Origin of the sequence: Pseudoduganella umbonata, assembly GCF_014192225.1 — a bacterium.
Taxonomy (GTDB): domain Bacteria; phylum Pseudomonadota; class Gammaproteobacteria; order Burkholderiales; family Burkholderiaceae_D; genus Rugamonas; species Rugamonas umbonata.
In genome coordinates this window covers 1-55291 of record NZ_JACHXS010000007.1, presented here as the reverse complement: position 1 = coordinate 55291, position 55291 = coordinate 1, and the positions used below count along the sequence as shown (strand labels likewise).

Sequence of the window (55291 nt, the reverse complement as noted above, 5' to 3'; positions counted from 1 at the left end):
GGTGCCGCTTTTCTTCAGCAGGCGGCGTACCGCGTCGACCACCTGGTCCAGGTTTTCGATGTTGCCGTCGGCGACCGCACCGCGCGGCAGCGGCTCGACGGCGCACCGCTCGACGCGCAAGCCTTCCTTGCCGGCATCGGCCAGTTCGACCAGGCGTACGCCGGAGCTGCTGATGTCGAGCCCGACGAGCGGTGGCGCGGCACCGCCGAACAGCGTCTTCCAGTCTGGCATCATCGATGCGTTCCCCGCCTGGCACGGCAGGGAGACCGCCCAGGAATAATTAGCAAAAAGTGAAAAAATCGTTTGAAAACCGTCGCTTACGTGAATAATTCCGGACGGCAAGATGGATGCTAGCAATTCCAGCGGGCAACTGTAAAGGTATTTCCGTGGAGCACAATTACTTTCATGTGCGCGAGAAGCCACACTATTTGACGTGTATGTAGCCGGGCGGCTAACACAGTTGTCGGGTTGTTCACCAGCGCCGGAGTGGCGCGCTGGCAAGAGCGGCTCGCTTATAATGCCTGCACAAAATTTCAAAGGTTTTCCCCGCATGACTCCTCCGAACAACGCTTCCAAGAAGGTCAGGTCCAAGTCTCCGAAGAATCTGCTGCTGATGGCACTGGGTTCGGTGGTCGGGCTGGTGCTCGTCGCGGTGCTGCTCGTCGTGTTCGGGCTGGCACTGGCTTACCCGAGCCTGCCTTCGCTCGATACGCTGACCGACTACCGGCCCAAGATGCCGCTGCGGATTTATTCGGCCGACAACGTGCTGATCGGCGAATTCGGCGAGGAACGCCGTAACCTGGTGCGCTTCAAGGACATCCCGGACGTAATGAAAAAGTCCGTGCTGGCGATCGAGGACGACCGCTTCTACGAGCATGGCGGCGTGGATTACCTGGGCATCCTGCGCGCGGCATTCCACAATGCCACCGGCGGTGCACGCCAGGGCGCATCGACGATCACGCAGCAGGTCGCGCGAAACTTCTTCCTCTCCAGCGAGCAGACGCTCAAGCGCAAGGCCTATGAAGCGCTGCTGGCCTGGAAGATCGAGCAAAACCTGACGAAGGACCAGATCCTCGAGGTCTACATGAACCAGATCTACCTGGGCCAGCGGGCCTATGGCTTCGCGTCGGCGGCGCAGATCTATTTCGGCAAGGACCTGCGCGACATCACGATCGCCGAAGCGGCGATGCTGGCCGGCCTGCCGAAGGCGCCGTCGGCCTACAACCCGGTGGTCAATCCGAAGCGGGCCAGGACGCGCCAGCAATACATCCTGCAGCGCATGGCGCACCTGGGCTACATCACGCCGGCCCAGTACGAAGAGGCGAAGAACGAACAGCTGAAGGTGAAGACCGACAGCAGCGAGTTCGGCGTGCATGCCGAATACGTGGCCGAGATGGCGCGCCAGCTCGTCTACGAACAGTTCAAGGAAGATACCTATACGCGCGGGCTGAACGTGTTCACCACGATCACGAAATCCGACCAGGATGCCGCCTACCTGGCGCTGCGCAAGGGTGTGATGGATTACGAGCGCCGCCACCCCTACCGGGGACCGGAGGCCTATGTGGACCTGCCGAAGAACCGTGCCGAGGCCGACGAGGTGATCGAGACCGAACTGGCCGAGCACCCGGACAGCGACGACATCGTGGCCGCGATGGTGCTGTCGGCATCGCCGACGAAGGTGACGGCGATGACCGCTTCCGGCGAGGAGATCACGATCACCGGCGCCGGGCTGGCGATGGGCAAGGCCTGGCTGTCGGAAAAGGCGGCGCCGAACAAGCGCATCCGCCGTGGCGCGGTGATCCGCGTGATGCAGGAGGAAAAGGACTGGCAGATCACGCAGATGCCGGAAATCGAATCCGCGTTCGTGGCCGCCAGCACCGAGGATGGCGCGATCAGGGCGATGGTGGGCGGCTTCGACTACAACCGCAATAAATTCAACCACGTGACGCAGGCATGGCGCCAGCCCGGTTCGTCGTTCAAGCCGTTCATCTACTCGGCCTCGCTGGAGCGCGGCTTGTCGCCGGCCACCATCATCAACGATGCGCCGATTTCCTTCGATGCCGGCCAGACGGGCGGCCAGCCCTGGGAGCCGAAGAACTACGACGGCCGCTACGAAGGCCCGATGACGATGCGGCGCGGCCTGACGAAGTCGAAGAACATGGTGTCGATCCGCATCCTGCACAGAATCGGTGCCAAGTATGGCCAGGATTACACCACCCGCTTCGGATTCGAAGCTGACAAGAATCCTCCGTACCTGACGCTGGCGCTGGGCGCCGGCGCCGTGACGCCGCTGCAGATGGCCGGCGCCTACGCCGTGTTCGCGAACGGCGGCTACAAGGTCACGCCTTACCTGATCTCGAAAGTCACCGATGCCAACGGCCGCATCCTGTCGCAGGCCGCGCCGGATCGCGCCGGCGTGGAGGGCAATCGCGTGATCGACGAGCGCAACGCGTTCCTGATGGATTCGATGCTGCGCGACGTGGCGCGCTACGGCACCGCCGCGAAGGCCCAGCAGATCCTGAAGCGCCCGGACCTGGCCGGCAAGACGGGTACCACGAACGATTCGATCGACGCCTGGTTCGCCGGCTACCAGTCGAAGCTGGTGGGCATCGCCTGGATCGGCTATGACCAGCCGAAGAACCTGGGCAACCGCGAGACGGGCGGCGGGCTGGCCCTGCCGATCTGGATCGGCTACATGCAGAAAGCGCTGAAGACCATCCCCGTCGAGGAACGGCCGGTGCCGGACGGGATCGTGATGGCCAACGGCGATTATTACTATGCCGAGAATCCGCCGGGCGTCGGCGTCGAGAGCCTGGAAGGCGCGACGCGTGGTACGCCGGAAGAAGAAAAAGCGCGCGACGCCGTCAAGAACGAGCTGTTCTGATTCAAGAACAGGGACGGACCCCCCATAAATAGGCATAAATAGGGACGGCCGGATCGCCGGACCGCCTGTTTTCAAGGAAATTTCCTTAAAAACAGGCGGTCCGGCGTCCCGGTCCGTCCCTAATTTTTTTTCTCTTATTTTTAAGCCCATTTTTTACGATATGCCTGCATTGAACCCGGCGCAGCTGCGCACCGATGTCCTGTCCGGCATCACCGTTTCCCTGGCCCTCGTGCCGGAGGCCATCGCCTTTGCGCTGCTGGCGCAGGTCAGCCCGCTGACGGGCCTGTATGCCGCCTTCATCGTGTGCCTCGTCACATCCGCGCTGGGCGGCCGGCCGGGCATGATCTGCGGCGCGGCGGGCGCGCTGGCGGTGGTGATGACGAGCCTCGTCGTCACGCACGGCGCCGAATACCTGTTTGCCGCCGTGGTGCTGATGGGCGTGTTCCAGCTGCTGTTCGCGGCGTTCAGGCTGGGCAAGTTCATCCGCATGGTGCCGCATCCGGTGATGCTGGGCTTCGTCAACGGCCTGGCCATCGTCGTCTTCATCGCCCAGTTCGGGCATTTCAAGGTGGCCGGCCAGTGGTTGCAAGGCGGTGCGCTGTGGACCATGCTGGCCCTGGTGGCATTGACAATGGCGATCATCTACGTGTTGCCACGGCTGACGAAGGTGCTGCCGGCATCGCTGGCGGCGATCCTGATCGTGTCCGGCCTCGTGGCCGCGCTCGGCATCGACACGAAAACGGTCGGCGACATGGGTTCGATCGCCGGCGGCCTGCCGTCGTTCCACCTGCCGCAGGTGCCGCTGACGCTGGATACCCTGTCCATCGTGCTGCCCTATTCGCTGATCCTGGCCGCCATCGGCCTGATCGAAACGCTGCTGACGCTGAACCTGATCGACGCCATCACCGATACGCGGGGCAGGCCGAACCGCGAAAGCATGGCGCAGGGCCTCGCCAATATCGCCAGCGGATTCTTTGCCTCGATGGGCGGCTGCGCGCTGGTGGGGCAGAGCATGATCAATATCGACAACGGCGCGCGGCACCGCATCTCCGGCATCACGGCGGCCGTGTTCCTGCTGGGCTTCATCGTGCTGCTGTCGCGCTGGATCGAGACGATTCCGCTGGCGGCGCTGGTGGGGCTGATGTTCGTCGTCTGCGAGAAAACGTTCGCGTGGGGCAGCCTGCAAACGCTGCGCAAGATCCCGCGGCAGGATGCCGTGATCGTGGTCGGCGTCACGGTGATCACCGTGCTGACGGACCTGGCGGTGGCGGTGCTGGCCGGGGTGGTGTTCGCGGCGCTCGTGTTCGCATGGCAGCACGCCAAGGAGATCCGCGCCGAGGTGTCGACCGATGAACGGGGATGGAAGGTGTATACGCTGAAGGGCTCGCTATTTTTCGCCTCGACGGCCAACTTCGCCGCGCTGTTCGATCCGAAGAACGATCCGGAGCACGTCGTCATCGAATTCCGCGATGCCAAGGTGGTCGACCACTCGGCCGTGGAAGCGATCGACTCGCTGGCCACGCGCTACCAGGGAATCGGCAAGACGCTGCACCTGCGACACCTGAGCCCGGACTGCCTGGACATCCTGACGAATGCCAAGGGCATGGTCGAGGTGAACGCGTTCGAGGATCCCCACTATCACATCGCCGACAACCGGCTGGGGTAACGAAAAAAACCGGTGGCTTGGCAGGGGTTTCGCGGAGCCTGCTCCGCGCCTGTCAAGCGGCGATGGCATGCATGCCATCGCTCCTTCCAGGCTCCACTTATTTGGAAACAAATGTTCCAAAAAAACCGGTGTCTGTCACCGGTTTTCAAGAAATGTTCCAGTTTAATAGGTGTCTGTCACCGGTTTTCGGGTGGTTTCCAGTGGCCTGCCTTACGGGTTTTCGCTGACGATCACCGGGGCGCCGCCGGACTGTTCGGTGGCGATCTGCGACAGCGCGTCGAACAGCTCGCCGCCATCGCGGGTGTTGATCCAGCGGCCGTCGACGCGGCGGTAGTGGAAGCCGCCGGAGCGTGCGGCCACCCACAGTTCCTGCATCGCGGCCTGGCTGTTGACGATGACCTTGGAACCGTTGTGCAGGAATTCGATCTCCAGCACGTTGCCGTTGCGGCTGCATTCGACATCGAGCCGGTTGTCGTCGTTCAGGCGGTCCAGTGCGGCTTCGATCGCGTTCAGCGTGCTGTCGGCGAGGTCCAGGAATTCGGTTTCGGTCATGCTACACTCCAAGGGTTCTGTAATAACGAGATTCTAATCGTGAAGTCCACTCCAGCGCGTGTCTTGATTTCCATGCTGATCGCCGTGTCGCTTGCCGGTTGCGGCCAGACCGGCGCATTGTACCTGCCCAAGCAACCCGTCAAGCCGGACTCACCGACCGGCAAGCCCGGCGTGGCGCCGCCTTCCGCCCCGGTTCCGGCAACGCCCCCCGCATCACAACAGTAGATTCCCCGGTATCCGCCTCACTCGGTAGCCCCTCGCTCAGTAAATCCTCACTCAGTAAATCCTCAGTCAACCATGCCCCACTTCGATTATCAGAACGGCGTGCTGCACGCCGAAGGCGTTTCTTTGCCCGCCATTGCAGAGCAATTCGGTACGCCGACCTATGTGTACTCCAAGGCCCAGCTGCTGGACAATTTCGATGCCTACGCGAACGCCTGCGCCGGCCGCGATGCGCTCGTATGCTATGCGATGAAGGCCAATTCGAACCTGGCGATCCTCGACCTGCTGGCCCGCCGCGGTGCCGGTTTCGACATCGTGTCGGGCGGCGAGCTGCTGCGCGTGATCGCCGCCGGCGGCGATCCGAAAAAAGTGATCTTCTCGGGCGTGGGCAAGAGCGAGGCGGAGATGCGCCTGGCGCTCGAGCATGACATCCTGTGCTTCAATGTCGAATCGATCCCCGAACTGCACCGCCTGAACGACGTGGCCGGCGCACTGGGCAAGAAGGCGCGCGTGTCGCTGCGCGTGAACCCGAACGTGGATCCGAAGACGCACCCGTACATCGCCACCGGCCTGAAGGCCAGCAAGTTCGGCGTGGCGTTCGACGACGCGCTGGCCACCTACCGCACCGCGGCGCAGCTGCCGAACCTGGAGCCGGTGGGCATCGACTGCCACATCGGCTCGCAGCTGCTGGACGACACGCCGCTGCTGGAAGCGCTGGACCGCCTGATCGAACTGATCGACACGCTGGCGGCCGAAGGCATCCACCTGCACCACCTGGACATCGGCGGCGGCCTGGGCATCGACTACGGCGTGGCCGGCGAAGACCAGCCCGCGCCGGCCGGCGATTACGTGAGCCGCGTGTTCCAGCGTGTCGAAGCATGGCGCGCCGACAAGCACGCCGGCCGCGGCATCAAGGTGATCTTCGAGCCGGGCCGTTCGATCGTCGGCAACACCGGCGTGCTGCTGACGAAGGTGGAGTTCATCAAGCACGGCGAGGAAAAGAACTTCTGCATCGTCGACGCGGCGATGAACGACATGGCCCGCCCCGCCCTGTACCAGGCGTGGATGGACATGCAGCCGGTGGTGAAACGTGAAGCCGCGGGCGCCATGTTCGACGTGGTCGGCCCGATCTGCGAATCCGGCGACTGGCTGGCGCGCGACCGCGAACTGCCCGTCGAAGCGGGCGACCTGCTGGTGATGAAGACCGCCGGCGCGTATGGCATGACGATGGCCTCGAACTACAACACCCGCGGCCGCGCCGCCGAGGTGATCGTCGACGGCGGCCAGGTGCACCTGGTGCGCCGGCGCGAGACGCCGGAAGAGCTGTTCGCGCTGGAGTCGGTGATCAAGTAAAACGCCGAACCGATCACTTACTTCGAAATTAGAAAATTAGGGACGAAAATTAGGGACGGACCCTGTTTTACAGGAAATTTCCTGTAAAACAGGGTCCGTCCCCATTTTTTGGTCCGTCCCCATTTTTTGTCCCCATTTTCAGGCGCTGGCGCGAGCCGGCGCTTTGCTTTTCTGCCGTGCCCACCACACCCGCGCCAGCAGCAGCGCGGCGACGATGCAGGCGAACAGCAGCGGCTGCGCCAGGTCGTTCTTGGCGGCCTTCATCCACCAGTAATGCAGCACGCCCAGCGGTACGACCACGTAGACCAGCCGGTGCAGCCACAGCCAGTTCTTGCCGCCCATCCGCTTCACCATCGCCTTGGTGCTGGTCGCGGCCAGCGGGATCAGCAGCACGAAGGCGATGAAGCCGACCAGGATGAACGGCCGCTTGGCCACGTCCTTCAGCATGGCCGCCACGTCGAAGAAATGGTCGAACCACAGGAACGTGATGAAGTGCAGCAGGCCATAGAAGAAGGCGTACAGCCCCAGCATGCGCCGCAGCTTCAGCAGCCAGTTCCATGTCGACAGGCGCCGCAGCGGTGTCACGGCCAGCGTGATGCACAAGAAGTACAGTGTCCAGTCGCCCGTCGAATGCGTGATGTATTGCAGCGGCTCGACCAGCGCATCGGTGAAGACGAGATACACCAGGCGCGCGAGCGGCACCAGCGCCAGCACGTGCACCAGCGCCTTGATTCCCGTGAGCTGACTGGCGGAGGGCTGCGTCAGAACCATTTCTTGAGATCCATGCCGGTATACAGCGACGCCACGTCGTTATAGCCGTTGAACATCAGCGTCTTGCGCTTGCGCGACAGGAAGGAGTCCTCGCCGATGCGCCGCTCGGACGCCTGCGACCAGCGCGGGTGGTCCACGTCCGGGTTTACGTTCGAATAGAAGCCATATTCCGACGGCGCCGACTTGTTCCATGCGGTGCGTGGCATGTCGCGGGTAAAGCGGATCTTGACGATCGACTTGGCCGACTTGAAGCCGTACTTCCACGGCACCACGATGCGCACCGGGGCGCCGTTCTGGTTCGGCAGCACGTCGCCATACATGCCCAGCGTGAGCAGCGTCAGCGGGTGATTCGCTTCATCGATGCGCAAGCCTTCCACATAGGGCCAGTCCAGCACGCGGCTGCGTACACCAGGCATCTGCTGCCGGTCGGCCAGCGTGACGAATTCCACGTATTTCGCGTTGCCGGTCGGTTCCACGCGCTTGATGATTTCCGAGAACGAATAACCCACCCACGGGATCACCATCGACCAGCCTTCCACGCAGCGCAGCCGGTACACGCGTTCTTCCAGCGGTGCCAGCTTCAGCAGCGAATCGATGTCGAGCGTCATCGGCTTCTTGACTTCGCCTTCGATCGCCACCGTCCACGGCCGCGTGCGCAGGGTGCCGGCATTCTCGGCCGGGTCGCTCTTGTCGGTGCCGAATTCGTAGAAATTGTTGTACGTGGTCGCGTCCTTGCGCGGGGTCTGCTTTTCCAGCGCCGAGTAGGAGGGGTTGAGCTTCGCGGCCAGTTTCTGGCTGGTGCCTTGGGCGAAGGCTTCGCGCGTCAGCATCTCGAGCAATGCGCCGCTGGCGATCGTGCCCGCAGCGATCTGCCGGATGAAATCGCGCCGCGCTTCGAACACATGGCGCGGCGTGATTTCCGAGGAAAACGGCAGGTCGATGCCGTTGGGGGACCGTTTGATCAGCATGATGGCTCCGGGCGGTAATTTATAAGGACAAGTTACTGCGACCTTACACCAAACCCGGAAACCATTCGTTTAGGACAGCATTAAATCATCGTTACAGCACGCGCCATTAGCTCGCGCAGTTACAGCTCACCGTAGGAATGCAGGCCCGACAGGAACATGTTGACGCCCATGAAGGCAAACGTGGTGACCACCAGGCCGACCAGCGCCCACCATGCGCCCACGCGGCCGCGCAGCCCGGACATCAACCGCATGTGCAGCCATGCCGCATAGTTCAGCCAGACGATCAGCGCCCAGGTTTCCTTCGGGTCCCACGACCAGTAGCCGCCCCAGGCTTCCGCGGCCCACAGCGCGCCCAGGATGGTGGCGATCGTGAAGAAGGCAAAACCGGCCGAGATCGACTTGTACATGATGTCTTCCAGCACCTCCGCATCGGGTATACGTTCGGCCAGCCGGTTGCGCAGCAGGTTCGTCACGGCGAACAGCACCACGAGGCCGAGGATGAACTTGCTGGTGCCCAGCGTCGAATTGCGGATCGCTTCGCTCGCACCGGCGACGAAGGCCACCAGGTTGATGACGACGATGAATCCGAGCGGCGCGGCCACCAGCCAGATCCACATGGTGCGCGGCCGTTCGTACTTCAGCAGGAACGCCCAGCCCAGCATTGCCGCCAGCGCGAACGTGCCGTAGCCGATGAAATTGGCCGGCACGTGGATCTTCATCCACCAGCTCTGCAGCGCCGGTACCAGCGGCTGGATCTCGTGCGCGTCGCGCGTGACCGTGTACCACAGCAGGAAACCGACCGCCGCCGAGACGATCAGCATCACGAACGGGCCAAGCTGGCGAGTCGCGTAGCGTTCCTCGTAGTACAGGTGGAACATCGCCGTGATCAGGCAGAACAGGATGAACACTTCGTACAGGTTCGAGATCGGAATGTGGCCGACATCCGGCCCGATCAGGTACGACTCGTACCAGCGCACCATCATCGCGGTCCAGCCCAGCAGCAGGCCGCTCCAGCACAGCCGCGCGCCGATCGCACCGCCGGCGGCGGAACGGGCCACCAGGCCGATCCAGTAGAACAGCGTGGACAGGAAGAAGAACACGCTCATCCACAGGATCGCGGACTGGCTCGACAGCATGTAGCGCAGCCAGAAGCGTTTCTCGCCCGCCGCCAGGTCGCCGCCGTACATGGCGATCGCCCCCAGCGCCAGCACCGTCATGGCCAGCATCAGCCCGCGCATCGGCTTCCAGTGCCAGCCCAGTGCCGCGAACGTGGGCACGGACAGCAGCAGGATGGCCTTTTCATACCCGTCCATGTAGGCGCCGTAGCGATTCAGGCCGAACAGCGCGCCGGCCAGCAGCGCCAGGCCGAACAGCCAGTCGAAGACCGACAGCCGGCGGAAGTAGCCCGGGGTGGCCGCATAAGGTTGGTTCTGAGTAATTTCCATCATGGTCTCCAGCTTCGGTTTCCTGCCTGCTTTTTGCCTGCTTTTTTCCAGCTTTTTGCGTTCTGCCGGCTTTTTGCCTGCATCCTGCCAGCTTGCAGCTTACGCCTTCAGCGGCAGCTTTTGCTTCAGTTCGTCGAATTCGCGGTCGAAATCGAGCGTGCGGCGCTGCGTGCTCATCGCCATCAGCGCATGCGCCCCGTCATCCTGGCCACGGATCCAGATCCACAGGCGCCGCTCGCGGATGTAGAACATCGCAAACACGCCGAGCACCAGGAACAGGCAGCCCAGGTAGACCACCGACTTGCCCGGCGAACGCGTCACCTGGAACACGGAAGCCTTGACCTGCTCGAACTCGTCCAGCTGCAGGTACACGGGCGCGCCGTAGAAGAAGCTGTCGGACAGGCCGTTCATCGCCAGCTGCAGCCAGCGCGCGTGCGCTTCGTCCGGCGCGATGGCGGCCAGGCCGTCGCGCTCGCGGGCCGCGTTCCACAGCTCCCACAGCGTACCGTTGAGGATCTTCATGAAGATGTCGGCGGCCTTCTCCTGCTCCGCCTGCGGCACTTTCTCCAGGAAGCGGCTGACCGACATGTAGCCGCCCGCCTCCTTGTCGCCGGCAAAGATCTCCAGGCTCTTCAGGGCCGACAGCGCCAGCTGCGCCTGCACCGTGTCGTTCTTGCCGCTGTCACCCTTGCTTGATCCCGGCGACATGCGGCCCGCATAGGAATTCGCGGCCCGCTCGCGCAGCGCCGGGTCGTGCAGCGCGGCGCGCAAGCGCATCCAGTCGCGCACGCTGTGCTCATCGTCGGCCGGTATGCGCAGGTAGCTGAACGGATCGCCCGGGTTGGCGCGCACGCCGGACAGGAACATCGGCACGCCTTCCAGCGTGACCGGCTGCATGTAGTTCTGGTATTCGCGCGCCTGGCCGGTGCTGTCGCGCACCTTGTACTGCACGCTCGGGCCGACGTTCTTCAAGTCCTTGTTGTTGGCGTTCTTGGCCGCCGAGCCCAGGTGCTTGTCGAGCCCCCTGGCGAACGCGCTGCCCAGCTTCTCGCTCTGCGTCACGGCGCGCACGTCCTGGTTGGCCGTGTTTTCCACGTTGAACGGACGGAAATCGGCCCATTCGATCGTGTGCGCGTCGTCCAGCTTCGTGGTGTTGCCGACGACGCCGTCGAGCGGGAACTGGCCGCTCTTCGTGCCCTGCATCGGGAAGCCCGTCAGCTTCAGCTTGCTGCCGCCATCCTCGAAACTGGCCTGGTACACGGCCAGCCCCTTCCAGATGAATGGCTTGTTCACTTCAATCGTGGCCGTCTGCGTTTCACCGGTGGCGTTATCGCGCACCACGACATCGCTGGCAAACAGCTTCGGCATGCCGGTACTGTAGAAATCGATCGTGAATTTCTTCAGCTGGATGGTGAACGGCAGGTCCTGGATCAGCACGCCATCTGCCCGCGTCAGCACGGCCGAGCTGCTGGCCTGCCCTTCCGGAATCGCGGTATTGCCGCGGAACGTGGGGTTCGATACGCCCAGGCGGTGCTGTTCGGGAATTGCCGCGATCAGGCCGTCGCCGGTAAACGGCGTCTTGCCAAACGCCCATTCCTGCACGCGGATCGGGATATCCGAATCGAGCAGCCCGCCCACGCAGATGATGACGATCGCGCTGTGCGCAAAGATGTAGCCGAACTTGTTGGCCGCGCCGCGCTTGGCCGCCACCAGCAGGCCGCCGTCCTTTTCGACGACCTTGGCCTGGTAGCCGGCATGCACGAGGCGCTGCGCCATCTGGCCGGCCAGGTCGCCGGCCGGCAGCGGCGACTGCCACTCGGCCTTGTGGTGGAAATTGCGCAGCGACTGTTCGCGCACGTTCTCGCGCCAGCTGCGCATGTCCTTCACCATCTTCGGCCCGTTGCGCAGGATGCACAGCGAAGTGGAGACGACGAGGATGGCCATCATCAGCAGGAACCACCAGGCCGAATACACGGCGTACAGCCCCAGCTTGCCGAATACCTCGAACCAGAACGGCCCGAACTGGTTCACGTAGTTCGGCGTCGGCTGGTTCTGCTGCATGATCGTGCCGATGATGGCGGAAATCGCGATCATCACCAGCAGCGCGATCGCAAATCGCATCGAGGACAGCAGTTCGATCGCTTCGTTGAACGCCTGGCGGCGGGTATTGAGACGGATGCCCGTCGTGCTGGTGGTGCTCATGCGGCTGTGCTCATGTGAAACCCGGCTTTTTGTATACAATTTTGACGGCCATGGTAACAAAAAAAATGGCGGCCCCGTCGAGGTAGCCGCCTTTTTTTTCGATGCCCGTCATCCATCAACCGCGCGTGCCTGCTTCTTCAAGCCGGGCACCCGCTCATTTCAGTCCGGCCACGTAATCGGCCACGGCCTTGATCTCATCGTCGGACATGCGCTGCGCGATCGTCGTCATCTCGACACTGTTCTTGCGGCCATGGCCCTTGAACAGGCCCAGCTGGGCAATCGTGTAATCCTGGTGCTGGCCGCCGATGCGCGGGTATTTGGACGGATTGCCGGCGCCGGCGGGGCCATGGCAGCTGGCGCAGGCCGGCACGGCCTTTTCGGCCAGGCCGCCGCGGTAGATCTTCTTGCCCAGTTCGATCGATTCGCGCAGCTTCGCGGCGCCCGGCTTTTGCGATTGCGCGGCCAGGTAGGCGGAAATGTTCTTCTTTTCCTCGTCCGTCAGCATCTTCGCGTACGTCGTCATGATCGGCTGCGCGCGCTCGGGCTTTGTGAAGTCCACCAGCTGCTTGTACAGGTAGCCCTCGGGCTGGCCGGCCAGCTTGGGATTGGCGACGATCGTGGAATTGCCGGCGGCACCATGGCAGGACAGACAGGAAGGCAGGCCGCGGGCGGGATCGCCGTCGGCATAGAGCGTGGCGCCCTTGGCCGGATCCACTTTCGGCGCCTGCGGCGTGGCGGCGCTGGCCGTCCCCGCGAAGAGCGCCATCATTGCAATGAACATCGAGCGTACCACTGGTGAATACCTACGATTCATTCAGCACCTCATTTAGCCGGCTTAAGGAAACGAGTCAAAAAAATGTCGCAATGTTCGAGTGCCCCGGCCAGCATGGAAGCGGGCCGTAACTCCTTATTGTACAATAGCTTCCCGGCACGACTGCCTGTTCTCGTAGCAATTCTTCATGTCCAAGCTCTGGCAAGCCCGCTTTTTCACGACCGTCAACCACCTGCGCGACCTGCCCCGTACCACGGTGCCCGAGATCGCCTTCGCCGGCCGTTCCAACGCGGGTAAATCGACCGCCATCAATATCCTGTGCAACCAGAAGGGCCTGGCGTTCGCGTCGAAGACGCCCGGCCGCACGCAGCACATCAATTTCTTTTCGATCGGGGGCGCGCACGTGGCGATGCACCGCCATGATCCGATCAACATGGATGAACTGCGCTGCCTGATCGCCGACCTGCCCGGCTACGGCTATGCGGAAGTGTCCGGCGACGCCAAGCTGCACTGGCAGCGCCTGCTGGGCGACTACGTGCAGCGCCGCGACCAGCTGGCCGCGCTGGTGCTGATGATGGATGCGCGCCGCCCGTTCACCGACCTGGATATCCAGATGCTCGAATGGTTCGCCCCCACCGGCAAGCCGATCCACTGCATCCTGACCAAGTCCGACAAGCTGACCCGCAGCGAAGCGACGACCACGCTGCGGCAGGCGCAGGCCAAGCTCGACAGTTATGTCGACGAGGAAGGCGAAGGATTCCCGTTCACCGTGCAGCTGTTCTCCGCGCTCAAGCGCGTCGGCATCGACGAGGCGACCGCGAAGATCGAGGAGCTGGTCGGGCTGAACATCGATCCCCCCGCGCCCGAACCCGAGTCCGCCCCTGAGCCCGACCCCGAATAAGGAATCCCCAGCGATGCACAGTTCCCACTTTTCCGCCCAGTTCCCCGCGATGCGCATGCGCCGCATGCGCCGCGATCCGTTTTCCCGCGCGCTGATGCGCGAGAACGTGGTCACCGCGGCGGACCTGATCTACCCGGTGTTCATCCTCGAAGGCACCAACGTGCGCGAGCCGGTGCTGTCGATGCCGGGCGTGGAACGCGTGTCAGTCGACCTGCTGCTGAAGGTGGCCGAAGAGTGCGTGTCGCTGGGCATTCCGGTGCTGGCGCTGTTCCCCGTCATCGACGCATCGCTGAAGACGCCGGACGGTATCGAAGCCACCAATCCGGCAGGCCTGGTGCCGCGCGCCGTGCGCGAACTGAAGAAGAGCTTTCCCGAGCTGGGCATCCTCACCGACGTGGCGCTCGACCCGTACACCAGCCACGGCCAGGATGGCCTGATCGACGATGCCGGCTACGTGATCAACGACATCACCACCGACATGCTGGTGCGCCAGGCGCTGGCGCAGGCCGAGGCGGGCGTGGATGTCGTCGCGCCATCGGACATGATGGACGGCCGCATCGGTGCGATCCGCCACGCGCTCGAAGGCAAGGACCATATCCACACACGCATCATGGCCTACTCGGCCAAGTATGCGTCGGCGTTCTACGGCCCCTTCCGCGATGCCGTGGGCTCCGCCAAGAACCTGGGCAAGGGCGACAAGAACCAGTACCAGATGGACCCCGCCAACAGCGACGAAGCGCTGCGCGAAGTGGCCGGCGACCTGCAGGAAGGTGCGGACATGGTGATGGTGAAACCCGGCATGCCGTACCTGGACATCGTGCGCCGCGTAAAGGACGAGTTCAAGGTACCGACATTTGCTTACCAGGTCAGCGGCGAGTACGCGATGATCAAGGCCGCCGCGCAAAACGGCTGGCTCGACCACGACAAGGTGATGATGGAATCGATGCTGGCCTTCAAGCGGGCCGGCGCCGATGGCGTGCTCACCTACTTCGCGCTCGACATCGCGCGCAAGCTGAAGGGCCTGTAACCGGTAGCGTGGCTGGTAAGCGAAAGCGGGCGATGCCCGCTTTTTTTTCGTCCCCGGCCGGTCAGCCGCCGGCCTTGCCGTAGATGCGCCCGTCGCCTCCGGAGGTATATAACGCGCCGGATGGATGCGCGGGCGGCTCGTCGCGCTGCTGACGCGGCACCTGCAATGGCGCGATGCGGTCGCCCAGCGCCGGCAGGGCATTCTGCACGGCCACGTCGAGCGCTGCGATGACACCCACCTTGACGTCGCGCCGCGGCGTGGTGGCCGCATCGAGGATCGCATCGGCTACCTGGTGCGGGTCGAGCTTCGGCGACGGCAGCGTGGGTTCCCGGTCCATGTAGTTGCGCGCATGCTGCGGCAATGGCGTGTCGACCGACGTCGGTTCGATCAGCGTGACCGACACCGGGGCCCCGTCGACATGTTCGACTTCCACCCGCAGCGTATCCGTAAAACCTTTCACGGCGTGCTTCGATGCCGTGTACATGCCCTGCATCGGTATCGGCACCTCGGAAGCCTCGCTGCCCACGTTGATCAAGGCCCCGCCCTGCCGGCGCAGGTGCGGCAGCGCGGCCAGCGAGCCGTTGACCATGCCCCAGAAGTTGGTCTCGAACAGGCGGCGGCTGTCCGCTTCGCTCACCTCCTCGATCCGGCCGTAGATCGTGCAGCCGGCATTGTTCACCCAGGTATCGATGCGGCCGAAACGGGTAATGGCGGCGGTTGCCACCTGCGCGACCTGGGCGCTGTCGGCCACGTCGGCCGGCATGCACAGCACCTCGGCGCCCTGCGCCGCGAGCGTTGCGGCCACGGCGTCCAGCACGTCGGCACCACGCGCCACCAGCACCACTTTGGCCCCGCGCGCGGCAGCGTTCGTGGCCGTGGCCAGGCCGATGCCGCTGGTGGCACCGGTGATGACGATGACTTGCCGGTCGAGCGGTTTCAACGTGTTGGCCATGGCTTCCCCTGTCTTACAGATGTACATGATGTGAAGCCGACAACTTAGCAGGAAACTCGCCAACGCAACGCCCGCCTCGCACGCTGCGCCATCGTGCACTGCGTCATCGTACATTGATCAGCCGGCAGCACGCGGCCCGGCCGCCGTGATCGCCTCAGCCCGCCGTGGCACCGGCGGGAAGCCGTAACTGGCGCGCCATGCGACGGCCAGTGCCGGTATCAGCAGCGCCAGTAACGCCCACGGCAACGCCTCCGGGCCGGCCATCTCCAGCAGCAGGCCGCCGCCGGCGCCGGCCGCCGCGATGGCCAGATTCCAGATCGTGACGACCATCGACTGCGCCACGTCGGCCGCGTCCCCGGCCGCTTGCGCGGAAGCCGTCTGGAACAGCGTCGGCACGCCGCCATAGGCCAGCCCCCACAGGGCCACCGCCGTCCAGACCACGGCCGGCTGCGTGCCGAACAATGCCAGCGCCAGCACGAGTGCGCCGAACAGCACCGTGCTGGCCAGCACGAGCTCGCGCAGCCGGCGATCGATCAGCATGCCCGTCAGCCAGATGCCCGCCAGCGATGTCGTACCGAACAGCAGCAGTACCGCATCCAGGCGTGGCGCCAGGCCGGCCGGTGCGACGAACGGCGCGATGTAGGTGTACAGCACGTTATGGGCCAGCACATAGGCCAGCGTGACGAACAGCACCGCGCGCACGCCGGGCAGCAGGAAGACCTGCCGCAGCGTCATGCCGCGCCCGCGCGGCTGGCCGGCAAAATCCGGCACCGCGGCGGCGATCCACGCCACTGCCCCCAGCGCCAGCACGGTCACGATGCCGAACGTGGCGCGCCAGCCGATGGCCGCGCCGATGAAGGCGCCGGCCGGCACGCCCAGCGACAGCGCGACGGGAATCCCGGCCATCGCGACGGCGATGGCCCTTCCCTGCAGGTGCGGCGCCACCAGCCGGGCCGCGTAGCCGGCGGCCAGCGCCCATAGCAGCCCTGCCGAGATACCGGCAACGAAACGGGCCGCCAGGGTCAGCGCGAAGTCCGCCGACAACGCCGTGACGGTATTGGCCACGGCAAAACCGGTCATCGCCCCGAGCAGCAACGGCCGGCGGCGCCATGCCTGGGTTGCCGCCGTCAGCGGCACCGCGGTCAGCAAGGTGCCCAGTGCATAGGCGGTGACCAGCTGGCCGATCATCGCCTCGGATACCGCCAGGCCCCTGCTCATCTGCGGCATCAGGCCGGCGGGCAGCGCTTCGGTGACGACCGTGATGAAGGCCGCCATGGTCAGGGCGAGCAGTTGCGCCAGTGGCAGGCGCGCGGAATCGGGAGGATGCGACATGGATGCTCCTTGGCGAATGGACAAGGCTGCCAGCATAGGCGCCTTCGAATCATGGGAGAATCAGGCCGCAGTTCCAAAGATATCGGACATATTCGTCCGCAATGGGGAAACACATGGATAACATCGGCGCATTGAACGCGTTCGTGCAGGCGGCCGAGGCGCGCAGTTTCACGAAGGCGGGGCAAGCCCTCGGGGTATCGTCGTCGGCCATCGGCAAGACGGTCGCGCGGCTCGAGGAACGGCTCGCGGTGCGGCTGTTCCACCGCTCCACCCGCTCGGTCACGCTGACGCCCGAGGGTGCGCTGTTCCTGGAACGGTGCCGGAGGATCTTTTGCGAGATCGAGGCAGCGGAACTGGAGCTGGCGCAATTGCAGGCGGCCCCGCGCGGCAAGCTGCGCATCAGCATGCCGCACGCGGGCATGCTGATGCTGCCGGCGCTGGCCGGCTTCATGCGCCGCTGGCCGGAGATCGAACTGGATCTCGATTTCAGCGACCGCTTCGTCGACGTCATCGACGAGGGATTCGACGGCGTGATACGGGCCGGCGACGTCGGCGATTCGCGCCTGATGAGCCGCAAGCTGGGCACTTTTCACCTGAAGCTCGTCGGTGCGCCTGCCTACTTCGCGGCGCGCGGTACCCCCGCAAGGCCGGCCGACCTGGCCAGCCACGCCTGCCTGCTGCACCGTTACGCCACCAGCGGCAAACTGGAGCCCTGGCCGCTGCGCCGCCCCGTGGAGTTGCCCGCCACCGTGGTGGCGAACAGCATCGAACCGCTGATCTGCATGGCCGAGCAGGGTCTCGGCATTGCCTGCCTGCCCGATTTTGCGATCCGCACGCAGCTGGCGGCGGGCACCCTGGTCACGGTGCTCGACAGGCACGTTCGCCATGCGGGCGTGTTTCGCCTGCTGTGGCCGTCGTCGCGCCACCTGTCGCCCCGCTTGCGCGTGTTCATCGACTTCATGGCCGAGCACCTGTTCGTTCCGTCGTGAGCGGTGCCAGGCCGGGATCGCGCGCCAGCAATGCCGTGATCCACTCCGCGAACACCCGCAGCTTCGGCGCCGCCATCCGCCCGCGCGGATACAGCAGCGACACCGGCATCGGTGCTGGCGGCGTATCGGCCAGCAATTCCACCAGTTCGCCCCGCTCGAGGTGGCCGCGCACCTGGTAGCACGCCGCCTGCGTGATGCCCAGGCCCTGCAGCGCGCACGCGACGTTGGCATCGGCGTTGTTGACCGCGATGCGTCCCGGCACCTGTGCCTTGACCACCGCGCCGTCGACGATGAAGTCCCAGTCGAACGGCCGCCCCGTGCGGCCGGAAAAATGCACGATGCCCTGGTGGCTGCGCAGGTCGTCGATCGAGCGGGGCGTGCCATGCAGCGCGAGATACGCGGGCGCGGCGCAGGTCACGAAGCGCATGCTGCCGACCTGGCGCCCCACCAGCGATGAATCCTGCAAGGCGCCCACGCGCAGCGCGCAGTCGATGCCTTCCTGCGTGAGGTCGACGAGGCGGTCGGAAAAGCTGAGCGTCAGCGCCAGCTCCGGCCAGGCCTTGGCAAAGCCAGCAATGTCCGGCAGGATCACATGGCGGCCGAGCGCGTCGGGCAGGTCGATGCGCAATGTCCCCCGCGGTGCGGCGGTGGCACCACGGAATGCCTGTTCGGACGCCGCCACCGCATCGAGGATCTGCACGCACTGCGCATGGTAGTCGGCGCCATCCGGTGTCAGTGCCAGCCTGCGCGTGGTCCGCTGCAGCAGCATGGTGCCGAGATACGCTTCCAGGTTCTTGATCGTGGCCGTCAGCGCCGCACGCGGCAGGCCCAGCGTTTCCGCCGCCTTGGTAAAACTGTTTGCTTCGACGATGCGCACGAAGACCTGCATGGCGCGAAGTTTGTCCATGATGCCGCCTATTGTTCACATGATGTGAAAAGTATAGGGCGATTATTGGTGGATTATCTTCTCTCTTTCGCTGCGTACACTTTCCCCATCCAATCCTGCCGGTCGCCGGCGCACCCGATGGCGGAGTACAGGCCATCGGGCGCTCCTTAAACTGGTCCGATCTACTCACATGGGGAACGCCATGACATCGCATCAAGAACCGCACGACCCGCACGACCATATCGCACCTTCGATGGTGCTGCTGCTGGCCGCGGCGGCCGGGCTTATCGTCGCCAACCTGTATTACGCGCAAACGCTGGTGGGGCCGATCGCCGCCGCCACCGGACTGTCGGCCGATGCGGCCGGGCTCATCGTCACGCTGACGCAGGTCGGCTATACGCTGGGACTGCTCTTCATCGTGCCGCTGGGCGACCTGCTGGAAAACCGCCGGCTAATCGTGGTTTCGCTGGCCGCCACCGCCGTTGCCCTGGCCATTGCCGCCTGCGCCACCAGCGCCCCGGTGTTCCTGGCCGCGGCGCTGGCGATCGGGCTGGGCTCCGTCGCCGCGCAGATCCTGGTGCCGTTCGCGGCCCACCTGTCGCATGAATCGAAGCGCGGGCACACCGTGGGCAAGGTCGTCAGCGGGCTGCTGCTGGGGATCATGCTGGCGCGGCCGGCGGCCAGCCTGATCGCCGACCACACTAACTGGCATGTGGTGTTCGGCGGCGCGGCCGCGCTGATCGCGCTGCTGGCACTTGTGCTGCGCGTGAAATTGCCGGTACGGCAGCCTCAGTCGGGCACGTCGTATCCACAGCTGATCGGTTCGCTGTGGACGCTGTTCCGGACCACCCCCGTGCTGCGCCGCCGCGCCGCCTACCATGCCGGCCTGTTCGGTTCGTTCAGCCTGTTCTGGACCGTGGTGCCGCTGGCGCTTGCCGGCCCGATGTTCGGCCTGTCGCAGACGGGCATCGCCATCTTCGCGCTGGTCGGCATGGCCGGCGCGGTCGCCTCGCCGATCGCCGGCAAGCTGGCCGATGCGGGTCACAGCCTGGCGGCGACGGCCGCCGCGCTGGCGCTGGGCATCGCGGGCTTTGCCCTGCCCTTGCTGGTACCGGGTTCGCGCGACGTGGCGCTGGCCATCCTCGTGGTGGCGTCGATCGTGCTGGACATGGGCGTGGCCGCCAACCTGGTGCTGGGCCAGCGCGCCATCTTCACGCTGGGCGCCGAGGTGCGCAGCCGCCTGAACGGCCTGTATTTCGCCGTGTTCTTTGCCGGCGGGGCCGTGGGCTCCGCGCTGGGCGGCTGGGTGTATGCCCGTTACGGCTGGCACGCAGCGTTGCTGGCCGGCATGGCAATGCCGGCCGCGGCCCTGCTGTACTGGATCGGCGAGGCGCTGGAACGCGCGCCGCAGCGGGCTTGACGTCCCGGCAGTGGCTTGACGTTCCCAGCGAGTTTGACAGCCCCTTACCGGCCCGCCGGGCGGATGTAGCGGGGATACATTTCACGCAGCAGGAAGGCGCGCAATTCCGCCTCGTCTTCCTTCCGGGCGCTCATCTTCACGACGCGGCCCAGCCGGTGCGATTCCCACTCGAAGTCGCCCGGCTTTTCCTTGCGGATCAATTCGATCATCTTCGTGACGACGGCGTTTTCGATGTCGATCTCGTTGCCCAGCTCGACCTTGACCTGCGACAGCCAGCGGCGCTTGAAGTTCGTGTTCCAGCCGCGGAATTTCAGGTCGGCGCTGTTGAACGTCTGGTTCTGCACATCGAAGATGCCGCCCGAATCCTCCCTCTCGCCAGCGGAATTGCGGCCCTGGGCGCCCATGATGTTGGCGACCGCGCGGGCCTTGGCTTTCGCATCGGCGCTCTCGGCGCTTTCCGTGGCCGGGGTCTCGACGGCGCCGCGGCGGCGCCGCGCCGCTTCCACCATCTGCGACATGTCGGTCACGTCCGGCGGCGGCGGGGTCATGTCGGCCTTCACCGGCGGCGGCGGGGTTTCCTGCCGGACCGGATCGGTGATGGCGTCGTTATTGGTGCGCTTGATCGGCGGCGGCGCCGGACGGGGCTTGGCCTGGGCGACTTTCGGTTGCCGTTGGGGCGACGGTTTTTCCGGTGCCGGCTGCGGCTGCGGCTTCGGTGGCGTCGGCGTGGGGGTCACGGGCGCAATCCACACCATTTCCCCCGCTTTCGACGGCGGATTGAGCTTGACGATCGTTTGCGGATTCAGCAGGGCCAGCACCAGGATCAGCAGGTGCAGGCCGATGGCAATGGCCAGGCCAGTGCGGTTCGGCTTGTTGTCACCATAGCGGGGCGATAGGCCGGCGGGCGGGAGAACCTGGCCGCAGGTGGGGCAGACTTCGTCGGGACCGTGGGTGTGGCTGTGCTGGAGCAAGATAAACCGTTTTCTGTGCGCAAACCGGCACTGCCGGGCCAAGTCGGGCAAGCTTACGCGAGCTTGCAGTTAACGGATGTTACCGTATGTATCCGCTCCATGTGAGCCAGTTGGGGCGGGGAAACGCGGCTTTCAGGCCTTCCTAATGGTGGTCGTTGCTCCGAAAACAGGGTCCGGCCCTATTTTCCTGGGAATAAAGTTGCCTGGAAAATGGGTACGTCCCCATTTTTGAGGAAACTTTCCTCAAAAACAGGGTCCGTCCCGGATTTTTCAGGACACGGCTTTCAGCTCCACCTTCTGCGGTTCCGGCGGCGGCTCGGCCAGTTCGGCGTCGCTCATCGGGCCGTTGCCGCTGTACCGGTCGAGGAACAGGTAGATCACGGGCGTGACGTACAGCGTGATCACCTGCGAGAAGATCAGGCCGCCGCACACGGCCAGGCCGAGGGGCTGGCGCAGTTCGGCGCCGGCGCCCAGGCCCAGGGCGATCGGCAGCGCGCCCATGAAGGCGGCCAGCGTGGTCATCATGATCGGGCGGAAGCGCAGGATGCATGCTTCTCGGATCGCCGCCGCCGGGGCCATGCCCCGTTCCCGCTGCGCCTGCAGGGCGAAGTCGATCATCATGATGGCGTTCTTCTTGACGATGCCGATCAGCATCAGGATGCCGATGATGGCGATCATCGTCAGGTCCATGTCGAACAGCCACAGCGTAAACAGCGCGCCGACCGCGGCCGACGGCAGGCCGGCCAGGATCGTCAGCGGGTGGATGAAGCTTTCGTACAGCACACCGAGCAGTACATAGATGACGGCCAGCGCGGCCACGATCAGGATCACCTGGCTGCCCTGCGATTTCTCGAAGACCGCCGCATCGCCGCCATAGTTGGTGATGATCGACGGCGGCAGGCCGAATTCCTGGCCCATCGCGTCGATCTTCGCCGTGGCGCGGCCCAGCGGCACACCCGGCGCCAGGTTGAACGCCACCGTGACCGCCTGCAGCTGGCCCTGGTGATTGACGGCGGTGGGCCCGACCGTGCGCTGCACGGTGGCAAAGCTGGACAGCTTGATCAGTTGCCCTGCCGCGTTGCGTACCGAGACCTTGTTCAGCGCATCCTCGTAGCGCCGGTCTTCGTCGGCCGCTTCCAGGATCACGTAATAGCTGGCGGCGGACGAATAGATCGTCGATACCTGCCGCTCGCCGAATGCCAGGTACAGCGCGGTGCGCAGGTCGCCGATCGCCACACCCAGCGTGCTGGCCTTGTCGCGGTCGATGTCCAGCGTGGCCTGCAGGCCCTTGTTCTGCGAATCGCTGGTCACGTCGCGGAAGTCCGGGTCGGCGCGCATGCGCTCCAGGTAGCGCTCGGCCCAGTCGTTCAGCGAATCCGGGCTCACCGACTGCAGCGTGTACTGGTAGCGGCTCTTGCTGGGGCGGCCGCCCAGCTGCAGGTTCTGCACCGGCGACATGTAGACCTGGATGCCGGCCACGTCGCGCATCTTCTTGCGCAGGCCTTCCAGCACATCGGGCATCGCCTTGCGTTCGCCGCGCGGCACCAGCACCACGAACATGCGGCCCGAATTGCCGCCGCCGGTAAACGACACCACGCTCTTCACGGCGGGATCGGCCTGGATGATCGCGGCCACGCGGTCCTGCAGCGCCAGCATCGCGCTCGTGGAGATATCCTCGGAGGCTTCCGTGTTGACGCGGAACTGGCCGATATCCTCTTCCGGGAAGAAGCCCTTCGGCATCGTCGCGTACATGGCCACGGTCAGCACGAACGTGCCCACCGCGACGGCCAGCACGATGTACCGGTGGCGCAGCGCCGCGTCCAGCGTGCGGCCGTAGCTCTTCAGCACGGCGTTGAAGCCACGTTCGAAATGGCGGCCGAGGAAGGTGTCGTCGCCGGCGTGTTCATGCGAATCGGCCGGCAGGAAGCGCGCCGCCATCATCGGCACCAGCGTCAGCGAGACCAGCGCCGACACCAGCACGGCCAGCGCCACGATGACGGCGAATTCGCGGAACATCAGGCCCATCACGCCGGGCATGAAGAAGATCGGAATGAACACGGCGACCAGCGAAATCGAGATCGACACGATGGTGAAGCCCATTTCGCGCGAGCCGACCAGCGCGGCCTGCAGCGGTTTCTTGCCGAGCTCGATGTGCCGCACGATGTTTTCCAGCACCACGATGGCGTCGTCCACGACCAGGCCGACGGCCAGCGTGATGCCCAGCAGCGAGATGTTGTCCAGGCTGTAGCCGAGCGCATACAGCAGCGCCAGTGCGCCCAGCAGCGAGATCGGCATCGTGATGGCCGGGATCAGCGTGGCCACCGCGCGGCGCAGGAACAGGAAGATCACCAGCACCACCAGTACGATGGTCAGCGCCAGCGTCAAATTGACGTCGTGGATCGCTTCGCGGATCGACACCGAACGGTCGTTGACGAGGCTGATGTTGATCGATTCCGGCAGCTGCGCGCGGAAGCGCGGCAACAGGGCCTTCACGCTGTCGACGACCTGCACCGTGTTCGCGTCGGGCTGGCGCTGCACCAGCAGCACGATCGAGCGCTCGCCGTTGTAGCTGCCGAACGACTTGGTCGACTGGAAGCTGTCCTCGACGACGGCGACGTCCTTCAGCCGCACCGGTTCGCCGTTGCGCGTGGCGATGATCAGGTCGCGGTAATCGGCCGCCTTCATCAGCTGGGCGTTGCCCTGGATCGTCAGCGTCTGGTCCGGGCCGTCGAGCACGCCCAGCGGCGTGTTGGCATTGGCGCTGCGGATCGCCGCCTGCACTTCGGCCAGGGTCAGGTCGCGGGCGTTGAGCAGGTCCGACTTGGCGCGCACGCGCACGGCGAAACGCTTCTGGCCATTGACGTTCACCTGCGCCACGCCGGGTAAGGTGGAGAGACTGGGCGCGATCAGGTTTTCCGCGTAGTCGTTCAGCTCGGACAACGACAGCGACGGCGAATTCATCGCCATGAACAGCACCGGCGCGTCGGCCGGATTGATCTTGCGGTACGACGGCAGGTCCGTCATTTCCTGCGGCAGCTGGCGCTGCGCGCGCAGCAGCGCGGCTTGCACGTCGACGGCGGCTTCGTTGACGTCGATGCTGGAATCGAATTCCAGGGTCAGCGACGTATTGCCCTGCGTGCTCGTCGACGTAATCAGCGTGAGGCCGGGAATCGTCGAGAACTGCTTTTCCAGCGGCAGCGCGACGGACGATGCCATCGTGTCCGGGCTGGCGCCGGCCAGGTCGGCCGACACGTTGATGATCGGCGTGTTATAGCTGGGCAGCGCGGCGACCGGAATGTACAGGTAGGCCAGCACGCCCGCCAGGATCAGCGACAGCGACAGCAGCACCACCATCACGGGACGCCGGATCGAAAGCTCGGAGAGGTTCATTCGATGCCGCCTTTGACTTTGCCCTGCTCGGCCAGCTGCGCTTCAGGCGCGCGTACTTCGGAGACCCGCACCTTGCCGCCCGGGCGCAGGTTCTGCTTGCCTTCGACGATGACCCGTTCATTGCCCGCCAGGCCGCGCACCGCGGCATTGGCGCCGAACGCATGCAGGCGCTCGACGTTCGCGACCCTGGCCGTGCCGTCCGGCCCCACGGTATAGACGAACGTGCCGCGCGTATTGGTGATGATGGCGTTCTGCGGCACCACCAGCGCATCGCGCAGCGTCTGCACGGTGACTTCGGTGTTCACGTACTGGCCCGGCCACAGCCGGGTATCCCGATTGGCGAACTGCGCTTTCACGCGGATCACGCCGGCCTGCGGATCGACGGTATTGTCGATGAACGACAGATGGCCCTCGATCGGCGTCTTCGAGTCGCGGTGGAAGACCTGCACCGGCACCTTGCCGGCCCGCTGCGCATCGAGCAGCGCGGCCAGGCTGGTTTCCGGCACCGTGAAGGCGACATTGATCGGGTCGAGCTGGGTGATCGTCGTCAGCGACGTGGACAGTTGCACCAGGCTGCCCGGATAGACGTTGATGCCGCCGACCCGGCCCGACATCGGCGCGCGGATCGCCGTGTAGCTCTGGCCCACCTGGATCGCGCGGGCGGCGGCGATATTGGCTTCCATCTCGGCGCGGGCCGCGTCGACCTGGCTCTTCAGCGTATCGACGGCGCCCTGGGCGATGAACTTCTGGCCCAGCAGTTCCATGCTGCGCTTGTATTGCCGCTCGAGGTCGGCCAGGTTCGCACGGTCGCGCGCCACCTCGGCCTGCGCTTTCTGCAGGTTGGCCGATTCGCTGCGGCTGTCCAGCGAGAACATCAGCTGGCCTTCCTTGACGAAATCGCCCTCTTTCACATGCACCTTGACGATCGTGCTGGTGGTTTGCGGATGCAGGTCGACCGTGCTGATCGGGCTCACGGTGCCGTTCGCCTGCAGCATGACGGGCACGTCCTGCCGCGTCGGCGCAACGACGTTGACGGTGGTCGGGCCCTGCCCTCTTTCCTGGCCTTTTTCCTGGCCTTTCCCTTGGCCCGCGGCAGCGTGCCCTTCTTCCTGCGGCGTGCGCGTGACCTGCCAGGCGCCGGCTCCCACGGCGACGGCGGCAGCGACCAGTACTCCCAGAGTGGACTTTTTCATTTTTTTTAATTGTTGCGTGATGAGGATGGGATTATTTCCTTACGGAATTAACCGGACATTGTCGCATTGAACTGCTACCGGCCGGTGACGTGCGGGACCGAATTGCCGGCCCGCTTGCCACTCATTTGCCGGCATAGAACTCGGGCAAGGTCAGCACGGCCTCGAGACCGCCGGCATCGCCGTTGGCCAGGCTCAGCGTGGCGCCGTGCTGTTCGGCGATATTGCGGGCGATGGTCAGCCCCAGGCCCGTGCCGCCGGACTCGCGCGAACGCGATGTTTCCACCCGGTAGAACGGTTCGAAGACGCGCCCCAGCTGGTCTTGCGGAATGCCGGGGCCTTCGTCGCGGATGCGGATGCGCGCCGCGCCGGCCAGCCGTTCGACCGTCACATGGGCTTTCTGGCCATACTTGACGGCGTTGTCGATCAGGTTGACGAGGCAGCGCTGCACGTCCAGCGGCCGGCCGAGAAGCGCCATGCCGGCCTTGCCCTTCAGTTCGACGCTCTGGCCGGCATCGATGGCGTCGGCGCATACGCTGTCGAGCAGCGAGTCGAGGTCCAGCTTCTGCATCGTGCCGTTGGTGTCCATGCTGCGCGCGAGGTCGAGGCCTTCGCGGATCATCTGTTGCATGGCCGACAGGTCGCCGATCAGTTTGTGCTGCAGGTCCGCGTCGCTGACCTTTTCCAGGCGCAGGCGCATCCGCGTCAGCGGCGTTTGCAGGTCGTGCGTGATCGCCGCCAGCATTTCGGTACGCTGGATGATGTGCTGGCGGATACGTCCCTGCATGGCGTTGAATGCCGCGCTCGCCTGCCTGATTTCCGCCGCGCCGGCCAGTTCGAGCGGCGGCTTGTTGATGTCGTTGCCCAGGTCCTTGGCCGCCTGGGCCAGCTGCTTGACGGGGCGTACGGCCATCCGCGTGACGAAATAGGCCAGGATCGCGATGCACAGCAGGAACGGCACGAAGACCGCATATTCGTTGTGCCCGGTGGGAATCGAGCCGCGCGGCGGCAGCACCGACAGTTTCAGCACTTGCCCGTCCGTCATCACGATCTTGACGGACTCGCAGGTGCCGCGCCAGGTGCCGGGCCCGAACAGCGTCATCGTGCTGGTGCGCTGTTCGCACTGCGGCGGCTTTTCCGCCATCGGGATCACCTGGAAATCGCGCGGCAGCCGCTGCGCCAGCGCGGTGGAGAATTCCGTTGCCGGATGCAGGGTGAGATCGTTGTCGGTGGTGATTTCCAGCCGCATGCTGCTCTTGCTGGACACGGCCAGGTACTGGGCGCGCGATTCCGGGCGCACCACGTCGGTCGTTTCAATGATCTGCTCGGCCCGTTCCAGCGAATGGTAAGTGCGGTAGCGTTCCAGCGTGCGCTGGCGTTCGTTGATGGCCAGCCACTGCGTCAGGGCGGCCGAGGCAACGATGCCGACCATCAGCGCGAGGAAGACGCGCCCGGTCATCGAATTGACGAAATTTTTCAGCGTGCTCACTTCGGCGGGCTCAATTCAGCGTGCTCATGTCATCGTCCCCGCTTCGGCGTGTTGCACGGATTGCAACGTGCGCAGGCAAGGTCTTCACGCGCGTGGCTCGACCGCGACGGTGCCGGCCAGCACATAGCCGCCGTTGCGGACCGTCTTGATGATCTGCGGCACCCGCGCGTCTTCACCCAGCTTTTGCCGCAGGCGGCTGATCTGGATGTCGATCGAGCGATCGAACGGGTCGGCATCGCGGCCCTGGGTCAGGTTCAGCAATTGATCCCGGTTCAGTACGCGGTTCGGGTGCTCGAGGAAGACCTTCAGCAGCCGGAACTCGGCACCGGACAGCATGATCACCACGCCATCGGGATTGAGCAGGTGGCGCGCGGTGAGGTCGAGCGTCCAGTTCGAGAAGCGGATCTGGGACGCCTTGTCCATGCCGCCGGACGGCATCGAGTTACTGCGGCGCAGTACGCTGCGGATGCGTGCCAGCAGTTCGCGCGGTTCGAACGGCTTCGGCAGGTAGTCGTCGGCACCCATCTCGAGGCCAAGGATGCGGTCCAGCGGCTCGCTGCGCGCGGTCAGCATGATGACCGGCAGGTTCGAATGGGCGCGCAGCTTGCGGCACAGCGTCAGGCCATCCTCGCCCGGCATGTTCAGGTCGAGCACGATCAGGTCGGGTTTGGTTTCGTCCAGCAGCTTCCACATTGCGGTGCCATCTGCCGCGCCATGGGTACGGTAACCGTTGGACTCCAGGTAATCCGCCAGCAGCGTGCGGATATCGCGATCGTCATCGACGATCAAAATGCTAGATGTTGGTTCCATCCTCCAATTATCGCCACTTCGGCAGGCGAAGACCAACGGCGGTTTGTATCGTCTTGTATATGGTCTGGCACACCGGTTCGGCTTCGGCAGGGAAACAAACGGATACAAAAAGCGGCGCCCGCGACACTTCATGGAAACACTGCGTTGAGAAACTGTTTTCCGTGCACTGCTTCCCTGGATGAGATCCAGGCATATTCGAAATTACCCTTTGAAGGATTTAAAATGAACTTCCTGCGTAAAAGTATTATCGCCACCGTGGCAATGCTCAGTATCGGCTCCGCTGCCATGGCAGCGCCCGCCCCGGAAACCACGCAGCACCGCGCTTATGCGGAAACGAAATTCGATCCTGTTAAACGCGCCGAGCGCATCGAGCAGCGTCAGCAAAAACTGCATGAAGCATTGAAACTGACTGCCAGCCAGGAAGCCGCCTGGAAAACCTATATTGCCGCCATTAAGCCGCAACAGGCTGCCGGCCGGGTCGATCGTGCATCGTTCAAGGATTTGAATGCCACACAGCGCGCTGAAAAGCGACTGGAGTTGTCGAAAGCGCGTATTGCACACCAAGAAACCCGACTGGCGGCGCTGAAGACTTTTTACGCGGCGCTGACGCCGGAACAGCAAAAGGTATTCGACCAGCACCCGGCACACGGCAAGCGCCACGGACACCATCGCCGCCACGGCTGACCCGGCATAGTTATCGGGGCGACACTGTCGCCCTTTTTTTTGCCATGTCATGCTGGTTTCTGGTTTGATCGCGCTCGATACTGGCTTGGTGACGGCGATAGGAGGTGTCACCGGACGGCGCGTAGGGGGACTGTCTAAAAAAAAGCGCCTTGCAGGCGCTTTCTGGGGGCTCAGCAGATCATCGCGATCTGCTCAACGATCCCAAGAAGGTATCGGCATCCTGGAATCCGACAACCCGGCTGTCGGCTATTTCGCGGCCATGGCGGTCAAAGAAAATAATGCCCGGCGGTCCGAATAAATTGAAACGCTTCAGCAAAGCCTTGTCCTGCTCGTTATTGGCCGTCACGTCGACCTGAAGAAGGATGGTATTTTTCAGTTCGCCCCGAACTGCAGGTTCGATAAACGTCAGCCTTTCCATTTCCTTGCAGGCGACGCACCAGTCGGCATAAAAATCCAGCATCACGTTTTTACCGCCGGTATTTGCCAGCACGCGATCCAGGTCGGCCACGCTCCGGATGCGCTGGAATGGCAATTCATCGGCCGCACCGTTGCGTAAATGGGCGAGCGGATCCAGCGGATCGCGTGCACCGGTTGCAACGCCAACCAGCTGGACAATACCGAAGCCGATGAATAATGCGGCAATGGCCCTGGCCCGCCAGCCTTTATGCTGCCGCAGCAAATAGATACCGTATGCGATACCCAGCAGCGTCCACCCGGCCATTTGCACGACGCCCGGCAATATGGGCGATACCAGCCACCATGCCATTGCCAGCAACAGAACGCCGAAAAACCGCTTTACCGTATTCATCCAGGGGCCGGCTTTGGGCAGCAAGGCGCCGGCCGAGATGCCGACCAATATCAACGGCACGCTCATGCCGGCCGCCATCGAAAACAACGCGGTGCCACCGGTGACGACGTTGCCGGTCTGGCTGATATACACCAGCGCGCCAGCCAGCGGCGCCGCAACACACGGGCCGACGATCAGGGCCGAGATCGCGCCCATCGCAAATACGCCGGCCAGCTTGCCGCCCGACCGGCGGCCGGACGCGGCGGCAAGCCGGGTCTGGAGTGCGGCTGGTAGCTGCAATTCATACAGGCCGAACATCGACAGCGCGAGCAGTACCATCAGCACGCCGAACGCGCCGAGCACCCAGGGATTCTGCAATGCGGCGGCGAGGCCCTCGCCGGCCAGGCCGGCGGCGACGCCCAGCGCCGTGTAGACGATTGCCATGCCCAGCGAATAACTCAGCGACAAAGCCAGGCCGCGTCCCCGGCCTGCCCGGTCGCCCTCGCCGACGACGATGGAGGACAGGATCGGCACCATCGGCAGCACGCAGGGCGTGAAGGCCAGGCCCAGCCCGAGCAGCAGGAACAGCGGCACGATGACCGCCATCCTGCCGCCGCGCAGCGCGTCCTCGATACGGCCCAGCTCGCTTCGAGCAGGTGCCGCTGCGCCCGGGACGGCGACCGGAGCGCCTTCTGCGGGCGCTCCTGCAGCTGCCGCCAGTGCCTGGGCTGGCACATCCATCATGGCTTCGCCCGGACGGCTCATCGCCGGCAGGCCAAAGGCTCCCCCGGAGGCTGCCGGGCCGCCTGCCGGCGACAGCCGCGCGGTCGCATCCTGCGGCGAATAACACAGGCCCTTGTCGGAACAGCCCTGGCCGGTCGCCGTCAGCGTGAAAGCGCCCGCTGCCTCGACCGGAACGCGGATCGTCACGCGATGGCGATAGGTTTCCACCTCCTTGTTGAAGGTTTCATCGAATTTCACCTTGCCGCGCGGGATGATGGGAGCGCCCAGCTGCGCGCCCGCAGCCTTGAACCCGAACTGCTCGCGGTACATGTAGTAGCCGTCGGCGATCTGCCAGGTGGCTTCGATCGTCGCGGCGCCGGCCATGCGTGCGGAAAACTGGAAGGCCACGTTCGGCGGCAGGAACTCTTCCTCGGCGCGCGCCGGCGACAGCAGCGACAGGAACGTGGCAAACAGGAAGAATCGGAACAACTGGCGGGGCGGGAAGGACATACGGCAACTCGGCGGAGAAGAACTTCGAGATGGTACACCGGAAAATGACGAGATGCGGGCGTTTGCCCCGCCGTTCTGCGAGCCGCCAGAGGTTCGCCCCGAGCGACAGCCGGTGGCGTGCTTTGTCGCCGAAGGGTGCTTCTATCACGTAAGCAAGAGGCAGGACGAAATGCTTTGCGTTACCGTCGATGCAATGCGCTTGTGCAGCTCGGCAGACCGAATGACAAGCCGGCGAGGCCGCCCTTGTTGGAGTTCGCTACTTCGAAAGGTTTCGATCATGATTCCGATGCTGCGCGCTGTTGTGCATTGCGCTGTTGCTTCCGCTGCGAGCGCCTGCATAGCGAGCTCTGCTATGGCAAATGGCGTCCCAGCCTATCCGGCCACCTTCCGGCTAACCGACGTCCAGGTCGACGGCGCTACCATCCATGTCCGGGTTGGCGGCAAGGGGCCTGCAGTGGTATTGCTGCACGGCTTCGGCGATACCGGCGACATGTGGGCGCCGCTGGCAGCGCGGCTGGCTGCCGGGCACACGGTCGTGGTTCCCGACCTGCGTGGCATGGGGCGTTCATCACGGCCAGCGGGCGGCTACGACAAGAAATCCCAGGCCGGCGACATCCGGACGGTGCTGGCCAGCCTGGGCATCGAGAAATCGGCGGTCGTCGGACACGATATCGGCACGATGGTGGCGTATGCCTACGCGGCACGCTATCCGCAGCAAACGGCAAAACTGGTCGTCATGGACGCGCCGGTTCCCGGCATTCCCCCCTGGGACCAGATCGTTCGCAATCCGCTGCTGTGGCATTTCTCGTTCGGCGGCCCGGATGCCGAGCGGCTGGTTGCTGGCCGGGAGCGTATCTATCTGGATCGGTTCTGGAACGAGTTTGCCGGCAACCCGGCCAAGGTCGATGAGGAAACACGCCGGCATTACGCCGCGCTGTACGCGCAACCGGGGGCGATGCGCGCGGCATTTGCACAGTTCAATACGATTCCCCAGGACGAGAAAGACAACCAGGTGTCGATGCGCACGAAGCTGACAATGCCGGTACTGGCGATCGGCGGCGAGAAATCGTTCGGTGCCAATGAGGCCATTGTGATGCGCAACGCGGCGAGCGATGTCACCGAGGTCGTGATTCGCGATGCCGGTCACTGGCTCATGGAGGAACAGCCCGGCGCGACCATCGACGCCATCGCGGGATTCCTGCGGCGCTGACAGAGCGGCTGCAACGCAGCGCGCAGGCATGAAAAAAGCCGGGCAAGCCCGGCTTTTTCCTGTGACGGCTGGAGATTACTCTTCAGCGGTCGGTGCTGCTTCGATGTCGCTTGGTTCCGGACGGTCCAGCAGTTCGACGTAAGCCATCGGTGCGTTGTCGCCGACGCGGAAGCCCATCTTCAGGATGCGCAGGTAGCCGCCGTTGCGGGCAGCGTAGCGCGGGCCCAGTTCAGCGAACAGCTTCTGGACGATTTCGCGGTCGCGCAGGCGGGCGAATGCCAGGCGCTTGTTGGCCAGCGTGTCGTTCTTGCCCAGGGTCAGGATCGGCTCGACGACGCGACGCAGTTCCTTGGCTTTCGGCACGGTGGTCTTGATCGCTTCGTGGCGCAGCAGCGAAACGGTCATGTTGCGCAGCATTGCCAGACGGTGGGACGAGGTACGGTTCAGTTTACGGAGGCCGTGACGGTGACGCATGGTACTTCCTTTCGAGGTGTTTAAATCCGGACTCTTCGATCGCCAGGCAGTCACCCGGCGCGGGTCGGTAATTAAGGTTAAAACGTCCAGCGCGACATGCGCCGGACGGGTACATCATTTGTAGCTAGGATTACTTCTCGAGACCGGCAGGCGGCCAGTTTTCCAGCTTCATGCCCAGGGTCAGGCCGCGGGATGCCAGCACTTCCTTGATCTCGTTCAGCGACTTGCGGCCCAGGTTCGGCGTCTTCAGCAGCTCGTTTTCCGAACGCTGGATCAGGTCGCCGATGTAGTAGATATTTTCGGCCTTCAGGCAGTTCGCGGAACGAACGGTCAGTTCCAGGTCGTCCACCGGGCGCAGCAGGATCGGATCGACCAGCGGAGCACGCGACGGCGCTTCGGCGGTGGCTTCCGTGCCTTCCAGCGCGGCGAACACGTTCAGCTGGTCGACCAGCACGCGTGCCGACTGGCGGATCGCTTCTTCCGGCGTGATCACGCCGTTGGTTTCGATGTTGATGATCAGCTTGTCCAGGTCGGTACGCTGTTCGACACGGGCCGATTCCACGGAGTACGACACGCGGCGGACCGGCGAGAACGATGCGTCCAGGATGATGCGGCCGATCGTCTTGTTCGTGTCTTCCGACAGGCGGCGCACGTTACCCGGCACATAGCCACGGCCTTTTTCGACCTTGATCTGCATGTCCAGCTTGCCACCGGCGGTCAGGTGAGCGATCACGTGATCCGGGTTGATCAGTTCCACGTCGTGCGGCAGGTCGATATCCGACGCCAGGACGGCGCCTTCGCCTTCCTTTTTCAGGGTCAGCGTGACGGAATCACGGTTGTGGACCTTGAAGACCACGCCCTTCAGGTTCAGCAGCAGGTCGACCACGTCTTCCTGCACGCCATCCAGCGACGAGTACTCGTGCACCACGCCGGCGATCGTGACTTCGGTCGGCGCGTAGCCGATCATCGACGACAGCAGCACGCGACGCAGGGCGTTGCCCAGCGTGTGGCCGTAGCCGCGCTCGAATGGCTCCATCACGACTTTTGCGTGACCGGCGCCCAGCGCTTCGACGTCGATGATACGTGGCTTCAACAAACTGTTTTGCATTGAAATGTCCTTTTCATTACCCTCGGCTCGTTACACCGATAAGGCTGATGGCATTAGTGAAAAAGCCCACTCGGTGAGTGGGCAGGTGATTCTGTGCTTGCTACGAACGGCGATTAACGCGAGTACAGTTCGACGATCAGCGATTCATTGACGTCGGCAGCGATTTCGCTACGTTCCGGGAACGACTTGAAGGTGCCTTCCATTTTCTTGGAATCGACCGACACCCATGCCGGCATGCCGACTTGTTCTGCCAGCGACAGCGCTTCCAGGATACGGGTCTGCTTCTTGGCCTTTTCGCGCACGGCGATCACGTCGCCGACTTTCACGTTGTACGAAGCGATGTTCACGACATTGCCGTTCACGGTGAAGGCTTTGTGCGATACCAGCTGGCGTGCTTCAGCGCGGGTGGAGCCGAAGCCCATGCGGTAAGCAACGTTGTCCAGGCGGGTTTCCAGCAGCGACAGCAGCGTTTCGCCGGTGTTGCCCTTGCGGCGATCGGCTTCGGCGAAGTAGCGGCGGAACTGGCGTTCCAGCACGCCGTACATACGCTTGACCTTCTGCTTTTCGCGCAGCTGGTTGCCGTAGTCGGAGGTGCGGGCACCCGACTTGACGCCGTGCTGGCCTGGCTTGATGTCCAGCTTGCACTTCGAGTCCAGCGAGCGACGGGCGCTCTTCAGGAACAGGTCAGTACCTTCACGGCGGGAGAGTTTTGCTTTTGGTCCGATATAACGTGCCACGGTGTTTTCCTTAAATATTAAATGACGCCCCGGATCACATCGGGTGCATGCATCGAAACGATGCAGCGGATGCGAACAGGCGCTAGTCTGACCCTCTAATCCGTCAGACGGTGGCTCAACAAGCCCGCCGATCAAAAATCGACAGGCAAAAATAGCCGGACAGTGTAACCGTTTCCGATCAACTGTTCCAGCGATTTTTACATCAGGGTGACGGTGGCCGGTTCGCGAAGGAACCGGCCATGGTCAATGCATCCGATGGTGCTTAGATGCGGCGACGCTTCGGCGGACGGCAGCCGTTATGCGGCACTGGCGTCACGTCCTGGATCTCGGTGATCTTGATGCCCAGGTTATTCAGCGCGCGAACAGCGGATTCGCGACCAGGACCTGGGCCCTTGATACGCACTTCCAGGTTCTTCACGCCGCATTCCTGTGCAACTTTACCAGCCGCTTCGGCAGCAACCTGCGCTGCGAACGGGGTCGACTTACGGGAGCCCTTGAAGCCGGCGCCGCCCGAAGTTGCCCACGACAGGGCGTTGCCCTGGCGATCGGTGATCGTGATGATCGTGTTGTTGAAGGAAGCGTGGACGTGCGCGATGCCTTCAGCGACGTTCTTCTTGACCTTCTTGCGAACGCGTGCTGCTGCAGCGCTGCTTTGTTGCTTAGCCATAGTGGTTTCCTAGATTATTTCTTCAGCGATTGAGCGGCTTTGCGCGGACCTTTGCGGGTACGTGCATTGGTGCGGGTGCGCTGGCCACGGACCGGCAGGCCCTTGCGGTGACGCATGCCGCGGTAGCAACCCAGATCCATCAGACGCTTGATGTTCATCGACAGTTCACGGCGCAGGTCGCCTTCTACAACGAACTTGCCGATCTCGTCACGCAGCTTTTCCAGCTCGCTGTCGTCCAGGTCCTTGATCTTCTTGTTGGTCGCAACACCCGTTTGGGCGCAGATGAACTGCGCGCGGGGGCGGCCGATACCGTAAATTGCCGTCAGGCCGATCACGGTGTGCTGATGATTGGGGATGTTGACCCCTGCAATACGTGCCATTCGTTATTCCTCGATTAACCTTGACGCTGCTTGTGACGCGGTTCGACGCAGATAACACGAACGACGCCTTTGCGCTTGATGATCTTGCAGTTGCGGCAGATCCGCTTGACTGAAGCGTTAACTTTCATTTTGCACTCTCTTCTTGGATTCGATACTTAAAATTACTTGGTCCGGAACACAATACGGGCCCGGGAGAGGTCGTACGGCGTCAACTCCACCGTCACCTTGTCGCCGGGGAGAATGCGGATATAGTTCATCCGCATTTTACCCGAAATGTGCCCTAGCACCACGTGGCCGTTTTCCAGCTTTACTCGAAACGTTGCATTCGGGAGATTCTCCAGAATCTCGCCCTGCATCTGTATAACGTCGTCTTTTGCCATAGTGACCTTATCGCTTAGCGGGTCGGAATGCCGCCTTTGAAGTTAGCCTTGCGCAGCAGCGAATCGTATTGCTGCGACATCACGTAGTTCTGGACCTGGGCCATGAAGTCCATGGTCACGACCACGATGATCAACAGGGAGGTGCCACCGAATACAAAGGACACTTTCCACTGGGCTTGCATAAACTCCGGCAACAGGCACACCAGGGTAATGTAGACGGCGCCTGCCAGGGTCAACCGGGTCAGGATCTTGTCGATGTAGCGGGCAGTCTGCTCACCGGGACGAATCCCTGGCACAAAGGCCCCGCTCTTCTTCAAGTTATCCGCGGTCTCCTTGCTGTTGAACACCAGTGCGGTGTAGAAGAAGCAGAAGAACACGATTGCCACGGCATACAGCAGTGCATGGATGGGCTCGCCTGGGCTCAACGAAGCTGCCAGATCTTTCAGGAAGCGTACAACAGGATTGCTGTTGTCCGCGCCACGTGCGAACCAGTCCACGATAGTGGCCGGGAACAAGATAATCGACGATGCGAAGATCGGCGGAATCACGCCTGCCATGTTCAGCTTCAGCGGCAGGTGACTGGTTTGCCCACCGTAGATCTTGTTACCGACCTGACGTTTGGCATAGTTCACCAGGATCTTGCGCTGGCCACGTTCCACAAACACCACGACATAGGTCACGGCAGCGACCAGGATCACGATGATGATGGCGGAGATCGCACTGATCGCACCGGTCGACACCTGGGTGAACAAGCTACCCATTGCGCTCGGCAGACCGGCAGCGATACCGGCAAAGATGATGATGGAGATGCCGTTACCGAGACCGCGCTCGGTAATCTGCTCCCCCAGCCACATCAGGAACATGGTGCCGGTCAGCAGCGTTACCACGGTGGTGAAGCGGAACGCCATGCCCGGATCAAGCACCAGGCCGGGCTGGGCTTCCAGCGCGACGGAGATGCCGAATGCCTGGAACAATGCCAGGCCCACGGTGGCGTAACGGGTGTACTGGGTGATCTTGCGACGGCCAGCTTCCCCTTCCTTCTTCAGCGCTTCCATCTGCGGAGACACGATCGACAGCAACTGCATGATGATCGAGGCCGAGATGTAGGGCATGATGCCCAGCGCAAACACCGTGAAGCGCGACAGGGCGCCGCCCGAGAACATGTTGAACATGCCCAGCAGGCCGCCCTCTTGCGACTTGAACAGTGCGGCCAGCTGTACCGGGTCGATCCCCGGCACCGGGACGTGAGCCCCGATGCGGTAGACTACCAGAGCGCCCAGCAAAAACCACAGACGGTTCCAGGGGAACCCGGCTGCGGCACTTTTAGCAAGCTGCGGATTAGTCGCCAATTTTCGCTCCGTTCAAGCTTAAGCGTCTCAGGCTACCGAGCCGCCAGCCGCTTCGATGGCCGCTTTCGCGCCGGCGGTCACTTTCAGGCCCTTGATGGACACTGCCTTGGTGATTTCGCCGGAAGCGATCACGCGCACGTCGCGCGCCAGCACGTTCAGCACGCCGGCCTGCTTCAGCACCAGCAGGTCCACTTCGGACACGGCCAGGGCGTTCAGGTCGGACAGGCGAACTTCAGCCTTGAAGGTTGCGTTCAGCGATTTGAAGCCACGCTTCGGCAGACGGCGCTGCAGAGGCATCTGACCGCCTTCGAAGCCGACTTTGTGGAAGCCGCCCGAACGCGATTTCTGACCCTTGTGACCACGGCCGGCAGTCTTGCCCAGGCCGGAGCCGATACCGCGGCCAACACGGCGCTTGGCGTGTTTCGCGCCTTCGGCTGGTTGAATGGTATTCAATTCCATTGTGTTCTCCAGATCGTAAGCCGGGGCTTACGATACAACCTTAACGAGGTAAGCGACCTTGTTGATCATGCCGCGTACCGATGGCGTGTCCTGCAGCTCGGAAACCGAGTTGACACGGCGCAGGCCCAGACCACGCACGGTAGCGCGGTGGTCTTGGCGGGTGCCGATCAGGCCCTTCACCAGTTTGACTTTGATAGTGCTCATGGTCATCCCCTTAAGCCAGAATGTCTTCTACCGACTTGCCGCGTTTTGCAGCGATATCGGCAGGAGTGCTCATTTTCGACAGGCCGTCCAGGGTGGCGCGCACCAGGTTGTACGGGTTGTTCGAACCGGTGGATTTCGCCACCACGTCCGTCACGCCCATCACGTCGAAGATAGCGCGCATTGCGCCACCAGCGATGACGCCGGTACCTGGCTTGGCCGGGCTCATCATGACGCGCGAGGCGCCGTGCTGGCCGGTAACCGAGTGCTGCAGGGTACCATTCTTCAGAGGAACCTTGATCAGGTTGCGACGGGCTTCTTCCATTGCCTTCTGCACACCGACCGGAACTTCCTTCGACTTGCCCTTGCCCATGCCGATGCGGCCATCGCCGTCACCAACCACGGTCAGCGCCGCGAAGCCCATGATACGACCACCCTTGACCACTTTGGTCACGCGGTTGATCGCGATCATTTTTTCGCGCATGCCGTCATCCGGCTTGTCGCTTTGCATTTTTGCTTGCATTTTTGCCATGATCGTACCCTTAGAACTTCAGACCGGCTTCACGCGCGGCTTCAGCCAGCGCCTTCACACGGCCGTGGTAACGGAAACCGGAGCGGTCGAACGCTACTTCGGTGATACCTGCCTTGATTGCCTTTTCGGCGACGCGCTTGCCCACCAGTGCGGCAGCGGCGGCGTTACCGCCCTTGCCCGACTTGCCGGCCAGTTCGGCGCGAACTTCTGCTTCCACGGTAGACGCCGAAACCAGAACTTTAGCGTCCGGGCTGATCAGGTTCGCGTAAATGTGCAGGTTAGTGCGGTGGACCGACAGGCGGTTCACTTTCAGTTGCGCGATCTTGATGCGGGTTTGACGTCCGCGGCGCAGACGAGATTGCTTTTTATCCATCGTCAGCCCCTAATTACTTCTTCTTGGTTTCTTTGATCTTAACCACTTCGTCCACATAGCGGACGCCCTTGCCTTTATAAGGCTCAGGGGAGCGGTAAGCACGAACTTCTGCGGCAACCTGGCCGACCTGTTGACGGTCGATACCCTTGATCACGACTTCGGTCGGGGTCGGGGTGGCCACGGTCACGCCAGCCGGCATCGCATGCACGACCGGGTGGGAGAAGCCCAGCGACAGGTTCAGCTTGTCGCCTTGTGCCTGTGCCTTGTAACCCACGCCCACCAGGGACAGCTTCTTTTCGAAGCCCTTGGTGACGCCGGTAACCATGTTGTTGACCAGTGCGCGCAGCGTGCCGGACATGGCGTTCGCTTCACGGGATTCGTTGGCCACATCGAACGACAGCGTGCCGTTGTTGTTTTCAACTTTGACCAGGCCGTTCAGGCTCTGGGTCAGGGTGCCCAGCGGGCCCTTGACGGTGATCGCTTGTGCGGAGATGGCGACTTCGGCGCCAGCCGGCACGGCGATCGGCATTTTAGCTACTCGAGACATGTGTTACTCCTTAAGCCACGAAGCAGATGACTTCGCCACCGACGCCGGTAGCGCGCGCTTTGCGATCGGTCATGACGCCTTGCGGAGTCGACACGATAGCCACGCCCAGGCCGTTCATCACGGTCGGGATTTCATCCTTGCCTTTGTAGACGCGCAGACCCGGACGGGACACGCGCTCCAGGCGCTCGATGACAGGACGGCCGGTGTAGTACTTCAGGCCGATTTGCAGTTCCGCTTTGCCTTCGTTGGAGGACACTGCGAAATCTTCGATGTAGCCTTCGTCCTTCAGGACGGAGGCGATCGCCACTTTGACTTTCGACGACGGCATTGCAACGGTGGTCTTCTTCACACCCTGTGCATTGCGGATACGGGTCAGCATATCGGCGATAGGATCGCTCATACTCATTGCTTATTCTCCTATTACCAGCTGGCTTTGGTCATACCCGGGATTTCACCACGCATGGCGAATTCACGGAGCTTGGTGCGGGCCAGACCGAATTTACGGAAGGTGCCACGTGGACGGCCGGTGATGGCGCAGCGGTTACGCTGGCGGGTCGGTGCAGAGTTACGCGGCAGGGCCTGCAGTTTCAGGCGGGCTTCGTAACGCTCTTCTTCCGACTTCGACTGGTCGTCGATGATGGCTTTCAGGGCGGCGCGCTTAGCGGCGAATTTCTCCACCAGGTCGGCACGCTTCTGTTCACGGTTAATCAGTGCGAGTTTTGCCATGATCGGTTAGTTCCTGAACGGGAATTTGAATGCGGCGAGCAGAGCTTTCGCTTCGTCGTCGGTCTTGGCGGTCGTGGTGATCGAGATGTTCATGCCACGCAGCGCGTCGATCTTGTCGTACTCGATTTCCGGGAAGATGATCTGCTCTTTGACGCCGATGTTGTAGTTGCCACGGCCATCGAACGAGCGGCCGGACACACCACGGAAGTCGCGCACGCGCGGCAGTGCCACGGTGATGAAGCGATCCAGGAATTCATACATACGGGCGCCACGCAGGGTCACCATGGTACCGATCGGGTAGCCTTCGCGGATCTTGAAACCGGCGATAGCTTTACGCGACTTGGTGGTCACCGGCTTCTGGCCGGCGATCTTGGTCAGGTCGCCAACGGCGTGTTCCAGGACCTTCTTGTCAGCGATTGCTTCGCCCACACCCATGTTCAGGGTGATTTTCGTCAGGCGCGGCACTTCCATTACCGATTTGTAGCCGAATTTCTCGGTCAGCTCGGAAACGACCTTCTCTTTGTATACTTGTTGCAGACGGGCCATTTTCAATTACCCCTTCACTACTTCGCCGGAGGACTTGAAGACGCGGACTTTTTTACCATCCACTTCCTTGAAGCCCACGCGATCGGCCTTGCCGGTCGCAGCGTTGAACAGAGCAACGTTGGACACGTGAATCGGCATGGTCTTGTCGACGATGCCACCAGTTACGCCCGTCATCGGGTTCGGCTTGACGGCCTTCTTGGCCACGTTCACGCCTTCTACCACGACGTGCTCAGCGTCTACACGCTGGGTCACTACGCCGCGCTTGCCCTTGTCCTTGCCGGTCAGGACGACGACTTCGTCGTTTTTGCGAATCTTATCCATTGTGACTCCTTACAGGACTTCCGGTGCCAGGGACACGATCTTCATGAACTTCTCGGTGCGCAGTTCGCGCGTCACCGGGCCAAAGATACGGGTACCGATCGGTTCCAGTTTGGAGTTCAGCAGAACGGCAGCGTTGCCGTCGAACTTGACCAGGGAACCGTCCTGGCGACGCACACCCTTAGCGGTGCGCACAACCACGGCGTTATAAATTTCACCTTTTTTGACGCGGCCACGAGGCTGCGCCTGCTTAACCGTGACCTTGATCACGTCGCCGATGCCAGCGTAACGGCGCTTGGAACCGCCCAACACCTTGATGCACATAACTTCTTTCGCACCGGTGTTGTCGGCTACCTCGAGCCGGCTTTCAGTTTGAATCATAGTATTCTCTTTCCCAACTTAAGCCGAAGAATCCACACAATGCGGACCTCTCGGTCAGTCTTGGTCCCGCCAGCCATGCTGCTGCATTGCTGTTTGGGTGCTTGACCTTCATACAGTACTGACCGCGAAACCGCGTCTGTGGAAAGACACTTAGCGGCGATACATGAACGAAGCCCGCAAGTATTACATACAACCTGCGGGCCTGCAAGAACTAATTGGAAAACGGACGGGAACGCAACGTCCCCGCCCGTGTTTCTTTTTAGACGATTTGTGCAGCTTGCACTACACGGGTCACCGTCCACGCCTTCGTTTTGGAGATCGGACGACCTTCCGAGATTTCCACCGTATCACCGGCTTTGACCTGGTTGGTTTCGTCATGTGCGTGGTATTTCGCCGAACGCACGATGATCTTGCCGTACAGAGGGTGCTTGACGTGACGCTCGATCAGCACGGTAACGGTCTTGTCCATCTTGTCGGACACCACTTTACCGATCAGCGTGCGCTTGAGCGACTGTTTCACTGGTTCGTTCATTTGGCTTCCTTCGTGTTCATAACCGTTTTGACGCGTGCGATGTCGCGGCGGACCTTCTTCAGCTGCGAGTTGTTGCTCAGCTGTTGCGTGGCGCTTTGCATACGCAGGCCGAACTGTGCCTTCAGCAGGTCGTTCAGTTCTTTCTGCAGAGCAGCCTGGTCTTTGCCACGGAGTTCAGATGCTTTCATATTTCACTCCAATTATTGGCCAACCTGGCGCACCACGAAGGTGGTTGCCAGCGGCAGTTTGGCAGCAGCCAGGCGGAACGCTTCGCGTGCCAGCTCTTCGCCGACGCCGTCCATTTCGTACAGCACTTTACCTGGCTGGATTTCAGCCACGTAGTACTCCGGGTTACCCTTACCGTTACCCATACGGACTTCAGCCGGCTTGTTCGAAATCGGCTTGTCCGGGAAGATACGGATCCAGATACGGCCGCCACGCTTGATGTGACGGGTCATGGCACGACGGGCAGCTTCGATCTGGCGTGCCGTGATACGGCCACGCGCGACGGCTTTCAGACCGAATTCGCCGAACGACACGGCGGTGCCGCGCGTATGCGAAATGCCGGTATTACGGCCTTTCTGCTCTTTACGATACTTCCTGCGAGATGGTTGCAGCATGCTTATTCTCCTGCTTATTCAGCTGCAGCCGGCTTCGCAGCGCGGCGAGCGGCTGGGGCGCCTGGTTTGGCGCCCGGACCTGGACGTGGGCGGCCGCCCGGCTTGCCATCATCGCGGCGCGGGCCGCGTGGCTTCTTCTCGTCAGCCGGGGTGTCGATGACTGGTGCTTCGCCGGTAGCGGAGCGGTCACCCTTGTACACCCAAACCTTGACGCCGATGATGCCGTAGGTGGTCGATGCTTCGGACGTGCCGTAGTCGATGTCCGCCTTCAGGGTATGCAGAGGCACGCGGCCTTCGCGATACCATTCGGTACGGGCGATCTCGATGCCGTTCAGACGGCCGGACGACATGATCTTGATGCCGACAGCACCCAGGCGCATTGCATTCTGCATTGCGCGCTTCATGGCGCGGCGGAACATGATCCGCTTTTCCAGCTGCTGGGCGATCGAATCGGCGATCAGCTGCGAATCGATTTCCGGCTTGCGGATTTCCTCGATATTGACGTGCACCGGCACGCCCATGATCTTGGTCAGTTCCGACTTCAGCACTTCGATGTCTTCGCCTTTTTTACCGATCACGACGCCCGGACGGGAGCTGTACACGGTGAAGCGGGCGTTCTTCGCAGGACGCTCGATGACGATGCGGCCGACGGAGGCGTTCTTCAGCTTCTTCTTCAGGTAGGCGCGTGCCTTCAGGTCTTCGTTCAGCATCGAAGCGAAGTTGCCGTTGGTCGCGTACCAGCGGGAAGCCCAGTTACGGGTAACGGCCAGACGGAAGCCGGTTGGATGAATTTTCTGTCCCATCTTGGCTCCTTAGTTTCCGACCGTCAGGTAGACGTGGCAGGACTGCTTCGAGATACGGTCGCCACGGCCCTTTGCACGCGCGGTGAAGCGCTTCAGGATCGGGCCCTTTTCGACGTAGATCGTTTTCACGTACAGCTCGTCGATATCGGCACCATCGTTGTGCTCGGCGTTCGCAATAGCGGACTCCAGCACTTTCTTCAGGATGGCCGCGCCTTTTTTCGGGCTGAACTGCAGGATGTTCAGCGCAGCGTCAACCTTCTTGCCGCGGATCAGGTCAGCCACCAGGCGACCCTTTTGATCCGACAGGCGTACGCCTTTGAGGATTGCTTTGGTTTCCATTATTTCTTCGCCTTTTTGTCAGCAGCGTGGCCCTTGAACGTACGGGTCAGCGCGAACTCGCCGAGCTTGTGACCAACCATGTTCTCGGACACGTACACAGGCACGTGCACCTTGCCGTTGTGCACGGCAATCGTCAGGCCGATAAAGTCAGGCATGATCGTCGAACGGCGGGACCAGGTTTTGATTGGCTTCTTGTCTTTCGTCGCTTGCGCGGCTTCGACTTTCTTCACCAGGTGGGCGTCGCAGAACGGCCCTTTTTTCAATGAACGGGTCATGATTTATCCTTATTTCTTGCCGCGGCGCGAGACGATCATCGAAGAAGTGCGCTTGTTCGAACGCGTCTTCTTGCCCTTGGTCTGCTGGCCCCATGGCGACACTGGGTGACGGCCAGCGGCGGTACGGCCTTCACCACCACCGTGCGGGTGGTCGATCGGGTTCATCACGACACCACGGACGGTCGGGCGGACACCGCGCCAACGCATCGCACCGGCTTTACCGATCTTGCGCAGGCTGTGTTCGGCATTGCCGACTTCGCCCACGGTTGCGCGGCACTCGATATGCACGCGGCGCACTTCGCCGGAGCGCAGACGCACCTGGGCGTAAGTACCTTCGCGGGCCATCAGCACGACTGCGGCACCGGCGGTACGTGCCATCTGGGCACCTTTACCTGGCAGCATTTCGACGCAGTGGATCACGGTACCAACCGGGATATTGCGGATCGGCAGGGTGTTGCCGGCCTTGATCGGCGCTTCCGAGCCGTTCATCAGCGTATCGCCGACGGACAGGCCTTTGGACGCGATCACATACTTGCGCTCGCCGTCGGCGTAGCACAGCAGGGCGATGTGCGCCGTGCGGTTCGGATCGTATTCGATACGTTCCACTTTCGCCGGAATGCCATCCTTGTTGCGCTTGAAGTCGACGATACGGTAGTGCTGCTTGTGACCACCACCGATATGACGGGTGGTGATGTGGCCGTTGTTGTTACGGCCGGCGGTCTTCGATTTTTTCTCAACCAGGGCTGCCAGCGGACGACCTTTGTACAGGTCGGCGTTGACAACCTTCACCATGCCGCGACGGCCTGGGGAGGTTGGCTTCATCTTAACGAGTGCCATTATTTAGCCTCCTCGGAGAAATTGATTTCCTGGCCAGGCTTCAGGCACACGAAAGCACGCTTGGTAGCATTGCGACGGCCGATGAAACGACCCGAACGCTTGACTTTACCTTCGCGGTTTACGGTCTGCACCGATTCCACTTCAACCTTGAACAGCAGTTCAACGGCGGCCTTGATTTCTGGCTTGGTCGCATCCGGAGCAACACGGAAAACGATCTGCTCGTTCTTTTCCGCGACCATGGTGGCCTTCTCGGAAATGACCGGCGCCACCAGCACCTTCAACAGGCGCTCTTCGCTAAATTTGACGGCGCTCATGCCAGCAACTCCTCAATCTTGGCCAGTGCCGCTTTGGTAACCAGGATCTTCTTGTAGAAGACCAGCGACATTGGATCTGCATGACGCGGTTCCACGACCAGCACGTTCGGCAGGTTGCGGGAAGCCAGCAGCAGGTTTTCTTCGATGTTGTCGGTGATGATCAGGACCGAATCCAGACCCAGGCCGGTCAGCTTTTGCGACAGCAGCTTGGTTTTCGGGGCTTCGATCGACAGTTCTTCGATCACGACCAGGCGCTCTTCGCGAGCCAGCTGGGAGAGGATCGAGCACAGACCTGCGCGGTACATCTTCTTGTTCACTTTGTGGGTGAAGTTCTCGTCAGGCGAGTTCGGGAAGATGCGACCACCGCCACGCCACAGTGGCGACGACGACATACCAGCACGGGCGCGGCCGGTGCCTTTCTGGCGCCAAGGCTTCTTGGTCGTGTGGTGAACCTGTTCACGGTCCTTCTGCGCGCGGTTGCCGCTACGGGCGTTCGCTGCATAAGCAACCACGATCTGGTGGATCAGGGCTTCGTTGTAATCGCGGCCGAAGACGGTGTCTGCAGCAGCAACGTTGGACGCGGCTTGACCTTCAGCGTTCAAGAGCTTGAGTTCCATGAATTAAGCTCCCTTCTTAGCTTTGACTTTAACGGCTGGCGAAACGACCACCTGACCGTTTTTCGCGCCTGGTACCGCGCCTTTGACCAGCAGCAGCTGGCGTTCAGCGTCGATACGAGCGATTTCCAGGTTCTGGGTCGTGACGGTGACGTCGCCCATGTGACCGGTCATGCGCTTGCCAGGGAACACGCGGCCCGGGTCCTGCGCCATACCGATGGAGCCTGGTACGTTGTGCGAACGCGAGTTACCGTGAGTCTGACGACCCGATGCGAAGTTGTGACGCTTGATGGTACCGGCGTAGCCTTTACCGATCGAGGTGCCCTGCACGTCGATCTTCTGACCGACTTCGAACAGCGAAACGGCGACGACTTCGCCAGCTTTCAGTTCGGCAGCTTTGGCTGCGTCGACACGGAACTCTTTCAGCAGAGTACCGGCTTCGACACCAGCTTTGGCGTAGTGACCCGCAGCGGCTTTGGTCACGCGGGAAGCGCGACGTTGACCGAATACGACCTGAACAGCGGAGTAACCATCCGTTTCAGGAGTTTTGATTTGGGCGATACGGTTGTTCGACACGTCCAGCACGGTCACAGGGATCGAATCCCCGTCGTCCGTGAAGATGCGCATCATGCCAACCTTGCGACCGAGGAGGCCAAGGCTCATTTTTTCTCCATTCCCACCTACGATTGGGCGGGGCTATGTTGAACTACAAAAATGGTAGGACAAAAAAAGACGTATCCATACCGAAGCCGGCTAGTGTACTTTGATTTGCCTCTTGACGCAACAAGTAAGTACGAGGTATGTCGTTGCCTGTTGCGCAAAATTTGCACAGTCAGTACGCACTGCTAGAGGTGATGTTTTCAGGGCATGGGAATCGACGATGATCGCCTGTCGATTCACGAGCCGATACGCAGGCGAAGGGCCAGCATTAATGCACAGCCGTCCGCTCGCCTTCACTGTCACGGTGCGATACCAAACAGCTCGATCCGAAGTTCCTTCATGCCGGCAGGCGTATACAGCGAAATGGCCTGGGATTTCAGCATCTCCTCGTATAGCTTGCCGTGAGGGGTCAGCGAGAAATAATACGTGTTCGGCCGCACCGGTATTTCGTTAGGTAGTTGTGCCATGTGCACCACCTCAACTCCCGGCAGCGCAGAGCTGATCATGCGCTCGACATCGTCCGGCGAGCCGATCTTGAACCGTTTTGGCACGGCGGCGACCAGTTCCAGCGCCGGCATATCCGCACTCACAGCCAGGCACAGCTGGGTGCGGTGGTCGACGCGGGCCGTATCGAGCACGCCTTGGTGGAGTGAGGTACGTGCCGGGGGCGATGCCAGCGGAATCGCGAAATAGCGTGACGAGATCACTGTATCGATCAGGTCGCGGATGATGGCATCGATTTTCTCGAAACCGGGGCCGGGCGCGTCGTGCTGATATCTGGGCAGGTCGGCCAGCGTGTATCTGGGCGAGAACGTCATCAGCCCGCCAGCCAGCGCAGTCATCCGGTCGAATACATATTCCGGGTGGTGATGGCGGAAGTTGGCGCAGTGCGTCAACGGCGCAGACGCCGTGCAGATCACGTTCAACATCCAGAATGTCGAGAAATCGCCACCGTACACTTCGAATGCCTGCCGGCCATTCATGCGGTGGCGTTCATACAACGCGGCGATCTTCGTATTCAGCTTGGCCAGCAACGCGTCGAGCAAAGTTGCCAGCCCCGCAGTGGAAGCCAGCGTGACGGCGGGCGGCATGAAGGTGGGGTCGAGTTCGAAGCCGCCGGCGGTGGCACGGCGGATGCGCACGACGGGGATCGAAAAATAGGCGCCGCGCGCCGCGGTATGGGGCAGCAATCGCACGTTCTTTGCCAGATAGGCAACGGCAGCCGGCTGCATGCGCGAGAACAGGTCGGCCGTTCCATTTTCGGTCCGCGCGTAGCGACTATCGGCTTCCATATTCTGGCCGTGGCCGTTCACGAACGGCAGTGCCGCGTAGTAGGTGAATGTCTGGCAGTCGTCTGGAAGTGTGGACAGGTCCACTGCCGCTGGCCCTTGCTCGGAGAGCGGCGCATCGTAGATCTCGCCGTCCTGGAATACCAGCGACAGCTCGGTGGCCAGCAATATATTGTTGGTTAGCGCGTCGACGTTCCAGCTTGCCTTGCGAACACCCCACAAACAAGGATTGATCGCCATGGCAATCTGCTGCAGCCGGGTTTCGTGGTAACGGTCCATTTGCTGCAGTTGATGCGGACCTATCGTGACGCCTTCGCACCACAGCACTTTTAACGGGATATTCATGATGCTCCTTTTGCGAGAAAGAGCCAGCATGAATGTTTCCTCACTGCATTACTTTGCGCGGACACAAATAGCTGCCGATGCGCGACAGGCACGCCCCAATTTCTCAAACGAAATACTTGCGCTGGCGCAACGAAGCCTGACTGGCACTTCCGGATAATCACCTCTCTACGGCGGAGGTGTCATGACTCAGGGTATTCAACAGCTACTCAGCTATTTCGAACGCGAACTGTCGATCAATGGGCGCCTTGGCCCCGAATTCGCCAAGCGCTTTCCGCAAGCAGCCAGGAGCAGGATGCGCTGCGTGCGCGCTTCAATGCATGGGAGGCCGGCAGCAACACTGATCCCAAGGCACACCCGCCCGCCGAGCCTGTCATCGCCATTACCGCCCCGGCTGGCATGGGATTCGCCACCTCGAAGGCCGTGGTGACGTATGCCGGAACGAGCATCGACACCGTGGCACAACAGCATTTGCAACTGACCGCGGGGCAACGCTTCACGCTCAATGCCGGCAAGGGTATTTCGCTGTTCTCGCACCATGACGGTCTGAGCGCCATCGCCCATCAGGGAAAACTGCTGCTGCAAAGCCAGCACGACGACACCATCGTGAACGCGGCGCGCAATCTCACGCTGACCTCCTCGGAAGGCAAGCTTCGCGCGATGGCGAAGGTGATCGAACTGGTGGCGGACGATGGCTCGTTCATCAAGATCGGCGACGGCAGCATCACTTTGGGCAGCAAGAACCCGCTGAAGTTTCTTGCGCCCGAATTCACCTTCGATGCCCCGGGCACGATGGCGGCCGAGCTGCCTGCTTTCAACAGCGCAGGCGCAGACCAGCAATTCCTCGTGCATTTTGAAGACGGCGTCCCGGGTGACGAGCCGCTCGTGCGCACCCCAGTCCCCGGCGCGAACGTGAAGATTGCCGTCGAGGATGGCAGCAGCATGGAAGGCCGCAGCGATGCTGCCGGCAAGTCGGAAGTCGTGGCACGGGACACAATGCAAATGGCGTCGATCGTCGTGATGAGCAGCACGGGCAACGCATAGGAGCAAGCATGGGCTACCAAAAGATTCCCTACGAGATCGGCTGCCGTGATGCCGTGCTGGAGCCGGGTCGAACGCAAACGAAAGGCACGGCAGTTCGTCGCCGGCTTCCCGGCAACATCATCGTTGTGCATGGCGTCAACGATGTAGGCACCAGTTACGCTGCCGTGGAAGAAGGGCTGTGCGCCGGGCTGGAAGACCGGTTGCTGCGGCGATTCAAGCCAGCCAGATACAAAAACCCTGCGGACGCCGATAAAAAGAGCGTGGTCGAAGATCCCGACGCGGTGTTCTACAAACGAACGGCGGATGGCGATACCAATAGTCCGATCATTCCTTTTTATTGGGGATACCGGGAGCTGACCGGAGAAACCAAGCTCGTCAATGGCCAGAAAGTGGATCGCTACGGGAACCGCCTGGACAAGGACCTGTCCAAGGGAGGCGGGCCATTCGGCAACGCCACCAATACCATTCCGGACATGTGGAACAAGGGCACCTGCGCACCCTTTGATCCGGTCGGAGATCCCATCCGTCCCCTTCTCAGTGCTCCAGGGCGCATGTACATGATCCTGGCGGCGCGCCGCCTGGCCGCCCTGATCTCAATGATCCGCGATTACGATGCCAACGAAACCGTGACACTTGTCGCCCATAGTCAAGGTTGTCTGCTGAGTCTGCTCGCGCAAGCCTTCCTCATGGAACAGGGGTTGCGTCCTGCCGACACCCTCGTGCTCACCCACCCGCCCTACGGCCTGGATGAAAACGCAAACTGGGGATTGAAGCAATTCGAGAAAATCCGCAGTGGCATCGATCACATGATGGAACCTTGCTACCACCTGATTGGAGCGCGGCAAACCATGCATGCTCGCCTGCAGACACTGGTCAATATCGTGCGCGGGGTAGCCAGTGCGAAGGCCAGCACTCCGGCATTCGCTTCGCTCAATGACGACGCCCAGCATTGCGGCATGGTCGACCAGCGCTGGAAAGCCACTGCCGACCGCGACAACCGCGGCAAGGTCTACCTGTACTTCTGCCCGGAAGACATGACGGTAGCACTCGACAATGTGCAAGGCATCGGCTGGCAAGGCGTGCCGGATTTTATCGACGGCACGGAATACAAGCCTGAGCAGGAAAAGGTGTACGACTACCAGACCGGAAAGACAAGGCTCATGGGGCCGGTCCGCTGGGCGCCCCATAGCGTCACGCGCAGGCCGCTGGAGGAACTGGGCGCTTCGTTTCTACAACGCGTGTTTACCGACAAGACCCGTTTTGATCCGCATACCGGCAAGTTCGAATGGACTTTGGTAGGGCAACCGCCGCACGACTTCCCGCTGCGTGTGGAAAGCAAGGACAGAGATGGGCGCACGAAAGTAGAAGACGACAAGGCGCACGTCGAAGCCGACGGACGCAGTTGGCGCAAGCGCTTGCCAGTGGCAACCTGGCCGGTCGACCCGCGTGCCAGTCCCATTGAACAGCGTTATGGTATTCGGCGCATCAATGGCGAGGCGCTGGCCAAGCCGTGCCGCGCCGACCTGCGCGGCAATCAAATCGATGCGGATAAGCTGCCATCGAATTCTCCAAGGTCGCGCTTGCCCGTTGAGGACCGGGGTCCCTGCGAAGAAGTGGACCCGATCGATGCCGCCATCGCTACAGCCAGCAACGACCTGCGTGTCTGGACAGAGATCCGCCCCGAGCCTGCTGGACCGCAGCGCTTTCCGGCATTCCGCGAGAACTTGACCAAGGCTGAACTGGACCTGCTGGCCAGGCAATACAACGCGGAAAAGGTTCCGCTCGCCAAAACGCCAGACGATCTATTCACCATTCCTCGCGCTTTTCGTACGCCCGAGGGCAAGGTGGTTGCCTATATCCAGGAAAGCCCCAATGCAGCCCGGCTACGCTGGCAACAGGACGTCAGCGGGAAATCCTTTCATGGGTCGATCATCGGCAGCCGGGAAAATCATCGGCGGGTGACTGCGTATGACGTGGCCATTGGCGGAGGAAAAGCGAGCAGTGATCCGAATTTTTATGCGTATTTGTGTGCGGTGGCGGATTGGAGGTTGAAGAAGATAGATTCTCTCGATAAGAATCGGCCGAAGATCGTTCTATGGAATGAGTTTCTCGAAAAATTCCGAATTTATTGGGAAGATGAGCTGGCGTGGCGTAAGGAGCTGATCGAAGGTAACGCTGATTATTACAGTAGTGGCGTTTTACCTTTGTGCTTACCGGTATTGACAGGAAAGTTATGGCGGATCGTCATATCAGAAACCATGCATGGAAAGCGGGTGACGCAGCCAAAGGATGCGGCATGAATGCTAATACCGACACTGTACGCCGTCCGCAGAAAAGGACGTATGCCGCTGGGTCTCTTGGGGTAATGCTTCTTTCAATTCCACTATGGATAATTTTCGGAGTCGGTGTACTTGGTATTGAATCGGAGACGACGATGGACAAACTGCAGTGGATTGGGCTGCCGATCGTGATCATTGGGTTCGTATTTGGAAGTAGTTGGGTGACTGCTATTCGAGATGCCGACGCTCGTGAGAAGGCTTGGAAGGAAAAAGCGGAACTACTCAAGCGCGAACAGTCCGCTAGCAAATCTGAGCAAACTCAGCGCGAATACGTACTTGAAGTGGTCAGCGTAGGCACGACCGTCGAAAAATATCGCCAGCAGAAATTATGGGATGTGCTGCAGTCCGGCACCGCCTACAAAACTATTCGTGAACAGGACCCTAAAAAATACGAATGGTCTGGTAATGACAAAGGGGGTGTTAGTGGTGGCCGCGCTTGTGATGCACTGGAAAATGCAATCGGCCCAATACCAATGTTTTGGGGAGTCCCCTCCTTTTATGCGGGGGGGCCAATCCTCGACCCTGACCAGCAGCCTGGCCCGGCGAGACCAATCGCTGGATTAGCGGCAAGCGCAGTCGGCACGGGTTTAGCATGGCACTTGTTCGTAACCGCTCCTTGGAAACTGGCTGAAAGGCCCGATCGGTTGCTTGAAGAAGTCTTTAAATTTTTCGATCGCCATCCTGATGTGCCATTCATCGTGCTCTTAGCGGAAGATAGCTTGGACTCTCGCAACAGTACTCGCCCTCGTGGCACACCGAGTTTGATGCCAGATGGTTACTATATTCCCGAAATTCCCGACTCTACTTCCGTGATCGTCCTGGCCAGGCGCGAGCGCGTCGAACCTTTGCGTACCTTTGCTTGGGAAGATCCTGACAACAATTACCTGCAGGAGACCCTGCGCCGTACCTATTTCGCTCTGCAAGACAGTGTGCCGACGCTTGAGCGGTTGGCAAATCCCGGCAAGATTGTACCCGTTGGTCGCCAACCTACCGTCGCCGAATGGCTCGCCACCGCCGACGCCTTTGCCAAACGCAAGCGCACCGATGCCAGCGATGTCGCTCCTTTCCTGGGCTACTTCAATCGCTGGGGCGCTCAGCCGCCGAAGAACTGGAAACCGACGCCTTGGTTCCCTGTTTCCTGGAACAGCAACCAGCTCGCCGCGTTCGACAACTTGCCCACACTCGGCTTCATCCACCGCCCAGTGTTTGTCCGTTTCGAAGACGAACACGGCAAGCCAGTTACACGCCGCGAGCAGCGGCAAAAATTGCTCGAAGAAGGCTGGCAACAGGCGCTGCAAACGCTACCCGAAGCAGAGCGCACCAAAGGCCCAGCCCGCATCATCGGCGCATTCGGCAAACACCCTGAGCAACAAATAGCGTTCGAGACCTTGTTGCACCGGTACGCCGAGCAGGGTGGTCCGGAAATCGATACCGGCAAGACCGAGCAGTTCATCAATACCGACCATCGCATTGGCAACATGGGCGCCGCTACGTTCTTCGTACAGATGGCGCTGGGCGTCATGGGCAGCTATAACGCTGGCGGTACGTCAGCCGCCGTAAACATGCGCGAAACCGAGGGTGCCAGCATCGTTTTCATCAGTCCTCCTCCAGACGAGAAGCGCAAGAGCAACGCATGCCCGCCGGCCGCTGCCGGCCTTCCATTCCAGTTTGGGGAGTCGCGTATGCAATCTGTTCCTTTGCTTTTCCGTCATGTCATCCTTGCCGCGAGCCTGTGCGCGGCACCGGCCTTTGCCGACAACACGCTCACGGCACAATTGACCGACTTCAGCTACACGCTGACGGACCTCGATCCGAATGACGCCTATACGCCTGGCGGAGTGGACCCCGGACGGGGCTCTACGGACGGGTCGCTGTGGCTGCTGGGTTTCGATCCACGCACGGAGATCGACCGCGAGGTGGAGGCGCGGCCAGGCACTGCCGGCAGCGACAGCGGCCAGGTTGGCGCCTACGCAGGCGCGTGGTCGATCGGCGCAAATCTGGACCAGAGCGTCTCGTTGACCTCGAGCGGCTATGGTATCGGCTGGGTCGACACGGCCTTCCGGATTCCCGTCACGCTGCAACCGAACACGGCTATCACGCTCACGGGGCACCTGGCGATGGATTGGACGCAGACCGGTACTGAACTGCCCGGCACGGCGAGCGGCCTGACCAGTATCTTCCGCGTCGGCGCCGCCGACCAGGGCACCAGCGAATTCGTTTACGGCTTCGATGCGCCCGACAGCGTCGATACCGACTTGTCCATTACCTATACCCACCGCGGCAGCGCGCCGCTCATCGTCTATGTGTCGTCATCGCTGACGGCCCACAGTTCGATCTTCCCGCCCGTGCCCGAGCCCTCCACGTACGCGATGCTCGGTGTCGGCCTGGCCGTCGTCGGCTGGACCGCACGCCGGCGCCAGTCGCGCAGCTAACGCAGCCCCCTGTCCCCTATCCGTGGAGATCCAATGAAACGTCATCAAGCCATGGCCCTGGCGGCCATCCTTTGCGCCGCCGCCGGCGCCACGCACGCCGACAACCTTGCCTTCGGCACCTCGGGCATCAACTTCCACGTCGTCGACCTTACCCCGGACGATGGCGCCACCGCCGGCTTCGCCGTGACCGACACGTGGTCCGAGCTGGATGCCTCGCTGATCCGGCCGCAGGGTTATCGCAGCCACGAAACGGAAGTGCTCGGCCTGCGCAATTTCACTGCCGAAACGACGATCTACGGTGCGCACGCCGGGATCGGCGTATCCACCGTACTTGGCGATAGCACCGTCACGTATTCCGAGCCGGCATTGACATACACGTTCGCCTCGGTGCGCGGACTGCAGGAAATCACACTGACGGTGAAGGCGAACTCGCAGCTGGTGGTCGATGGCAACACGTTCACACAGCTGTCGGGCTGGAACGCCGCCAACGAGTTTGAAGGCGGGGTCTCGCTCACCCTACGGCCGGGGCCTTCTGGCACGTACGAGGATCCGTTCAGTGAACTGGTGCGGCCCATCGACTATTCGGCCGGTGTCGACGCGGTGCAGCCGTTCCAGCTCACGTATGCGAACTCGACAGCCGAGGATGCCACGATACGCCTGCAGATCCGCGATTACTTCTATTATTCCGTCGACGGTGCGGTGCTGGCACCGGTTCCCGAGCCAGCCACGTATGCATTGCTCGGCGTGGGCCTGCTCGTCGTTGGAGCCGCGGCCCGGCGCCGCAAGCCGGGCAAGCATGACCGTCGTGCGTAGCGCAGTCGTGAAACTGGCATAGCCCGTTTCGATCAGGAGCTGCGGCCAGAAGTGTTGGCCAAAGAAAAACGGGCACTCCGCCAATGCGAAGTGCCCGTTCTTTCATCCGGCGGCCGTCACGTCAGTGATGCCGCCCGATGCAACGAATCCGGATGAATCGATTACTGCAGCTTGATTTCGACGTCGACGCCAGCCGGCAGGTCCAGCTTCATCAGTGCGTCAACAGTCTTGTCGGTCGGATCCACGATGTCCATCAGGCGCTGGTGGGTGCGGATTTCGAACTGGTCGCGCGAGGTCTTGTTCACGTGCGGGGAACGCAGCACGTCGAAACGCTGGATGCGGGTCGGCAGGGGAACCGGACCTTTGACCACGGCGCCGGTGCGCTTGGCGGTGTCAACGATTTCCAGTGCGGACTGGTCGATCAGTTTGTAGTCGAAAGCCTTCAGGCGGATGCGGATCTTTTGATTCGGGGTGGACATGCTGATTCCTTAAAAAGAACGAACCGGCGCAGTGTACGAACACTTCTCCGGCAATATGGAAATATGCAACTCTTTACAACACTACAGCGACTGCTCAACATAAAAGCAGCGGGACCGGCATGATATCACGCCCTGTCCCGCCGCATCAACGCTAAAGCTTAGCCCAGGATCTTGGCTACAACACCCGCGCCGACGGTACGGCCGCCTTCACGGATTGCGAAACGCAGGCCTTCTTCCATCGCGATCGGGGAGATCAGCTTGACGGTGATCGACAC

At 62.2% G+C, this 55291-nt stretch carries 61 protein-coding genes (1 of these 61 cut by a window edge); 14 read left to right on the top strand and 47 right to left on the bottom strand.

The genetic code is table 11. The features are described from left to right. Window positions 1-231: the 5' end (the start) of a pilus assembly protein PilM gene (locus tag FHS02_RS18170; RefSeq protein ID WP_137317620.1), read on the bottom strand. The gene continues 891 nt to the left of window position 1, outside the view; 231 of the gene's 1122 nt are visible here — the first part of the coding sequence; the start codon lies at window positions 229-231; the stop codon falls past the left edge of the window. A 319-nt stretch (window positions 232-550) separates the two neighbouring features. Between FHS02_RS18170 and FHS02_RS18165 the strand changes: the two genes are divergently transcribed. Together FHS02_RS18165 and FHS02_RS18160 are read left to right on the top strand one after the other, a co-directional pair. Further along, a complete protein-coding gene (locus tag FHS02_RS18165; RefSeq protein ID WP_137315766.1) occupies window positions 551-2884 on the top strand; it encodes a penicillin-binding protein 1A in 2334 nt (777 codons plus the stop codon). Window positions 2885-3044: 160 nt separating this feature from the next. Then, window positions 3045-4550 (top strand): SulP family inorganic anion transporter, encoded by a 1506-nt coding sequence (locus FHS02_RS18160; RefSeq protein WP_137315765.1) that lies wholly within the window; start codon window positions 3045-3047, stop codon window positions 4548-4550. A gap of 210 nt (window positions 4551-4760) precedes the next feature. On the opposite strand, the gene cyaY is transcribed toward FHS02_RS18160, so the two are convergent. After that, complete coding sequence (gene cyaY, locus FHS02_RS18155) at window positions 4761-5102, bottom strand: iron donor protein CyaY (protein ID WP_137315764.1); 342 nt, start codon at window positions 5100-5102, stop codon at window positions 4761-4763. A gap of 39 nt (window positions 5103-5141) precedes the next feature. Between cyaY and lptM the strand changes: the two genes are divergently transcribed. Together lptM and lysA are read left to right on the top strand one after the other, a co-directional pair. After that, window positions 5142-5327 (top strand): LPS translocon maturation chaperone LptM, encoded by a 186-nt coding sequence (gene lptM, locus FHS02_RS32115; RefSeq protein WP_217496848.1) that lies wholly within the window; start codon window positions 5142-5144, stop codon window positions 5325-5327. A gap of 72 nt (window positions 5328-5399) precedes the next feature. Then, a complete protein-coding gene (lysA, locus tag FHS02_RS18145) occupies window positions 5400-6677 on the top strand; it encodes a diaminopimelate decarboxylase (protein WP_137315763.1) in 1278 nt (425 codons plus the stop codon). A 138-nt stretch (window positions 6678-6815) separates the two neighbouring features. Here lysA and msrQ read toward each other — a convergent pair whose 3' ends face one another. From msrQ to FHS02_RS18120, 5 genes are all read right to left on the bottom strand, one after another. Next, complete coding sequence (gene msrQ / locus FHS02_RS18140) at window positions 6816-7448, bottom strand: protein-methionine-sulfoxide reductase heme-binding subunit MsrQ (protein WP_137315762.1); 633 nt, start codon at window positions 7446-7448, stop codon at window positions 6816-6818. Beyond that, entirely contained in the window at window positions 7439-8416 is a 978-nt protein-coding gene (gene msrP / locus FHS02_RS18135) for a protein-methionine-sulfoxide reductase catalytic subunit MsrP (RefSeq protein WP_137315761.1), read from the bottom strand. The genes msrQ and msrP overlap by 10 nt, the downstream gene beginning before the upstream one ends. A 119-nt stretch (window positions 8417-8535) precedes the next feature. Next, window positions 8536-9864 (bottom strand): c-type cytochrome biogenesis protein CcsB, encoded by a 1329-nt coding sequence (gene ccsB, locus FHS02_RS18130; RefSeq protein WP_371861430.1) that lies wholly within the window; start codon window positions 9862-9864, stop codon window positions 8536-8538. Between the two features lie 96 nt (window positions 9865-9960). Further along, the gene (locus FHS02_RS18125; protein ID WP_137315760.1) at window positions 9961-12063 is read right to left on the bottom strand and encodes a cytochrome c biogenesis protein ResB; all 2103 of its coding nucleotides are present in this window, start codon (window positions 12061-12063) and stop codon (window positions 9961-9963) included. Between the two features lie 154 nt (window positions 12064-12217). Then, complete coding sequence (locus FHS02_RS18120) at window positions 12218-12877, bottom strand: c-type cytochrome (RefSeq protein WP_137315759.1); 660 nt, start codon at window positions 12875-12877, stop codon at window positions 12218-12220. Between the two features lie 145 nt (window positions 12878-13022). Here FHS02_RS18120 and yihA point away from each other — a divergent pair, with 145 nt between their 5' ends. Beyond that, window positions 13023-13736, top strand: a complete 714-nt coding sequence (gene yihA, locus FHS02_RS18115) for a ribosome biogenesis GTP-binding protein YihA/YsxC (RefSeq protein ID WP_137315758.1) — start codon at window positions 13023-13025, stop codon at window positions 13734-13736. Window positions 13737-13749: 13 nt separating this feature from the next. Further along, on the top strand, window positions 13750-14763 hold the full coding sequence (hemB, locus tag FHS02_RS18110; RefSeq protein ID WP_137315757.1) for a porphobilinogen synthase: 1014 nt from the start codon (window positions 13750-13752) through the stop codon (window positions 14761-14763). A gap of 61 nt (window positions 14764-14824) precedes the next feature. Here the strand turns inward: hemB and FHS02_RS18105 are convergent, their stop codons facing one another. Together FHS02_RS18105 and FHS02_RS18100 are read right to left on the bottom strand one after the other, a co-directional pair. Further along, window positions 14825-15715, bottom strand: a complete 891-nt coding sequence (locus tag FHS02_RS18105) for an SDR family oxidoreductase (RefSeq protein WP_137315756.1) — start codon at window positions 15713-15715, stop codon at window positions 14825-14827. A 117-nt stretch (window positions 15716-15832) separates the two neighbouring features. Next, a complete protein-coding gene (locus tag FHS02_RS18100; RefSeq protein ID WP_137315755.1) occupies window positions 15833-17047 on the bottom strand; it encodes an MFS transporter in 1215 nt (404 codons plus the stop codon). Between the two features lie 113 nt (window positions 17048-17160). On the opposite strand from FHS02_RS18100, the gene FHS02_RS18095 reads away from it, so the two are divergent. Then, window positions 17161-18036: a LysR family transcriptional regulator gene (locus tag FHS02_RS18095; RefSeq protein ID WP_137315754.1), complete on the top strand. Its 876-nt coding sequence runs from the start codon at window positions 17161-17163 to the stop codon at window positions 18034-18036. Here the strand turns inward: FHS02_RS18095 and FHS02_RS18090 are convergent. Then, entirely contained in the window at window positions 18005-18943 is a 939-nt protein-coding gene (locus FHS02_RS18090) for a LysR family transcriptional regulator (protein WP_137315753.1), read from the bottom strand. The genes FHS02_RS18095 and FHS02_RS18090 overlap by 32 nt on opposite strands. Window positions 18944-19124: 181 nt before the next feature. Here FHS02_RS18090 and FHS02_RS18085 point away from each other — a divergent pair, with 181 nt between their 5' ends. Continuing rightward, window positions 19125-20342 (top strand): MFS transporter, encoded by a 1218-nt coding sequence (locus tag FHS02_RS18085; protein ID WP_229422312.1) that lies wholly within the window; start codon window positions 19125-19127, stop codon window positions 20340-20342. Window positions 20343-20386: 44 nt separating this feature from the next. On the opposite strand, the gene FHS02_RS18080 is transcribed toward FHS02_RS18085, so the two are convergent. The 5 genes from FHS02_RS18080 to FHS02_RS18060 form a co-directional block, all read right to left on the bottom strand. Continuing rightward, on the bottom strand, window positions 20387-21313 hold the full coding sequence (locus FHS02_RS18080) for a hypothetical protein (RefSeq protein WP_221403892.1): 927 nt from the start codon (window positions 21311-21313) through the stop codon (window positions 20387-20389). Between the two features lie 270 nt (window positions 21314-21583). Beyond that, window positions 21584-24703, bottom strand: a complete 3120-nt coding sequence (locus FHS02_RS18075) for an efflux RND transporter permease subunit (protein ID WP_137315752.1) — start codon at window positions 24701-24703, stop codon at window positions 21584-21586. After that, complete coding sequence (locus FHS02_RS18070) at window positions 24700-25896, bottom strand: efflux RND transporter periplasmic adaptor subunit (protein ID WP_137315751.1); 1197 nt, start codon at window positions 25894-25896, stop codon at window positions 24700-24702. The genes FHS02_RS18075 and FHS02_RS18070 overlap by 4 nt, the downstream gene beginning before the upstream one ends. A 121-nt stretch (window positions 25897-26017) precedes the next feature. Further along, window positions 26018-27373 (bottom strand): ATP-binding protein, encoded by a 1356-nt coding sequence (locus FHS02_RS18065; RefSeq protein WP_137317615.1) that lies wholly within the window; start codon window positions 27371-27373, stop codon window positions 26018-26020. Window positions 27374-27466: 93 nt separating this feature from the next. Further along, on the bottom strand, window positions 27467-28192 hold the full coding sequence (locus tag FHS02_RS18060) for a response regulator (protein WP_137315750.1): 726 nt from the start codon (window positions 28190-28192) through the stop codon (window positions 27467-27469). Window positions 28193-28414: 222 nt separating this feature from the next. On the opposite strand from FHS02_RS18060, the gene FHS02_RS18055 reads away from it, so the two are divergent. Next, window positions 28415-28876: a Spy/CpxP family protein refolding chaperone gene (locus tag FHS02_RS18055; RefSeq protein WP_175424892.1), complete on the top strand. Its 462-nt coding sequence runs from the start codon at window positions 28415-28417 to the stop codon at window positions 28874-28876. 178 nt (window positions 28877-29054) lie between these two features. On the opposite strand, the gene dsbD is transcribed toward FHS02_RS18055, so the two are convergent. Beyond that, on the bottom strand, window positions 29055-30896 hold the full coding sequence (gene dsbD, locus FHS02_RS18050) for a protein-disulfide reductase DsbD (protein ID WP_137315748.1): 1842 nt from the start codon (window positions 30894-30896) through the stop codon (window positions 29055-29057). Window positions 30897-31248: 352 nt separating this feature from the next. On the opposite strand from dsbD, the gene FHS02_RS18045 reads away from it, so the two are divergent. After that, entirely contained in the window at window positions 31249-32106 is an 858-nt protein-coding gene (locus tag FHS02_RS18045) for an alpha/beta fold hydrolase (protein ID WP_217496989.1), read from the top strand. Between the two features lie 75 nt (window positions 32107-32181). Here FHS02_RS18045 and rplQ read toward each other — a convergent pair whose 3' ends face one another. From rplQ to tssK, 29 genes are all read right to left on the bottom strand, one after another. Beyond that, window positions 32182-32580, bottom strand: a complete 399-nt coding sequence (gene rplQ / locus FHS02_RS18040) for a 50S ribosomal protein L17 (RefSeq protein ID WP_137315747.1) — start codon at window positions 32578-32580, stop codon at window positions 32182-32184. Window positions 32581-32710: 130 nt separating this feature from the next. Beyond that, window positions 32711-33688 (bottom strand): DNA-directed RNA polymerase subunit alpha, encoded by a 978-nt coding sequence (locus FHS02_RS18035; protein ID WP_137315746.1) that lies wholly within the window; start codon window positions 33686-33688, stop codon window positions 32711-32713. Window positions 33689-33801: 113 nt separating this feature from the next. After that, entirely contained in the window at window positions 33802-34425 is a 624-nt protein-coding gene (rpsD, locus tag FHS02_RS18030; RefSeq protein WP_131148091.1) for a 30S ribosomal protein S4, read from the bottom strand. Window positions 34426-34687: 262 nt separating this feature from the next. Continuing rightward, window positions 34688-35092, bottom strand: a complete 405-nt coding sequence (rpsK, locus tag FHS02_RS18025; protein WP_028101645.1) for a 30S ribosomal protein S11 — start codon at window positions 35090-35092, stop codon at window positions 34688-34690. A gap of 14 nt (window positions 35093-35106) precedes the next feature. Then, window positions 35107-35472: a 30S ribosomal protein S13 gene (gene rpsM / locus FHS02_RS18020; protein WP_130186538.1), complete on the bottom strand. Its 366-nt coding sequence runs from the start codon at window positions 35470-35472 to the stop codon at window positions 35107-35109. Between the two features lie 14 nt (window positions 35473-35486). Beyond that, window positions 35487-35600, bottom strand: coding sequence for a 50S ribosomal protein L36 (gene rpmJ, locus FHS02_RS18015; protein WP_005663407.1), 114 nt, complete (start codon window positions 35598-35600; stop codon window positions 35487-35489). A 33-nt stretch (window positions 35601-35633) separates the two neighbouring features. Beyond that, the gene (gene infA, locus FHS02_RS18010) at window positions 35634-35852 is read right to left on the bottom strand and encodes a translation initiation factor IF-1 (RefSeq protein ID WP_005663428.1); all 219 of its coding nucleotides are present in this window, start codon (window positions 35850-35852) and stop codon (window positions 35634-35636) included. Between the two features lie 14 nt (window positions 35853-35866). Beyond that, entirely contained in the window at window positions 35867-37201 is a 1335-nt protein-coding gene (gene secY, locus FHS02_RS18005; protein WP_137315745.1) for a preprotein translocase subunit SecY, read from the bottom strand. A 27-nt stretch (window positions 37202-37228) separates the two neighbouring features. Continuing rightward, entirely contained in the window at window positions 37229-37660 is a 432-nt protein-coding gene (rplO, locus tag FHS02_RS18000) for a 50S ribosomal protein L15 (RefSeq protein WP_137315744.1), read from the bottom strand. 27 nt (window positions 37661-37687) lie between these two features. Further along, window positions 37688-37870, bottom strand: coding sequence for a 50S ribosomal protein L30 (gene rpmD / locus FHS02_RS17995; RefSeq protein ID WP_130186541.1), 183 nt, complete (start codon window positions 37868-37870; stop codon window positions 37688-37690). A gap of 4 nt (window positions 37871-37874) precedes the next feature. Next, window positions 37875-38393, bottom strand: coding sequence for a 30S ribosomal protein S5 (rpsE, locus tag FHS02_RS17990; protein ID WP_137315743.1), 519 nt, complete (start codon window positions 38391-38393; stop codon window positions 37875-37877). Window positions 38394-38403: 10 nt separating this feature from the next. Further along, entirely contained in the window at window positions 38404-38766 is a 363-nt protein-coding gene (rplR, locus tag FHS02_RS17985) for a 50S ribosomal protein L18 (RefSeq protein WP_137315742.1), read from the bottom strand. A gap of 13 nt (window positions 38767-38779) precedes the next feature. Next, window positions 38780-39313 carry a 50S ribosomal protein L6 gene (rplF, locus tag FHS02_RS17980; protein WP_131148092.1) on the bottom strand — a complete coding sequence of 178 codons (534 nt, stop codon included), beginning with the start codon at window positions 39311-39313 and terminating at the stop codon, window positions 38780-38782. A gap of 10 nt (window positions 39314-39323) precedes the next feature. Then, on the bottom strand, window positions 39324-39719 hold the full coding sequence (gene rpsH, locus FHS02_RS17975; RefSeq protein ID WP_131148093.1) for a 30S ribosomal protein S8: 396 nt from the start codon (window positions 39717-39719) through the stop codon (window positions 39324-39326). A gap of 14 nt (window positions 39720-39733) precedes the next feature. After that, a complete protein-coding gene (gene rpsN / locus FHS02_RS17970) occupies window positions 39734-40039 on the bottom strand; it encodes a 30S ribosomal protein S14 (protein ID WP_130186545.1) in 306 nt (101 codons plus the stop codon). A 6-nt stretch (window positions 40040-40045) separates the two neighbouring features. Further along, the gene (gene rplE / locus FHS02_RS17965; protein ID WP_130186546.1) at window positions 40046-40585 is read right to left on the bottom strand and encodes a 50S ribosomal protein L5; all 540 of its coding nucleotides are present in this window, start codon (window positions 40583-40585) and stop codon (window positions 40046-40048) included. Window positions 40586-40591: 6 nt separating this feature from the next. Beyond that, window positions 40592-40906 (bottom strand): 50S ribosomal protein L24, encoded by a 315-nt coding sequence (gene rplX / locus FHS02_RS17960; RefSeq protein WP_131148095.1) that lies wholly within the window; start codon window positions 40904-40906, stop codon window positions 40592-40594. 9 nt (window positions 40907-40915) lie between these two features. Then, the gene (gene rplN, locus FHS02_RS17955; protein WP_130186548.1) at window positions 40916-41284 is read right to left on the bottom strand and encodes a 50S ribosomal protein L14; all 369 of its coding nucleotides are present in this window, start codon (window positions 41282-41284) and stop codon (window positions 40916-40918) included. 259 nt (window positions 41285-41543) lie between these two features. Beyond that, a complete protein-coding gene (gene rpsQ / locus FHS02_RS17950; RefSeq protein ID WP_131148096.1) occupies window positions 41544-41816 on the bottom strand; it encodes a 30S ribosomal protein S17 in 273 nt (90 codons plus the stop codon). Continuing rightward, the gene (gene rpmC / locus FHS02_RS17945) at window positions 41813-42004 is read right to left on the bottom strand and encodes a 50S ribosomal protein L29 (RefSeq protein WP_130186550.1); all 192 of its coding nucleotides are present in this window, start codon (window positions 42002-42004) and stop codon (window positions 41813-41815) included. The genes rpsQ and rpmC overlap by 4 nt, the downstream gene beginning before the upstream one ends. 12 nt (window positions 42005-42016) lie before the next feature. Then, window positions 42017-42436: a 50S ribosomal protein L16 gene (gene rplP, locus FHS02_RS17940; RefSeq protein ID WP_056337588.1), complete on the bottom strand. Its 420-nt coding sequence runs from the start codon at window positions 42434-42436 to the stop codon at window positions 42017-42019. Window positions 42437-42450: 14 nt separating this feature from the next. Beyond that, a complete protein-coding gene (gene rpsC / locus FHS02_RS17935; protein ID WP_137315741.1) occupies window positions 42451-43239 on the bottom strand; it encodes a 30S ribosomal protein S3 in 789 nt (262 codons plus the stop codon). A 9-nt stretch (window positions 43240-43248) separates the two neighbouring features. Continuing rightward, window positions 43249-43581, bottom strand: coding sequence for a 50S ribosomal protein L22 (gene rplV, locus FHS02_RS17930; protein ID WP_175425006.1), 333 nt, complete (start codon window positions 43579-43581; stop codon window positions 43249-43251). Then, window positions 43578-43853: a 30S ribosomal protein S19 gene (gene rpsS / locus FHS02_RS17925; protein WP_093556914.1), complete on the bottom strand. Its 276-nt coding sequence runs from the start codon at window positions 43851-43853 to the stop codon at window positions 43578-43580. Before rpsS ends, rplV begins: the two co-directional genes overlap by 4 nt. A gap of 9 nt (window positions 43854-43862) precedes the next feature. Next, on the bottom strand, window positions 43863-44690 hold the full coding sequence (gene rplB / locus FHS02_RS17920) for a 50S ribosomal protein L2 (RefSeq protein ID WP_131148098.1): 828 nt from the start codon (window positions 44688-44690) through the stop codon (window positions 43863-43865). Continuing rightward, window positions 44690-45004 (bottom strand): 50S ribosomal protein L23, encoded by a 315-nt coding sequence (gene rplW / locus FHS02_RS17915; protein ID WP_131148099.1) that lies wholly within the window; start codon window positions 45002-45004, stop codon window positions 44690-44692. Before rplW ends, rplB begins: the two co-directional genes overlap by 1 nt. Then, on the bottom strand, window positions 45001-45621 hold the full coding sequence (gene rplD / locus FHS02_RS17910) for a 50S ribosomal protein L4 (RefSeq protein ID WP_131148100.1): 621 nt from the start codon (window positions 45619-45621) through the stop codon (window positions 45001-45003). The genes rplW and rplD overlap by 4 nt, the downstream gene beginning before the upstream one ends. Before the next feature lie 3 nt (window positions 45622-45624). Then, complete coding sequence (gene rplC / locus FHS02_RS17905) at window positions 45625-46281, bottom strand: 50S ribosomal protein L3 (protein WP_131148101.1); 657 nt, start codon at window positions 46279-46281, stop codon at window positions 45625-45627. 296 nt (window positions 46282-46577) lie between these two features. Next, entirely contained in the window at window positions 46578-47912 is a 1335-nt protein-coding gene (gene tssK / locus FHS02_RS17900) for a type VI secretion system baseplate subunit TssK (protein WP_137315740.1), read from the bottom strand. Here tssK and FHS02_RS17895 point away from each other — a divergent pair. The 4 genes from FHS02_RS17895 to FHS02_RS17880 all read left to right on the top strand — a co-directional run bounded on the left by FHS02_RS17895 (window position 47907) and on the right by FHS02_RS17880 (window position 54537). After that, on the top strand, window positions 47907-48953 hold the full coding sequence (locus FHS02_RS17895) for a DUF2345 domain-containing protein (RefSeq protein ID WP_371870573.1): 1047 nt from the start codon (window positions 47907-47909) through the stop codon (window positions 48951-48953). The genes tssK and FHS02_RS17895 overlap by 6 nt on opposite strands. Window positions 48954-48961: 8 nt before the next feature. Next, window positions 48962-51253, top strand: coding sequence for a T6SS effector phospholipase Tle3 domain-containing protein (locus FHS02_RS17890; RefSeq protein ID WP_137315738.1), 2292 nt, complete (start codon window positions 48962-48964; stop codon window positions 51251-51253). A gap of 134 nt (window positions 51254-51387) precedes the next feature. Continuing rightward, on the top strand, window positions 51388-53724 hold the full coding sequence (locus FHS02_RS17885) for a type VI lipase adapter Tla3 domain-containing protein (protein ID WP_175424891.1): 2337 nt from the start codon (window positions 51388-51390) through the stop codon (window positions 53722-53724). 33 nt (window positions 53725-53757) lie between these two features. Next, window positions 53758-54537, top strand: coding sequence for a PEP-CTERM sorting domain-containing protein (locus FHS02_RS17880; RefSeq protein WP_137315736.1), 780 nt, complete (start codon window positions 53758-53760; stop codon window positions 54535-54537). Between the two features lie 161 nt (window positions 54538-54698). On the opposite strand, the gene rpsJ is transcribed toward FHS02_RS17880, so the two are convergent. Together rpsJ and FHS02_RS17870 are read right to left on the bottom strand one after the other, a co-directional pair. Continuing rightward, the gene (gene rpsJ / locus FHS02_RS17875; protein ID WP_130186563.1) at window positions 54699-55016 is read right to left on the bottom strand and encodes a 30S ribosomal protein S10; all 318 of its coding nucleotides are present in this window, start codon (window positions 55014-55016) and stop codon (window positions 54699-54701) included. Between the two features lie 158 nt (window positions 55017-55174). Then, on the bottom strand, window positions 55175-55291 hold a 117-nt coding region (locus FHS02_RS17870; RefSeq protein WP_503826885.1), incomplete at its 5' end, for an EF-Tu C-terminal domain-related protein.

Coding starts and splice junctions, on each gene's coding strand:
- msrQ (WP_137315762.1), bottom strand. CDS start 7,448: ATGGTTCTGACGCAGCCCTCCGCCAGTCAGCTCACGGGAATCAAGGCG.
- rplR (WP_137315742.1), bottom strand. CDS start 38,766: ATGGATAAAAAGCAATCTCGTCTGCGCCGCGGACGTCAAACCCGCATC.
- rpsH (WP_131148093.1), bottom strand. CDS start 39,719: ATGAGTATGAGCGATCCTATCGCCGATATGCTGACCCGTATCCGCAAT.
- hemB (WP_137315757.1), top strand. CDS start 13,750: ATGCACAGTTCCCACTTTTCCGCCCAGTTCCCCGCGATGCGCATGCGC.
- rpsC (WP_137315741.1), bottom strand. CDS start 43,239: ATGGGACAGAAAATTCATCCAACCGGCTTCCGTCTGGCCGTTACCCGT.
- FHS02_RS18075 (WP_137315752.1), bottom strand. CDS start 24,703: ATGAACCTCTCCGAGCTTTCGATCCGGCGTCCCGTGATGGTGGTGCTG.
- rplC (WP_131148101.1), bottom strand. CDS start 46,281: ATGAGCCTTGGCCTCCTCGGTCGCAAGGTTGGCATGATGCGCATCTTC.
- cyaY (WP_137315764.1), bottom strand. CDS start 5,102: ATGACCGAAACCGAATTCCTGGACCTCGCCGACAGCACGCTGAACGCG.
- rpsN (WP_130186545.1), bottom strand. CDS start 40,039: ATGGCAAAACTCGCACTGATTAACCGTGAACAGAAGCGTGCCGACCTG.
- rpsJ (WP_130186563.1), bottom strand. CDS start 55,016: ATGTCCACCCCGAATCAAAAGATCCGCATCCGCCTGAAGGCTTTCGAC.
- rplW (WP_131148099.1), bottom strand. CDS start 45,004: ATGAGCGCCGTCAAATTTAGCGAAGAGCGCCTGTTGAAGGTGCTGGTG.
- FHS02_RS18095 (WP_137315754.1), top strand. CDS start 17,161: ATGGATAACATCGGCGCATTGAACGCGTTCGTGCAGGCGGCCGAGGCG.
- rplX (WP_131148095.1), bottom strand. CDS start 40,906: ATGGATAAGATTCGCAAAAACGACGAAGTCGTCGTCCTGACCGGCAAG.
- dsbD (WP_137315748.1), bottom strand. CDS start 30,896: ATGTCCTTCCCGCCCCGCCAGTTGTTCCGATTCTTCCTGTTTGCCACG.
- FHS02_RS18160 (WP_137315765.1), top strand. CDS start 3,045: ATGCCTGCATTGAACCCGGCGCAGCTGCGCACCGATGTCCTGTCCGGC.
- rpmC (WP_130186550.1), bottom strand. CDS start 42,004: ATGAAAGCATCTGAACTCCGTGGCAAAGACCAGGCTGCTCTGCAGAAA.
- rplE (WP_130186546.1), bottom strand. CDS start 40,585: ATGGCCCGTCTGCAACAAGTATACAAAGAGAAGGTCGTTTCCGAGCTG.
- rpsS (WP_093556914.1), bottom strand. CDS start 43,853: ATGACCCGTTCATTGAAAAAAGGGCCGTTCTGCGACGCCCACCTGGTG.
- rplQ (WP_137315747.1), bottom strand. CDS start 32,580: ATGCGTCACCGTCACGGCCTCCGTAAACTGAACCGTACCTCGTCCCAC.
- FHS02_RS18125 (WP_137315760.1), bottom strand. CDS start 12,063: ATGAGCACCACCAGCACGACGGGCATCCGTCTCAATACCCGCCGCCAG.
- FHS02_RS17880 (WP_137315736.1), top strand. CDS start 53,758: ATGAAACGTCATCAAGCCATGGCCCTGGCGGCCATCCTTTGCGCCGCC.
- msrP (WP_137315761.1), bottom strand. CDS start 8,416: ATGCTGATCAAACGGTCCCCCAACGGCATCGACCTGCCGTTTTCCTCG.
- rplD (WP_131148100.1), bottom strand. CDS start 45,621: ATGGAACTCAAGCTCTTGAACGCTGAAGGTCAAGCCGCGTCCAACGTT.
- rpmJ (WP_005663407.1), bottom strand. CDS start 35,600: ATGAAAGTTAACGCTTCAGTCAAGCGGATCTGCCGCAACTGCAAGATC.
- infA (WP_005663428.1), bottom strand. CDS start 35,852: ATGGCAAAAGACGACGTTATACAGATGCAGGGCGAGATTCTGGAGAAT.
- FHS02_RS18070 (WP_137315751.1), bottom strand. CDS start 25,896: ATGAAAAAGTCCACTCTGGGAGTACTGGTCGCTGCCGCCGTCGCCGTG.
- rplO (WP_137315744.1), bottom strand. CDS start 37,660: ATGGAATTGAATACCATTCAACCAGCCGAAGGCGCGAAACACGCCAAG.
- FHS02_RS18090 (WP_137315753.1), bottom strand. CDS start 18,943: ATGGACAAACTTCGCGCCATGCAGGTCTTCGTGCGCATCGTCGAAGCA.
- FHS02_RS18060 (WP_137315750.1), bottom strand. CDS start 28,192: ATGGAACCAACATCTAGCATTTTGATCGTCGATGACGATCGCGATATC.
- FHS02_RS18035 (WP_137315746.1), bottom strand. CDS start 33,688: ATGCAAAACAGTTTGTTGAAGCCACGTATCATCGACGTCGAAGCGCTG.
- rplF (WP_131148092.1), bottom strand. CDS start 39,313: ATGTCTCGAGTAGCTAAAATGCCGATCGCCGTGCCGGCTGGCGCCGAA.
- tssK (WP_137315740.1), bottom strand. CDS start 47,912: ATGAATATCCCGTTAAAAGTGCTGTGGTGCGAAGGCGTCACGATAGGT.
- FHS02_RS18105 (WP_137315756.1), bottom strand. CDS start 15,715: ATGGCCAACACGTTGAAACCGCTCGACCGGCAAGTCATCGTCATCACC.
- rplB (WP_131148098.1), bottom strand. CDS start 44,690: ATGGCACTCGTTAAGATGAAGCCAACCTCCCCAGGCCGTCGCGGCATG.
- rplN (WP_130186548.1), bottom strand. CDS start 41,284: ATGATTCAAACTGAAAGCCGGCTCGAGGTAGCCGACAACACCGGTGCG.
- FHS02_RS18085 (WP_229422312.1), top strand. CDS start 19,125: ATGACATCGCATCAAGAACCGCACGACCCGCACGACCATATCGCACCT.
- rpsM (WP_130186538.1), bottom strand. CDS start 35,472: ATGGCACGTATTGCAGGGGTCAACATCCCCAATCATCAGCACACCGTG.
- rpsK (WP_028101645.1), bottom strand. CDS start 35,092: ATGGCTAAGCAACAAAGCAGCGCTGCAGCAGCACGCGTTCGCAAGAAG.
- FHS02_RS18045 (WP_217496989.1), top strand. CDS start 31,249: ATGGCAAATGGCGTCCCAGCCTATCCGGCCACCTTCCGGCTAACCGAC.
- rplP (WP_056337588.1), bottom strand. CDS start 42,436: ATGCTGCAACCATCTCGCAGGAAGTATCGTAAAGAGCAGAAAGGCCGT.
- FHS02_RS17890 (WP_137315738.1), top strand. CDS start 48,962: ATGGGCTACCAAAAGATTCCCTACGAGATCGGCTGCCGTGATGCCGTG.
- ccsB (WP_371861430.1), bottom strand. CDS start 9,864: ATGATGGAAATTACTCAGAACCAACCTTATGCGGCCACCCCGGGCTAC.
- FHS02_RS18055 (WP_175424892.1), top strand. CDS start 28,415: ATGAACTTCCTGCGTAAAAGTATTATCGCCACCGTGGCAATGCTCAGT.
- FHS02_RS18165 (WP_137315766.1), top strand. CDS start 551: ATGACTCCTCCGAACAACGCTTCCAAGAAGGTCAGGTCCAAGTCTCCG.
- rpsQ (WP_131148096.1), bottom strand. CDS start 41,816: ATGAACGAACCAGTGAAACAGTCGCTCAAGCGCACGCTGATCGGTAAA.
- rpmD (WP_130186541.1), bottom strand. CDS start 37,870: ATGACCATGAGCACTATCAAAGTCAAACTGGTGAAGGGCCTGATCGGC.
- FHS02_RS18100 (WP_137315755.1), bottom strand. CDS start 17,047: ATGTCGCATCCTCCCGATTCCGCGCGCCTGCCACTGGCGCAACTGCTC.
- FHS02_RS17885 (WP_175424891.1), top strand. CDS start 51,388: ATGGACAAACTGCAGTGGATTGGGCTGCCGATCGTGATCATTGGGTTC.
- yihA (WP_137315758.1), top strand. CDS start 13,023: ATGTCCAAGCTCTGGCAAGCCCGCTTTTTCACGACCGTCAACCACCTG.
- lysA (WP_137315763.1), top strand. CDS start 5,400: ATGCCCCACTTCGATTATCAGAACGGCGTGCTGCACGCCGAAGGCGTT.
- rpsE (WP_137315743.1), bottom strand. CDS start 38,393: ATGGCAAAAATGCAAGCAAAAATGCAAAGCGACAAGCCGGATGACGGC.
- FHS02_RS18120 (WP_137315759.1), bottom strand. CDS start 12,877: ATGAATCGTAGGTATTCACCAGTGGTACGCTCGATGTTCATTGCAATG.